The organism is Streptomyces sp. CA-251387 (genome assembly GCF_050936625.1).
Lineage (GTDB): Bacteria > Actinomycetota > Actinomycetes > Streptomycetales > Streptomycetaceae > Streptomyces.
This window is the reverse complement of record NZ_JBNJMJ010000001.1, coordinates 5,113,154-5,170,824: the sequence shown is the minus strand read 5'-3', so window position 1 is coordinate 5,170,824 and position 57,671 is coordinate 5,113,154. Positions and strand designations below refer to the sequence as shown.

The window sequence follows — 57,671 nt, the reverse complement described above, 5'->3', positions numbered from 1 at the left end:
CCCGATGAGCATCGCACCGAGCACGGCGCCGAGTGCGACCTCCGCGCGCTGGGCCCGCTTCACCCGCGGGACCCGGAAGGACGGCACGGCGTTGGCGATGGCCTCCACGCCCGTCAGCGCGGCACAGCCGGAGGCGAAGGCTTTCAGCAGCAGCAACGCGCCCACGCCGGTGGCGTTGTCGGCGAGCACGGAGGCGTGGCCCGCCGCTGTCGCCGTACTCACCGGCTCGGACCGGAACAGGCCGACGGCGATGAGACCGAGGATCGAGCCGACGAAGACGACCGTCGGCACGATGAACGCCTTGGCGGACTCCACGATCCCGCGCAGGTTGACGCCCGTGATCAGGGCGAGCACCGCCAGGCACAGCCACAGCCGGTCGTCGTAGAGGGCCGGGAAGGCGGAGGTGAGCGCCGCCACGCCCGCGGTGACGGCCACGGCGACGTTGAGGACGTAGTCCAGCACCAGCGAGGCCGCCGCTACCAGACTCGTGCGCGCCCCCAGGTGGGTCTTCGCGACCGCGTAGGAGCCGCCGCCGTCCGGGAAGGCCGCGATGACCTGCCGGTACGACGCCACCAGCACCGCCAGCAACGCGGCGATGGCCAGCGTGACCGGCATCGTGAAGCCCAGCCCGTGGGCGCCCGCGGCGGCCAGGACGAGGACGATCGCCTCGGGGCCGTACGCCACCGACGCCATGGCGTCCAGCGAGAGCGCGGCCAGACCGGTGACGGCGGTCAGCCGGTGCCGTTCACCGGTATCAGGCGGCTCCTCGCCGGCGGGGACGGCATCCGGCTCGGTGGTCAGGACGGACATGGGCGCGTGCTCCTTCTTCCTTCGGCCGCGCACGAGGGCCGACGTGTGCGCGGGTGCACCCAGGTTCTGTCCGCTTCCGACCGCGTCCGACTGTTCGTTGCGGCTTCTTCGCGCTCAACCGGCCGACCTTGATGGAACCTTGACGGGCCGCCCCGGGGTAGACCTCCAGTCGTCCGGGCCGTATCCGCCTTGACGTGATCCGGCCCGATAGGGTGAAGGCAGGTGTGCCGGGAAGTCTGGTCGGCCGGAAGCCATGGCGGTTCTCCGAAAGCCCCCAGGGGGACGGCATGCGCAGCGTCGGTACGGTTCTCGCCCTCGTGGTCCTCGCCACGGTGGTCGCCACCTTCGCGCGCCGCGATCGAGATCAGCCCCGAGATCATCGGCCTGGTCGTGCTGCCGCCGCTGCTGTACGCCAGCGCCGAGGACATGCCCTGGCGGGAGCTGCGGGCGGTGTGGATGCCGGTCGGGATCCTCGCCATCGGGCTGGTGCTCGCCTCCGCGGCGGCTGTCGGTGCGGTGGCGGCACTCGTCACTCCCCTGTCCTGGCAGATGGCGTTCGTGCTCGGGGCGGTTCTGGCCAGTACCGATCCCGTGGCGGTCACCGCGCTCGGCCGGCGCCTCGCCCTGCCGCCCAGGGTCCAGGTCCTGGTGCAGGCGGAGAGCCTGTTCAACGACGCGACCTCGCTGGTGCTGGTGCTGGTGCGGGTGGCGGCGGGCATCGCCGTGGCCTCCGCCGCCGCGAACTGGGGTGCGGCGGCAGGGGAGTTCCTGGTGCTCGCGGGCGGCGGCACCGTGATCGGGGCCGCGGTGGCCGGAGTGATCGCGCTGATCCGGCGGCGTACCGAGGACCCGGTCCTGGAGACGGTGATCGCCCTGGTCACCCCGTACGCCGCCTATCTGCTGGCAGAGGCCGCGCACACCTCCGGAGTGACGTCCTGTGTGGTGGCCGGCGTGGTCCTCGGCGGACGCGGCGACCGGCTCACCAACGCCCGCACACGACTCCAGCTGCACGCCGTGTACGGCACGGTCGTCTTCCTCCTGGAGAGCGTGGTGTTCAGCCTGATCGGGCTGGCCCTGCCCGCCCAGGTCCGGGCGCTGGCCGACGCCGACCGGGCCTGGCCGCTGTACGCCCTCGCGGTCGCCGCCACGCTCATCGCCGTACGCCTGCTGTGGCTGGCACATCGGGCGGGTGAACTGGCGGGTGCCGCTGGTGCTGACCTGGGCGGGCACCCGCGGGGTGATGCCGCTGGCCGCCGCCCTGTCCCTCCCGGAGCTCATGAAGGACGGCACGCCGCTCGCCGACCGGCCGCTGGTCCTGGTCCTGACCACCTCGGTCGTGGTCGTCACCCTCGTCGTGCAGGGCTTCACCCTCTCGCCGCTCGTCCGCCGCTCCGGCATCGCCCTGGAGCCCGCGCACACCGCGCGCGAGGAGGCCGAGGCCCGCTCGCACCTCGCACACGCCGGCCTCGCCCGTCTCGAGGAACTCGCGGAACTGGAGGTCGTACCGGACGTCGTCCTCGACCGGATCCGCCGCGGCCTGACCGCCCGCCTCGACGACGCCCGTGACCGCCTCGCCGGGAGCAACGGCACCGACGGCACGGCCACCGAGTCCGCCGACCGGGTCTACCGCCAGCTCCGCCGTGATCTGATCGCCGTCGAGGCCACCGAACTCCAGCGCCTCTACGACACCCACGCCATCAGCGACACCACCCGCCGCAGGCTCCAGCGGTCGCTGGACCTGGAGGAGGCCCGGCTGTCGGACGTCTGACGGACCTCGGCGCCGCTCAAGTCGTACGGCATGACGCTCCGTGTCCGGCCGCGGCCGCGCAGCTCTTCCTGGCGGCCGCGGGACCGAATCGACCCCTGAACTGCGGCGACTGTTCGCCTTGTGGCGGTGCCGGCCTGCACACAGCGGGCTCTTAACGCAGTCTTGACGCGTGACCATGCTTCACGCGTGGGCCTGAGCGTCACTCCTTGCTTACGCTGGTGCCGCCGTCCGCGTGATGGCCGGAACCTTTCGCCTGTCCGCGCACCAGGAGCACGCCGATGGTCACCACAGAACGCCCAGCGCACCGTCTGCGCGCCTGGATGCTGGAGGGCCTGTCCGACATGGGCAAGGCGGGCGGTCACACCGGTCCGCACGCCGAGCCGGAGCCCCCGCACAAGGGCCAGCGGTGGTACCGGGTCATGTGCCTGACCGGTGTGGACTACTTCTCCACCCTCGGTTATCAGCCAGGCATCGCCGCGCTCGCCGCCGGGCTGCTCTCACCCATCGCCACCATCGTCCTGGTCATAGTCACCCTGGCCGGCGCCCTGCCGGTCTATCGCCGTGTGGCCGAGGAGAGCCCGCACGGCGAGGGCTCCATCGCCATGCTGGAGCGGCTGCTCTCCTTCTGGCAGGGCAAGCTGTTCGTCCTGACCTTGCTCGGCTTCGCCGCCACCGACTTCCTGATCACCATCACCCTGTCGGCCGCCGACGCCTCCACCCACCTGGTGGAGAACCCGCACCTGAACAGCGCCCTGCACGACAAGCAGATGCTGATCACCCTGATACTGGTCGCACTGCTGGGCGCGGTCTTCCTCAAGGGCTTCCTGGAGGCCATCGGCGTCGCGGTTGCCCTGGTCGGCGTCTATCTCGGGCTGAACGTCGTGGTGGTCGTCGTCGGTATGTGGCACGTCATCACCGAGGGCCATGTGATCACCGACTGGTCCAGCGCCCTGACCACCGAGCACGGCAACGTCTTCGTCATGATCGGCATGGCGCTGATCGTCTTCCCCAAGCTCGCGCTCGGCCTGTCCGGCTTCGAGACGGGCGTCGCGGTGATGCCGCACGTCAAGGGCGACGACAGCGACACGGAAGCGAGCCCCAGGGGCCGCATCCGGGACACCAAGAAGCTGCTGACCGCCGCGGCGGTCATCATGAGCGCCTTCCTGGTCACGACGAGCTTCATTACCACGCTGCTGATCCCGGAGAAGGACTTCGAGGAGGGCGGCCCGGCCAACGGCCGTGCACTCGCGTACCTGGCGCACGACTACCTCGGCAACGGCTTCGGGACGATCTACGACGTCTCGACCATCGCCATCCTGTGGTTCGCCGGCGCCTCCGCCATGGCCGGCCTGCTCAACCTGATGCCGCGCTATCTGCCGCGCTACGGCATGGCCCCGCACTGGGCCAGGGCCGTGCGCCCGATGGTCATCGTCTTCACCCTGGTGGGCTTCCTGGTCACCTGGATCTTCGACGCCGACGTCGACGCGCAGGGCGGCGCGTACGCCACCGGCGTGCTGGTCCTGATCAGCTCCGCCGCGATCGCCGTCACCATCGCCGCCCGCAAGGCCGACCAGCGGAACTGGTTCATCGCCTTCGCGGTCATCTCCGCGGTGTTCCTCTACACGACCGTCGCCAACGTCGTCGAACGCCCGGACGGTGTGAAGATCGGCGCCTGCTTCATCGCGGGCATCATCCTGATCTCGCTGCTGTCCCGGCTGGCCCGTGCCTTCGAACTGCGGGTGACCAGCGTGACGATGGACGACATGGCGGAGCGCTTCGTGCGGGACATGTCCCACCGCCGCATCCGCTTCATCGCCAACGAGCCCGACCGGCGGGACAAGGCCGAGTACCGCGACAAGATCGAGCAGATCCGCAACGACAACGACCTGACGGAGCAGGAGGACTTCGTCTTCGTCGAGGTGACGGTCACCGACCCCTCCGAGTTCGAGGCCGGCCTGACGGTCCGCGGCGAGGTCATGCACAACCGCTACCGCGTCCTGACCCTGGAGTCCTCCTCCATCCCCAACGCCCTGGCGGCCCTCCTCCTGCACGTCCGCGACACGACCGGCTGCATCCCGCACATCTACTTCGAGTGGACCGAGGGCAACCCCTTCGCCAACTTCCTGCGCTTCTTCCTCTTCGGCCAGGGCGAGGTCGCCCCGGTCACCCGCGAGGTACTCCGCGAGGCAGAACCGGACCGCGCCCGCCGCCCCCGCGTCCACACCGGCTGAGGACCGACTCCGGGGCGGCCCCGTCAGGACTCCCGTCGCGCCTCCAGCGTCATTCATTGCAACACGGCGTTGCATTCGTACGCAGTGTCATTGCATCAATTTCCGTATCCCTAGCTGGCGATATGACTTCTAGTCGATTGACTCCATTCTGAACGCAACGTAGCTTTCGATTTGCGCTAAACACGTCATATCGCGAGATGGGGAAGAGTCATGAGTGAATCCCTCCACACCGTCACGACGCTGCCGACCGCGCGTCAGCCCGGCTGCCCCTTCGACCCGCCGGCAGAGCTGCTGGACGCCCGCCGGCACGGCCCCATCAGCCGCTACACCCATCCCGGCGGCAAACCCGGCTGGCTGATCACCGGATACGACCTGGTCAGGTCGGTCCTGGCGGACCCGCGGTTCAGCTCGCGCAAGGAGCTCATGAACGTCGTCGACTTCGAGCTTCCCCCGGCGCCGCCCGGCGAGTTCCTCCTCATGGACGAGCCACAGCACGGGCGCTACCGGAAGCCGCTGGTGGGCAAGTTCACCGTGCGGCGGATGCGGCTGCTCACCCAGCGCATCGAGCAGATCACCGCCGACTGCCTGGACGCCATGGCGAAGGCCGGGCCGCCGACGGACCTGGTGACCGCGTTCGCCAAGCCCATCCCCACCATCGTGATCTGCGAGCTGCTGGGGGTGCCGTACGAGGACCGGGGCTCCTTCCAGGAGCAGATCGACACGTTCATGGGCGGGGCGACAAGCGACGAGGAGCTGATAGCCGCCTACACCGCGACCCAGGAGTACCTCGCGGAGCTGGTGGCCGCCAAGCGCGCGAACCCCACCGACGACGTGCTCAGCGAACTCACCGACAGCGATCTGACCGACGAGGAGCTGAAGGGGATCAGCCTGATCCTGCTGGCGGCCGGTTTCGACACCACGGCGAACATGCTGGCCCTCGGCACCTTCGCGCTGCTGCAGAACCCGGCGCAACTGGCCGCACTGCGCGCCGATCCCGGTCTCACCGACGGGGCCGTGGAGGAACTGCTGCGGTATCTGAGCGTCGCCAAGACGTTCATGAGGACGGCGTTGGAAGACGTCGAGCTGGGCGGCTGGACCATCGAGGCCGGCACGACGGTCGTCCTGTCGTACAACACCGCCAACCGCGACCCCGAGCGCTTCGCCGACCCCCACGTCCTGGACCTCCGCAGGCAGGACGTGAGCGGGCACCTGGCCTTCAGCCACGGCATCCACCAGTGCCTGGGACAGCAGCTGGCCCGCGTCGAGATGCGGGTCGCGTTCCGCGCGCTGATCGACCGCTTCCCCACGCTGCGTCTGGCCGTACCGGCCGAAGAGGTCGCCCTGCGCCCGGAGACCGCGGACATCTACGGGGTGAAGAGCCTCCCGGTCACCTGGGACGAGGAGCCGTCATGAGGACGACGCGCCTGAGCATCGACCGTGAGCGCTGCATCGGCGCCGGGATGTGCGCCCTGACCGCCCCCGAGGTCTTCGACCAGGATCCCGACGACGGCCGCGTACTCCTGCTGCACGCCGAACCGCCCACCGCCCATCGCACGGCCGCACAGATGGCCATCGGCGTCTGCCCCTCCGGGGCGATCACCCTCCAGGAGCCGGAACCCAGCGGCTGCTGACGCCGGGGCGCCCCCACCCGGACCGAGGCCCCTGAGAGGCGGCCGACGCCGGATACCGCGGCGCCCGGTACCGGTCCCTCCCCTCGTGGGGACCGGTACCGGACGGCGGAGCGGGGTCGATCCGGGCTGACGGGCCGTGTCGGTGGGCGGCGGGTCAGTGGGGATCGATCGAGTGTGGGGGGTGACCGAGAACATGCGGCGCCATGAGTGGTCTCCCCGGGCTCCGGGCCGGTGGCCTGCCTGGGCGACGCGCGAGGGTTGCGCACTTGCGTCATGATCCTGCCAGTCGCAGGGTGCCGGAGAGGAGGTTCCGGTCTCCGAACGGGGCCTTAACCGCAGGTCAGCCGTATAAAGTGAGTTTTCCGGTCCGGATGCCCGGGTGCGGCGGACGTAGCGGAAGTGAAGGAGTGGAGGCTTTGAGTTCCGACTCCGGGGCACGCACAGCCTTCGCGGAACGGCTGGCGCTGCTGTACAAGGAGGCCGGCAACCCTCCGCTCAAGAGCGTCTCCGAAGCGGTCGTCCGGCTGCAGCGGGTCGACGAGCGAGGGCGGCCCGTACGGGTGTCCGCCCAGCGGATCAGCGACTGGCGGCGGGCCAAGAACGTGCCGGCCCAGTTCACCGCCCTGGTGGCCGTGCTGCACGTGCTGATCCCCCAGGCGCGGCGCGCCCGTCCGACTCCCGTGTCCGCCGGGCTTTACGACCTGGGTCAGTGGCAGCGGCTGTGGGAGCGCGCGACCTCCGGAGACGGGGAAGAGGGCGAGCACGGCGCCGTCGACGTGCCGGCGGTTTCCGGTGGGGTGTGCCCGTACCGGGGGCTGGCGTCGTACCGGCAGGAGGACGCCCGGTGGTTCTTCGGCCGGGAGCGGAGTACGGACGCCCTGGTCGGGCAGCTCCGCGCCGTGGAGAAGACCGGCGGCCTGGTGATGCTCGTCGGTGCCTCCGGGGCCGGGAAGTCCTCGCTGTTGAACGCCGGCCTGGTGCCTGCCCTGCAGAACGGTGCGCTGGGCGGGGAGAGCGGCAACCGGGCCGGCACGGTGGTGCAGCTCGTACCCGGCAGTGATCCGCTCGCCGAGCTGACCCGCCGTGTTCCGGGGCTCGCGGACGTCGTTCCGGGAGAACCGGAGGAAACCGAACCGGAGGAAACCGAACCAGCGGGTCCCGAGGACAGCAGCGGGCGGCACCTCGGCACCGGCTTCCTGCAGGCCGCGCGCGACGCCGTCCACGTCTGGGCCCGGCGCGAGGCGGCGTCCTCGGGTGCTCCTCCGGTCCTGATCGTCGACCAGTTCGAAGAGACCTTCACCCTCTGCCCCGACGAATCGGCCCGCCGTACCTTCGTCCAGCTCCTGCACGCGGCCTGTACCCCTCCCGAACCCGACGGCCCCGCCCCCGTCCTCGTCGTCCTCGGCATCCGTGCCGACTTCTACGAGCAGTGCCTGGTCCATCCGGAGCTGGCCGACGCGCTGCAGCACCGGCACATGGTGCTCGGGCCGCTCACGGACTCGGAGCTGCGGGAGGCGGTGACCGGGCCGGCCAAGGCGGTGGGGCTGGAGCTGGAGCCGGGGCTGGCGGAGCTGATCGTGCGGGAGGTGAGTGCGGACGGGCCGCGCGGCACACATGCCTCGGGGGCGCTGCCGCTGCTGTCGCACGCGTTGCTCGCCACCTGGCAGCGGCGGAAGGCGGGGCGGCTCACGCTGGCCGGGTATCGCGCGGCCGGTGGGATTCAGGGAGCCGTGGCGGCCACCGCCGAGCGGGCCTGGTCCGGGCTGGACCCGGCGGCGCGTACCGCCGCGCGGCTGCTGTTGCTCAGGCTGGTCCGGCTGGGCGAGGACACGCAGGCGACCCGGCGGCGCGGGACGCGGCGGCAGCTGGCGGCGGAGTCGGCGGATCCGGGCAAGACCGAGGAGTCGCTCGAGGCGCTGGTGCGGGCCCGGCTCGTGACGCTGGACGCGGAGACCGTGGAGATCACGCATGAGGCGCTGCTCCACGCCTGGCCGCGGCTGCGGGGCTGGATCGACGAGGACCGGCAGGGCCATCTGCTGCGCCAGCGGCTGGAGGAGGACGGCCGGTCCTGGGAGGAGTCGGACCGGGACTCGTCGCTGCTGTATCGGGGCTCCCGGCTGGAGCAGGCCCACGGCTGGGCACGCTCGGCCGGTGACACGTTCTTGACCCGGAGCGCGGTGGAGTTCCTGGCCGCCTCGGTCCGGCTGCGCAGGCGCACCGTCTGGATCATGCGGAGCGCTATCGCGGCGCTGGTCGCGCTGGCGATGCTGGCCGTGGGCGCGGCGGTGGTCGCCTGGCAGCAGCGGAACGACGCCATGTTCGCGCAGGTGCTCGCCGAGGCCGACCGCTTCCAGTACACGGACCCCTCGCTGTCCGCCCAGCTCGACCTGGTGGCCCACCGGCTGCGCCCGGACGACGAGGACACCAACAGCCGGCTGATCTCGATCGTGAACGCCCCGCTGGCCACACCCCTGCGCGGCCACACCGGCGCCGTCTACCTCACCACCTTCAGCCCGGACGGACGGCTCCTGGCCACCGCCAGCTACGACCGGACCGTACGGCTGTGGGACGTGGCGGACAGAGCCCGGCCCAGGCCGCTGGGCAAGCCGCTGACCGGGCACCGGAGCTGGGTGAGCAGCGCGGTCTTCAGCCCGGACGGCAGCACCCTCGCCAGCGCCGCCGACGACGGCACGATCCGGCTGTGGGACGTACGGCAGCCGAGCCGGCCGCGTCCGCTCGGGGCGCCCCTGACCGGGCACGAGGGCACGATCTACCTGGTCGCCTTCAGCCCGGACGGCCGCACTCTCGCCTCCGTCAGCGAGGACCGCACCGTGCGGCTGTGGGACGTGGCCGATCCGACGCGGCCGAAGGCGCGCGCCACGCTGAGCGGCGCCGAGGCCGCCGTGCGGTCCGTGGCGTTCAGCCCGGACGGCCGCACACTGGCGGCGGGCGGCGACGACGAGACGATCCGGCTGTGGGACGTGGCCGAACCGGACCGTCCGAAATCGCTTTCCACGCTGACCGGGCACACCGCCCTGGTGCACTCCGTCGCCTTCAGCCCGGACGGCCGCACTCTGGCCAGCGGCGGCGCGGACGACACCGTCCGGCTCTGGGACGTCTCCGACCCGCACCACGGCACCCAGCTCGGCGCACCGCTCACCGCGCACACCGGCCCCATATGGTCGGTGGCCTTCAACCCGTCCGGCACCATGCTCGCCGCCGCCAGCGCGGACAGCACCGCGAGCCTGTGGAACGTCAGCGACCCGGCGTATCCCTCCCAGGTCGGCGAGCCGCTCGCGGGCGCCAGCGGGGAGATGTACGCGCTCGGGTTCAGCCCCGACGGCCGTACGCTCGCCACCGGCAGCGGCGACAGCAAGGTGCGGCTGTGGTCGATACCGACGTCGGACATGATCGGCGGCAACGGGGCGTTCCGCCCGGACGGCAGAGTGCTCGCCACCGCCGCGCGCGACGGACAGATCCGGCTGTGGGACGTACGGGATCCCGCCCGGCCGGTGGCGCTGAGCAAGCCGTTCCTGCCCGGCGACACCGGCCAGCGCTCCCTTGTGTTCTCGCCCGACGGCCACACGCTCGCGGTGACGACGGGCGAGCAGAGCGTGCGCCTGTGGAACGTCAGCGACCCGGCACGCCCGGTCTCCTACGGCTCCCCCATCTCCCTGCGCACCCGGTTCATGGGCCCCGACGCGCTGGCGTACAGCCCGGACGGGCGCACCCTGGCCACGGCCTACGACGACCGCACCATCCGGCTGTGGAACGTCAGCGACCCCGACCGTGTCGTGCCGCTCGGCGCACCGATCACCGGGCACACCGGCTACATCAACTCCCTCGTCTTCAGCCCGGACGGCCGCACCCTCGCCAGCGGCAGCGCGGACAGCACCATCCGGCTGTGGAAGGTGACCGACCCCCGCCGCCCCACCCCGCTCGGCACACCGCTCACCGGTCACACCGGGCCCGTCAACGCGCTCGCCTACAGCCCGGACGGCCGGACGCTGGCCAGCGGCAGCGACGACGACACCGTACGGCTGTGGGACGTCACCGACCCCCGTGAGGCGAGCCCGCAGGGCTCCCCCCTCATCGGCCACACCGAGGCGGTCGTGTCGCTGACGTTCAGCAAGGGCGGCCGCACCCTGGCCAGCGGCGGCAACGACAACACGGTCCGGGCCTGGAACGTCACCGACCCGTCCGACGCCTCGCCCATCGGCCAGGCGATGAGCCCCAACGCCAAGACGGGCAACTTCCTGTCGTTCAGCCCGACGAGCCACATGCTCGGCGTCTCCAGCGGCACCGACACCGTCCGGCTCTGGAACCTGGACGTCGACGACGCCATCCGCCGCGTCTGCTCGACGACGCAGGGCGTGCTGACGCGGGAGAAGTGGCACGAGTACTTGCCGCGGCTGTCGTACGAGCCGCCGTGCGCGCAGTAGCGCCCCGCCCTGATTTCCCTCAGTGACGGAGCCGGGACGCAAGTGACATGACAGGGGTGTGGCGGACAGCGGTTTCCGTGATCCCGATCACAACCCATCCCCGCACCCGATCAGTCGACTCCCGTGACGCAGGGAGCCTTGTTACTGTTGGGCACAGCCCGATCGCTGGTGCATCCCCCGTCGCCAGCGATCGGGCCTTCGCATGTCCGCGGCTTTGAGCAGTCGTACGCTGATCCTGTGCCCAAGGCGTACGAAGTGATCGCGGACGACTGTGACGACCGGGGACGCCCCCGCACCCCGATCCTCCGCGACAACCACCGGCACCAGTGGGAGAAGGACCGGGCGCGCTGCCCGCTCACCACCCGGGCCGCGACCGGGGCGACGGAGCACGAGACCGGGCTGCAGCCGCGGGACCTCGTCTTCCACGCGCGGTACCGCGAGGTCGCCGCGCCGCCGGAACTCGCGGACGCCTTCGGGGTGCCGGAGGGGACGACGCTCCTGGAGCGCACCTACCGCACCCGGTGCTCGGCCGAGAACGCCCCGTTCAGCCTCGTGACGTCCTACCTCGTCCGCGACATGATCGCCGCGAACCCCGAGCTGCTGGACGAGACCAACGAGCCCTGGCCGGGCGGCACACAGCACCAGCTCCACACGGTCGGCATCGAGGTGGGCCGGGTCGAGGAGCGGGTCACCGCGCGGCCGCCGAGGGCGGAGGAGGCGCGGGAGCTGGACCTGCCGCCGGGGACGTCGGTGCTCCTGCTGCGCAAGACGTCGTACGACATCGCCGACCGCGTCGTGGACGTCTCCCTGGCCACGCTGCCCGGCGACCGTACCGAACTGCTCTTCACGACCCCCCTGGAAAGGTGGTGAGTCCCGCCGTGACCCGGCGCGTCATCATCGTCACCGCTGTCCACGGCCCTTCGGCGGCGTTCCTGCCGGAGGCCTACAAGTCGCTGGACCAGCAGGAGCTGCCGGCGGGCTGGGAGTGGCACTGGGTGATCCAGGAGGACGGCAGGACCGAGGAGGTCCTCCCTTACGTCCCCGACGACGCGCGCGTGACGTTCCGTCAGGGCCGGCCCGGCGGCCCCGGCGTGGCGCGCACCATCGCGCTGGCGCACGCCGAGGGCGCGTACGTGAAGATCCTGGACGCCGACGACCAGCTCACGCCGGGGGCGTTGGCCCGTGACCTGGCCGCCCTCGAAGCCGACCCCGCCATCGGCTGGACCACCTCACGGGTCCTGGACCTGCTGCCGGACGGCTCGACGGCCGGTTTCCCCGGCGACCCCGACGACGGGCCGATCGAGCGGGGCGCCGTCCTCGACTTCTGGAAGGCGAACGACTTCCGCGCCCAGGTCCACCCGGCGACCCTCTGCGTACGCCGCGAACTGCTCCTCGGCCTCGGCGGCTGGATGGCCCTCCCCGCATCGGAGGACACGGGCCTGCTGCTCGCCCTCAACTCGGTGAGCCGGGGCTGGTTCTCCGGGGAGGTGGGGCTCCTGTACCGGAAGTGGGAGGGGCAGGCGACGGGTCAGGCCTCGCATGTCGACCCGGCCGAGCGAGAGGCACGGATGGCGGTGGTCGAGGCCAGGGCGCGGGCGCTGGCGGCCTTCGGGTGGCGGTATCCCTGCGCTCCTGGCTCAACCCTCCTGGCTCAGCCCTCCTGATCAAAGGGCAGTTCGAGCATCCGGATCGCGTTGCCGCGCAGCAGCTTGTAGGCCACGTCCTCGGGCAGCCCGCCCACATGCTCCTCGGCCACCCGCTTCGTCTCCGGCCAGGTCGAGTCGACGTGCGGATAGTCCGTCTCGAAGGTCGCGTTGTCGACGCCGACCGTCTCGATGGCCTCGATGCCGTGCTTGTCGCGGAAGAAGCAGCAGAAGATCTGGCGGTAGTAGTACGTCGACGGCGGCTCCGGGATCAGGTCCTTCACGCCGCCCCAGGCCCGGTGCTCCTCCCAGACGTCGTCCGCGCGTTCGAGGGCGTACGGGATCCAGCCCATCTGGCCCTCGCTGTACGCCAGCTTCAGCCGCGGGAACTTCACCAGGACGCCGGAGAAGAGGAAGTCCATCATCGACGCCATGGCGTTGTTGAAGCTCAGCGAGGCCTGCACGGCGGGCGGGGCGTCGGGGGACGCGGCCGGCATCTGGGAGGAGGACCCGATGTGCATGTTGACCACGGTCCCGGTGTCCTCGCAGGCCGCGAAGAACGGGTCCCAGTAGCCGGAGTGGATCGACGGCAGCCCCAGATACGTGGGGATCTCGCTGAACGTGACCGCCCGCACCCCGCGTGCCGCGTTGCGCCGGATCTCCGCGACCGCGAGGTCGATGTCCCACAGCGGGATGAGGCACAGCGGGATCAGCCGGCCGCCGCTGTCGCCGCACCACTCCTCGACCATCCAGTCGTTGTAGGCGCGTACGCAGGCCAGCCCGACCTCCTTGTCCTTGGCCTCGGCGAAGGTCTGGCCGCAGAAGCGGGGGAAGGTGGGGAAGCAGAGCGAGGCCTCGACGTGGTTGATGTCCATGTCCGCCAGCCGGGCCTTGGGGTCCCAGCAGCCGCGCCGCATCTGCTCGCGGGTGATGCCGTCGAGGGTCATCTCGTCCCGGGAGAAGCCGACGGCCGCGATGATGCGCTTGTACGGGAAGAGGTCGCCCTCGTACTCCCACCAGTCGGTGAGCTGGCCCTCCGGGTCCGTGGTGAAGCGGTACTTGCCCCCGACGTACTCGAGTTCGCCGATCCCGGCGGTGAGGGGCTTCGGGCCCCGGTCCCGGTACTTGGCCGGGAGCCAGGTCTCGAAGAGGTGCGCGGGCTCGATCACGTGATCGTCCACGCTGATGACCTTGGGCAGGTCCTTGGTGCTGCGGTCGGCGGTGCTGCGGTCGGCGGTCGCCACGTCTTGCCCCCTCGTCCCTGCCGGCGGACCGTCACCCACAATCTGACGGTCCATCAGATTTAGGGTTCAGGTTAGGGGGACTCCCCGGGGACGGCAAGGGCACATCCGGTCGGCGGGTCGGGCCCGGACAGGAGTCGGCGCAGGGGGCTGCCGGGCCGCGCCCACCCCGCTAACATCCCGGGAGTGATCGAACTCGCAGAAATGATCCGGGAGTTGCGCCATGAGCTGAACGCGGCGCTGGCGGACGGTTCGGCCGCGCCCGTGCGGTTCGAGCTCGAAGCGGTGGAGATCGAGGCGACGGTCATGGTGGGACGCAAGGCCGGAGCGGGCGGGAAGGTGCGGTTCTGGGTCGTCGAGGCAGGCGGCGACGCGCAGGTGGAGTCGTCACGGACCCACCGGATCAGCCTCACCCTGCACCCCAGGCTGGTCGCACCGGACGGAACACGGCGCACTCTGCTGATCTCCGGGGACGAGGCCGACGCGGAACGCTGACCCTGACCGCTTCCGCCCCCTGACGTCGCTGCACGGGGAGCCGTACGCTGGGTCGACGACTGTCAGTAGGAACTCGATGACGACTGGTGGCGATCGGGAGGTCACGGGGGTGGAAGGGCGCAGCCCTGCACGGGTTCGCAACGAGCTGATGGCCGAGGTCGTCGACGTCCTCCAGGAATCGGCCACCATGCGGCAGCCGGCCAGTGCCGACTTATTGGTGACCATGCTGAGCCAGGAACTGGGCTCAGCGGTGGAACCCCTGCGGAACGAGACACTGCGTCCGTGGCTGCTGCACCTCGTCGAGCGGTGCACACAGCTTCCCGACGGACTGCCGTGCCTGGTGCGCTGCCTCGGCTACGTCGAGCAGCAGTCCGTCGCCGTGACGACGCTGCGGCCCCTGGTCGACGAGTGGGAGGCCGTGGACTTCTTCGACGGCGCCGACCTGCATCCGCTCAGGCCCATCCTGCGCGAGCTGCGGTCCGCCTCCGCCCTCGCGGCCATGGCGCGCCGCGCCAGCCGTTCCCGCACCCAGGAGCTGCCCCCGTGGTGCGACACGGGCTGGACAGTGTTCCTGCGGCTGGCCGGCGACAACTCCGGGGCGAAGGACCTGCCCGTGAGCATGGCATTCCTGTGCCTGGCCGCCGACCACCTCATGGAGGACGGGCAGGCCAGCGCGGCCGAGGAGCTGCGCCGCTGGATCCGCCGACAGGCGCGCGCCTGGGAGCTGGAGGAGAAGCTGGCCCAGTGGCAGCGCAGCGGTGCCGCCCAGCCGCCCCCGTCGCTGGTACCGGCGTACCTGATGATCCAGTTCGAACCCGACGGGGTGGATCCCGACCGGTACTACCTCTCCCACTGGCGGCAGTCGGACGCGGAAGGCTGGCATCCCGTCCCGGGCGAGACGCTGCACCTGCATCGCGACGAGCTTCCCTCGGAGGTCGAGCTCCTCATCGAGCAGACCGAGGAACGCTGGTCGGACCTGCGCCAGCCCGTGGTGCTCGAATTCATCCTCCCGTGGGAACTCCTCGGGGAACCGGTCGAGTGGTGGCACAAGGAGTCGAATTCCGGCTCACCGACGCCGCTCGTGATGGACTACGCGGTCCTCGTGCGCAGCTTCGAGCGGCTGCGCAAGGCCGCCTGGCACCGCCCATGGCACAACAAGTGGCGCCAGTTCAAGGAGCGGCCGGCCGACACCCACTCGCACTGGAACCGTCCGGGCCGTTCCCACTTCCATCTGGAGAGGGAGTTGAAGGAGGACGAGTACGCGGTCTGCCTGGTCCTCAGCGAGCCGCCGGGCACCGACTCCCTGGCCGGCCGTCAGGAGTACCTCGCGGGCCTGCGCTCGGGCGTACCGGCCATGATCTGGCATCGCGGCGACTGCTCCGATCCCGCCTTCAAGGAGGCGGTGGCCGACATCGTGCAGGACCGGGGACTGGCCGGCCTGGTGGAGCGGACCGGAAAATGGCGCAAGGAGGCTCTGGCCATGGGTCCGGAGGGCTGGGACAACCACGTGGGACGCCATCTTGCGATCCTGCTCGACGATCCGGAACGCAGACCCGGCCCTCCGGGTCCCGCCCATTCGCCGGTGAAGCCGTGAACCGGGGCGGGGCACGGGTGGCGCGGGTCCGCGGTCCGTCCGCTCGCGGCGAGAGGGGCTGCCCCGACATGCAGCAGTGTGCATCCGCCGGTACCGGTCGGTTTCGGACCGGCATCCCTGCCCCTACCATGCTCATGCATCCCCCCTTGGTGTGCTCCCGTACGCACTTGCTTCGGGAGTGCACGCGCTGCAAGGCTTTGCCCGTGGATGTCACGCATGCCCGGGGTCTGCGCGACTCCTCAGCACTCTCACCGTCACTTCGACGCCTTGAGAGCACACATGCACGATGACGACGGACGGCGACCGGCACGCGCTGCGCGAGCACGTCGTGAGGCCGCTCAGATCCTGAACCGCCTCGGGCAGCCGGACGGGCCGGAGCCCGCGGAGGCGGTTCTCGTCATCGACACCCACCCGACGATGCGAGTGTGGGACCGCACGGTCGACGACCTGGTCGACGAGCTGCGGCGGGCCGGGCGGTTCGCCCGGGTGCGGGTGGTGCGCCTGCTCGGGACCGACGAGACCGACCCGGCGCGGGTGAGCGCCGAGGAGCCGCTGGCCCCGGCCCCCGCGGACGTACGCCGGCTGGTGCTGGTACTGACCGACGCCCTGGCGGCCGGCTGGCGGCTCGGCGCCGTACAGCCGCTGCTGCAGGCGGCGGGGCGGACGACCCCCGTCGCCGTGGTGCACCTGCTCCCCCAGCGGCTGTGGTTCCGCACCGGGCTGGACGTGTACCGCGTGCGCGTCCGCGCCCCCCACGCCTGGGCGGCCAACCGGGAGTGGGACTGGGTGGAGCGCGAGGTCCCCGCCGGATTACGGGACGCCGAGGAGTCCGAACCCGAGGCCGGCACCGTGATCGTGCCGGTGCTCGCCCTGGCCCACCGTTCGGCGGAGTCCCTGGCCCGGCTGCTGTCCGCACCGGGGCCCGACTGGCGGGATCTGCCCGCCATCCAGGCCCGGGAGTGGAAGCGCAGGCCCGACGCGGCCCGTGCCCTCCCGTGGGCGGAGGACGTGCCCGACCCGCACAGCACCGTGCCCGCCGCGGAACGGGTCTCCGACTTCCGGGCCGCCGCCAGCCCCACGGCGTTCATGCTCGCGACCCGGCTGGCCGCAGCGCCGCTGAGCCTGCCCGTCATCCGCACCATCATGGAGACCGCGCCGAACGCGGGCCCGGTCCATGTCTCCGAACTGCTGCTGAGCGGCCTCGTCCGGCCCACCCGGACGGAGGACGAGGGCCCGGCGGACGTGGCGTTCACCTTCGCCCCGAACACGCGCGAGGAACTGCTCGCGCTGGGGCGCCGCAGCGCGACCGCCCGCGTCCTGCACGACGTGCGCGCGTTATTCGCCGAGCACCCCGCGACCCGCTCCCTGCTGCCCGACCCCGCCGAGCCGCTCGACACCCTGGCGATGCCGCGCGTGAACCTCCGCAACATCGCGTTCCTCCGGGTGGAGCTGACCGCCTTGCGGGCCCTGTCGGGGCGGTACGGCCAGCGTGCCGCCATGTTGGCCAGGGTGCTGAGCTGGCACGATCGGCGATACGCCGTCAGCCTGGAGAAACCGCCCCGTACTTCGACGGGACCCGTACCGTCCGGTTCGGCCACGGCGGCGGTCGAACCCGGTCCCCAGTCCCGGCCCGCTTCCGAAGGAGCCCCTCAGATGTCGACAACACCCCAGCGGACCGTGGAGGAGGACCGCGCGACACGGCCGCGTGTCTGGGGGAACCTGCCGCCACGGAACCCGAACTTCACGGGTCGTACCGCCCTGCTGGAGCTGCTCGACGAGCGCCTGCAGGAGGGCACGACCACGGTGCTGCCGGAAGCGATCCACGGGATGGGCGGCGTCGGCAAGACACAGCTGGCGATCGAGTACGCCTACCGCCATCAGGCGGAGTACGACATCGTGTGGTGGATCCCCGCGGAGCGGCCGGGGCAGATCGGCCAGGCGCTGGTCGAACTGGCCCAGCGGCTGGGTCTGGTGACCACGACCGAGGCCAACATCGCCGGTCCCGCCGTCCGGGAGGCGCTGCGCGAGGGCCGGCCGTACTCCCGCTGGCTGCTCATCTTCGACAACGCCGACAACCCCGAGCAGGTCCGCCACTACTTCCCCCAGGGCGGCAACGGAACCATCCTCGTCACCTCCCGCAACCGGCGGTGGGGCCAGGTGGGCGGGTCCCTGGAAGTGGACGTGTTCACCCGGGAGGAGAGCAAGGAGCTGCTGCGCCGCTCCGGGCCGCCGCTGCACGACGACGAGGCGGACGCACTGGCCGAGGCGCTGGGCGATCTGCCGCTGGCCCTGGAGCAGGCCGCCGCCTGGCGCGCCGAGACGGGCATGCCCGCCTCCGAGTATCTGCGGCTGTTCGAGAACAAGCGCATGGAGCTGCTGGAAGTGGCGCCGCCGCCGGACTACCAACTGCCCGTCGCCGCCGCCTGGAACGTCTCCCTCGACCACCTGGAGACCCGCAGCCCGGCCGCGCTGCGCCTGTTGCAGCTGTGCTCCTACTTCGCTCCCGACCCGATCTCACGCTCGATCTTCTCGGGCCTCGGCAACAGCAGCATCTTCCCGGAGCTGGACGCGGCGTTGAACGACCCGATGCGGCTCGCCCGGGCGATAAGGGAGGTGAACCGCTATTCCCTCGCCCGCATCGACCACCGTACGAACTCCATCGAGATGCACCGTCTGGTGCAGCTCGTCCTGAACAACCGCATGACGTCCGAGGAGCAGTCCCGCATGCGCCATGGCGCCCACACCCTGATGGCCGCCGCAGACCCCAAGTCCCCCAACGACCCGGCGAGTTGGCCCCGCTACGCGGAGCTCTACAGCCATGTCATCGCCGCGGAGGCGATCAAGTCCGACCAGCCGTGGGTGCGCCAGCTGGTGCGGAACATCGCCGAGTACCTCTACTACTGGGGCGACCACGAGGTGTCGCTCGACTTCTCCGAGCAGGCCTGGGAGTCCTGGCTCACCATCTTCGGCGAGGAGGACCAGCAGACGCTGCTGATGGGGCAGTGGCTGTGCTTCATGTACTGGGTGGTGGGCCGGTTCGACGACGCCGGCCGGCTGGTCACCCACCTCCGGGAGGTCTACGAGCGGACCGCCCCCGCCGACGCCGAGGACACCCGGGAGGACGCACTCGACGCCCTCCAGCTCGAAGCCGCCGTACGCCGGGTCGAGGGCAGGTTCACCACCGGCGCCGAGCTGGACAAGATCGCGTACGAACGGGCCCGCAGGGCCTTCGGCGAGGACGATCCGACCACGCTCAACATCACGCACAACCTCAGCGTGAGTCTGCGTCTGGTCGGTGACTTCCGCCAGGCGCTCGAACTCGACCGGCGCACCCTCGACCTCAAACTGCGGCTGTACGGCCGGGACGACCGGCGGACCCTGCTCACCGAGCGCAACGTCGCCACCGACGTACGCGAGACGGGGGACTACGTCGGTGCCCGCGCCCTGCACGAGACCGTGCTGGGGGCCTACCGGGACGTGTTCGGCCAGGAGAACCCCGCCACGATCGAGGCGATGCGCCAGCTCAGCGAGTCCTGCCGCAAGGAAGGCGACCATGCGCGCTCGCTGGAGCTGGCCACCGAGGCGCACGCGATGTTCATCCGCCGCTACGGCGAGACCCACCCCCAGTCGCTGGCCTCCGCGCTGACCCTGTCGGTGGCGCTGCGCCAGAACGGCGACCTGCAGGCGGCCAGGACCCGGGGCGTCAAGGCCAGCGAGGGATACCGGCAGATCTACGACCCGCACCACCCGCACGTGCTCTCCGCCGACGTCGACCTCGCCGTCACCCTGCGCCTGCTCGGGCGGCCCGAGGAGGCACGCCGCCTGGACGAGACGGCCCTCGCCTCGCTCACCGACCGGCTCGGCGCGGATCACCCGCTCGCCCTCATCTGCGCCATCAACCTGGCCAGCGACCTGGCCGCGCTCGGCCTCCAGGAGGACGCGCGCCGCCGGGGCGAGGACTCTCTGGCCCTGTGCCGGGTCACCTTCGGGGACGACCACCCCACCACGCTGGCGTGCGCGGGCAACCTGGCCATGGACCTCATCGCCGTCGGCGCGGAGGCCCAGGGCAACGCGCTGCGGGAGGACACCATGGAGCGCATCGAACGCGTACTCGACGCCCCGCGGCTGCGCGCGGAACACGGGAGCCCGCACCCGGCGACGGTGCAGTTCAGGGAACGCGAGCGGGCCAACTGCGACATCGATCCGCTGCCGCTGTAAGAGGCGTGAACAAACTCCCGTCGTCCACTCGAAGGGCGGACGGGGGTTTGTTCACCGGCTCTGAAGGGGCGGGCCGGGGCCCCGCCCCGCAGGGTGAGCTCCGGGGATGCGGTGTGCGCGGCCGCGTCCTGAGACAGGTGGCAGCGCGCGGACGTTAGCCAGTAGGCGACGACCACAACACGGCGCGGGGCGCCGGAAAGGTTCGCGGCCGTGTGTGCCGTGCCACTCCGGTCAGGTCGGGTGGTGGGCCAGCCAGGTCGCCAGGGTGACAGGGTCCGCGCCCTGTCCCGTCGCCGTTTCCAAGGCGTCCTGCACGGCTCGGGCACGCTCGGGGAAGCCGAGCAGCAGGCGGGACGCGGCCGCGTGGGCCGGGTCGCCGGCCAGGGCCCGCCCGAGGCCGACCCAGGCGGCCACCGGTGCCCCCTTGCCGGTCAGCCGGGCGGCGAAGGCGGCCCGCGCTCCGGCAAGGTCACCGCAGGCCAGCAGGACGTCGGCCGCTTCGGCGCCGTCCACGCCCCCGGCGTCCGCGCCGTACCGGGCGGCGGTGTGCCGCCAGGGTCCCTCGGGCTCGCTGAGCCGGTGCCGGGCGAGGACGGCCGCGCTGTCCAGGAACCGGACCTCGGTGTCCGGGGCCAGTACGGTCTCTTCGGCGAGGGCGGCCGGCGGTCGGGCCTCGCCGCGCTGCCAGGCCTGAACGGCGTCCTCGACGGCCGCGGCGGGCGGTCGCAGGTGGTGGGCCCGCCAGCGGGCCAGGTGGTCCTGGGCGACGTCCTCGGCGAGCCGCAGCTCGGCCGCGGGCACCTCGTCGGTCATCCACGACGCGCAGCGCTCGCTCAGACGCTCCAGGACAAGGCGACCCACCGGTGTCAGCCGCTGGTGCCCGCGGACCTCCTTCAGCGTGGACCACACCTGGGTGCGCCACAGGGCGAACTCGAAATGGGCCAGCGGGGCGTACGCCGCGTCGGCGGTGTGCCGGTGGGTGCGCCAGAACCGGGTGACTCCGAAGAAGGCGTAGATGCCCTGCAGCAAGCCGCCCAGCGGACGGGGGTCGTCGCGCCAGGGGGCGTAGAACAGCTCTTCCGGCTGATCGTCCGCCGTCGGCGCGAGCAGTGGGCCCAGGTGCATCAGACCGCCCAGCTTGGTGTGCTGGAACTCGTGCACCAACGTGGCGGCGAGCTGCGCGAGGTCGTCCGGACGGGACGCCGTGACCGCGCCGAACGCGTCTCCGGCCGTGCTGCTGTGCGGCCGAAACCTTTCTCTTGCCGGGGTGGGAGCAACCGACATCAGCCCTGGGCGCATCCCCCGGGCGCTCTCCGGCTCGTCACGCCTCAGCACCTCCCACGCTCCCGCGAGCAGCGACTCCCAGCGCTCCGCCTCCGCCGTGGACAGCGGACGGGGCTCGCTCGGGCGGGGGAACGTCCGATAGGGGTCCAGTTCCTCCAGCACGAGCGACTTCGCATGGTCCCCGCAGCCGAGTTCCACCCGGCGGACCGGTAACCAGCCCGGCCCGCGCCGGTCCCAGCCCGGCGCGACCTCGACCTCATCGTGCCCGGCCGTAATCCGCAGCCGGCCCCCGCGTCCCACGACCCGGGCCGTGCTCCACTGCTCCTTCTCCGGCAGCTTCTTCTCCGGGTGCTTCTTCTCCGGGTGCTCCTTCTCCGGCTGCTCCCTCTCCGGCAGCACGGCGCATCCCAGGGTCGGCAGCGGCACCAGCCCCCGGCGCACCGGAACGGTGATCGAGAAGTCCAGTCCGGCCCGCGCTCCGGCAGCGGCGGCGAGCGCCGCCAGGTGCCCCACGATCACCCACAGCGGCGCGTCCTCGTAGACCTGGCCCCTGAGCCGGCGCACCGCGAGGGACACCCACATGCCGGTGCCCGGGGACATCAGGACCTGTTCGAAGGCGTCGGGCGCGTGCCGCTGGACACGCGCCAGCAGGGCCCATGCCTCCGCGTACGGCACCGGGAGGTCCTCGTGCGGCGGCAGTCCGCCGTCCAGCGCCCGCAGCAGCAGAAGACGGCGGCTGCGCTCGGCGCCCAGCAGTTCCTCCACCACCGCGTCGTCGCCGTCGCCGCGTGCGAGCGCGGCAAGGCCCTCTGCCGAGAGCCGGTGGAACGGCAGCCGGTCCCCCGTCGTCGTGGCGTCAACGGCCACGGGTCCCCCACGTCACCCCGGTCGCCTCGGCAGCCTCAGTCGAAGCGGGACGGGTTGAACGACACCGTGATGGACTGTGGGCCGTCGATGTGGTGCAGCAGCTGTTCCAGCGACTCCGTGAAGACGGTGCCGTCCATGGAGCGCAGCGCTTCAAGAGAGACCCCCGAGAGATCGACGAGACCGGACTCGACGGCAGGCATCGTTTGCTCCACGGCTGCCAAGTCCCCTCCCGTACCTACCAGTCAGCGCTGTCGGTGCCTCAACCATGATGACCCAGCAGGGCACATGTCGAAACCCCGTATCCCGGCCGCGCCACTACATCAAGTCAGCCAATGGCCCACGCCGTCGGGTCCGTCGAGTGCCTGCCGCGAGCACGCCGGCGTCACCCGTTGCGCCGCGCGAGTCCGGCCGCCGCACGGTCCACGCGTTCCACTTCCGGCGACGGCCCCTCCAGCAGACGCACGGCCTCCAGGAGCTGGTCGAGCGTGCCCGGGTAGCGCAGGCAGGTGCGCACGATGCCGTACACGTCCATCCGCGGCCTGGGGTCCCGAGGGCTGTGGGCGGCGATCCGGGCGTCGATGCTCTCCAGGAGGAGGATCGTCCCGCTTCCGCCGCGCAGCATCGGAAGCGCCGTCAGGGCGTCGACGAGCTCCGTGAGTTCACGCAGCGGCAGATCCGTGGGCAGCGCGGCCAGGGCGGGGACCGGGTGGGCGTCGGGAGCGCCGTCGGTGAGGGCGAGCGCGCTCCGCGGGGGCAGTCCGCCGTAGCGCTGGAGCAACTCCAGCTCGGCGGGAGCCAGCGCGTCGTACCAGCGTTCCACTCGCCCGGCCGCGAGCCTGCCCAGGCCGTCCGAGCGGTGATGGGCGCTCACCACACCGATCACACAGCCGCCGCACCACACCACGGCACCCGACATGCCCTCCCAGGGCGAGCGTTCCGGTTCGACATCGGCGGGCGGGGTGACGACGGCCAGCTCCAGCGTGCCCGCACGGCGGTTGGAGAGGACGGAGACCGTGCCCGAGACATGGCACGAGTCCCGGTACTGGCTGGGGGATCCGTCGTCGAGGCGGTGCGCGGTGTCCTCGCGGAGCTTGAAGCGGGGGAAGCCCATCGCGCTGAACGGCAGGGTCACATCGGTCTCGGGCACCGCCGCGTAGCGGGGCGGGTCGGCCGGGGGCAGGTGTCTCGGGAGGCCGGTGAGCTCCAGCAGTGCGACGTCGGCGGACTCGGCCGACAACACGACACGGGCGTCCGCGCTCCACTCTCCCGGCCGGTCCGCGTCGAAGCGCACCCGGACCGATGCCACCGGGCCCGCCACGACATGAGCGGCCGTCAGCACGCACGCCTCGCCCACCCGGTATCCCGAACCGCGTCGACCGGGCAGTCCGCCCGGCCGCCGCACCAGTATCTCGGCGACCCGCGCCGCTTCCAGTCCCTGGACCTGCTCCCCCACAGCGGCCCCCTACCCCTCGGGCGACAGGGGTACGCGGGGGTTGACGACCAGGCATGTCGGGCCCCGTCGGCGTCAGTTGTTCCAGCTCTCGTCGTACGGGTCCTTCGGCGCCGCCACCGGCTTCGCCTCCGTAACCTCAATGAACGGGATGGGGCCGCCGTTGACCGGGTCCTTGCTGCGGCGTGGGGTGTAGGTGCCGGTGATCCGGAGCCAGGTGTCCGGCTGGAGGACCGGCGGGACCTGGCCGGTCAGGGCGACCTTCACCGGCTGGGCGTCGGCGGCACAGCAGTTGAGGGCCATGCGGACGAGGTAGGGGGTGCCGTCGCGGTCCAGGGCCAGGAAGCCGGTGAGCTGGACCCGGCGGTCGCGCAGGGTGCGGCCGTGGTCGTAGACGGCACGGCCCGCGTAGTCGACCACGCTGAGGGGCAGGGGGTCGGCGGCGGGGAGGGCGGGGTAGGCGACGGGTTCCTGGAGGGCGGTGCCCGTGCGGGTGGCGCTGTAGGAGCCGAGGGCCGGTGGGGCGACCAGGATCAGGGCGAAGAGGGGAAGGACCAGGAGCCAGGAGACGCCGGGCTCGTGGTGGGCGTGGACGTCCTCGCCCGCGTCCTGATCGGCTTCCCGCTTCCCCGTGTTCTGGTCGGCCTCCCGCTTCCCCGTGTTCAGATCGGCCTCACGCCCGCCCGTGTTCCGATCGGCCTCACACCCACCCGCCTCCCGACCGGCCCCGTACCGCTCCCGCCGGGCGGGCTTGCGCTCGTACCAGATCGTCGCCGCCGCCGCCGCGATCAGCACCGCGCCGGACACCAGCACCAGTGGGCGCAGGCCCTGCTTGACGTACCGCAGGTAGAGGTCGGTCGTGCCCGCGTGCAGCAAGGACGCGCCGAGGAGGAACAGGACGGCCGACTGGGCCTGGCGGTTCACAGGATCACCCACCCGGTCAGCACCGACACGACCACGGCCAGCGCGAAGGTGGCCGGTGCGAAGCGCAGGGCGAAGGCGCGGCCGAAGGTGCCCGCCTGCATCGCGAACAGCTTCAGGTCGATCATCGGGCCCACGACGAGGAAGGTGAGCCGGGCCGTGAGCGAGAACTGCGACAGGGACGCCGCCACGAACGCGTCCGCCTCCGAGCAGATCGACAGCACCACGGCGAGGACGGCGAGGGCGAGCACCGACAGCACCGGGTTGTCGGCCGCCACACGCAGCCAGCTCTCCGGAGCCACCGCTTTGAGGGTCGCCGCCGCCATCGCGCCGACCACCAGGAAGCCGCCCGCGTGCATCACGTCGTGCCGGACGGAGTCCCAGAAGGCCTCGCCCTTGGTCTGGCCGTCGTGGGACGCGCGGGACTGGGGGCGCAGCCAGTCGGTACGGCCGAGGCGCAGCCACAGCCAGCCCATCGCGCAGGCCACCAGCAGGCTCGCGACCAGGCGGGCGAGGACCATCTCGGGGTTGCCGGGGAAGGCGACGGCCGTCGCCGTCAGCACGATCGGGTTGATCGCCGGGGCCGACAGCAGGAAGGCCAGTGCCGCGGCCGGGGTGACCCCGCGCCGGACCAGCGCCCCGGCCACCGGCACGGACGCGCACTCGCAGCCGGGCAGCACCGCGCCCGCCGCTCCGGCGACCGGGACGGCGAGGGCGGGGCGGCGGGGCAGGGCGCGGGCGAAGAAGGACGGCGGCACGAACACCGCGATCGCCGCCGAGAGCAGCACGCCGAGGACCAGGAAGGGCAGCGCCTGGACCATCACCGCGACGAACACCGTCGTCCAGCTCTGCATCACCGGCGCGGAGAGCGCGCGGCGGATCGGGCTCTGGAGGAGCACCAGGCTCAGCATCAGCATGGTGAGCAGAAGAGCGGAGTTGAGGCGCCGGTCTTCCTCCTGCGGCCTCGCCGGTTCCGGTTCCCCGCGGTCGTCGGTCCGCTGCGGGACGGTCTTGGTGATCGCCACGGGCGAGGTACCTCCGGTGGTGCGGAAGGGCGCTGGTTTCCCTCCCCTCCAGTACGGCTGGACGGGCACGGGCGTTCAGCTGCGAAGGGGCGCTGGTGGAACCACCCGTCACATTGAGGCAGTCTTTCCCCTTGTGGCGACGGTTCCGAATCAGGGGTTAGGGAGTGACGCGGCCGCACACATGGTCGTGTGCGGCGACGACGGGCTCGCGCACCGGCTGGCCGCCGAGTTGCGTGGGGTGTACGGCGAACAGGTCACGCTCGTCGTGCCGCCCGCCGAGCGCACGGAACGGCCGCCGGTCGTAGGCCGGGCCCGGGCCGTGTCGGCGGCGCTGTTCGACCGGATGGTGAACGCGGCCGTCAACCGGGCGGGCGGCGGTGCCGGCGGCGCCGGTGAACCGGCCGGGAGCATCCGGGTGGTGGAGGCCGCCGAGGCCACCGAGGCCAAGCTCGCCGAAGCGGGCGTGGAACGGGCCGACGCGCTCGCCCTCGTCTATGACGACGACGAGACCAACATCCGCGCCGCCCTCACCGCCCGCCGCCTCAACCCCCGCCTCCGGCTCGTCCTGCGGCTCTACAACCGCCGGTTGGGCCAGCACATCGAGGAACTCCTCGACCAGGCGGCCGCGTTGGCGACAGGCGTGGGAGACGCCGGTCTGGACGCCTCCACGACCGTCCTGTCCGACGCCGACACGGCCGCCCCGGCGCTGGCCGCCACCGCTGTCGCCGGTACCACCAAGGTCGTCCAGACGGACGGCCTGCTGCTGCGCGCGGTGGAGCGGCCGCCCCCGCGCCCGGGGCAGACACCCCCTTCCGGGCTGGCCACGCTGGCCCTGCTGTCCAGCAACGACCCGGCCGGAGCGAACGGTTCGGAGGGCGGCGAGGAACATGGCCCGCAGCTGCTGCCGGACGCGACGGCGGTGCGGGGAGCCGGGGCGCGCGGGACCGTCGTCCTGGAACAGGTGTCGTACGCGGGCCCGTCGATGCCGTCGAACCGCGCCGGGCGGGGCGTCGTACCGGCGTTCGCCTCACTGTTCTCACGGCGGTTGCGGTGGTCGCTGGCGGGCCTGGTGGGCTGTGTGGCGGCGCTGGCCGTGGCGCTGACGGTAGTGACCGGCGAACATCCGCTGTACGCGACGTACATGACCCTCCTCGACCTCTTCGCCATCAACGACCCCGCGCTCCACCAGCCCCTGGCCCGGCAGATCCTCCAGCTCCTGTCCGGGCTGGTCGGACTGCTGCTGCTTCCGGTGCTGCTGGCGGCGGTGCTGGAAGCCCTCGGCACGTTCCGCTCCGCGTCCGCGCTGCGCAAGCCGCCGCGGGGGCTGGGTGGCCATGTGGTGCTGCTCGGGCTGGGCAAGATCGGCACCCGGGTGCTGACCAGGCTGCGGGAACTGAACATTCCCGTGGTGTGCGTCGAGGCCGACCCCGAGGCGCGCGGGCTGGCGACGGCGCGGCGGCTGCGGGTGCCGGTCGTGCTCGGGGACGTCACTCAGGAAGGGGTCCTGGAGGCGGCCAAGATCCACCGGGCGCATGCGCTGCTCGCGGTGACCAGCGCGGACACGACGAACCTCGAGGCCGCGCTGTACGCCCGCTCCGTGCGGCCCGATCTGCGGGTCGTCCTGCGGCTGTACGACGACGACTTCGCCACCGCCGTCTATCGCACCCTGCGCGCCGCGCACCCGCATGCGTCCACGCGCAGCCGGAGCGTGACTCATCTGGCCGCGCCCGCCTTCGCCGGGGCGATGATGGGGCGGCAGATCCTCGGGGCGATTCCTGTGGAGCGGCGGGTGCTGCTCTTCGCGGCGGTGGACGTGGCCGGGCATCCCCAACTGGAGGACAAGACCGTCGGCGAGGCCTTCCGGGCAGGTGCCTGGCGGGTCCTGGCCTTGGATCGGACACCACCGGAGGGACGGCGTGAGGAGCGCCGGGAGGAGCCTGCGGCGGAGGAGGCGTACGAGGAGTCGCGGGCGGACGGGGTGTCGGGGTGGGTGTGGTATCTGCCCGACTCGTACGTCCTTCAGAAGGACGACCGGGTGGTGCTGGCGGCGACGCGGAGGGGGCTTGCGGAACTGCTGGGGAGGCGGTCGCGGGAGCGGGCGGGCGCTTAGAACCAAAGGCTCCGCGTCAGGACGGCGCGAGGACGCAGAACTCGTGGCCCTCCAGACACGTCCACGGGACGTCACCCTGGCCGACGTCGAGGTCGGTGGCGCCAAGCGCCCGCAGCCGGGCCACCTCCGCCGCCTTGTCGTCACCGGAGTACGGCAGCAGGTCGAGATGGACGCGGTCCGGCACGGTCTTCACGTCGGGCGTGCGGAGGAACTCGAGGTACGGGCCGACCCCCTTGGCGGAGCGCAGCACCGCATGATCGTCGGTTACCTCATGCAGGGTCCAGTCCACCGCCTCGCCCCAGAACCGGGCCATGGCCCGGGGATCCGCGCAGTCGACCACCACCACGGCGATCGGCCCGGTGTCCCGGTGGATCTCCCGGGGCTCCAGCACGCAGAACTCGTTGCCCTCCGGGTCGGCGAGGACCGTCCACGGAACCTTGCCCTGGCCCAGGTCGGCGGGCCGCGCACCGAGAGCCTTCAGGCGCGCGACCAACTCCGCCTGATGGGCCGCCGAGGTGGTGGCGAGATCGAGGTGCACACGGTTCTTGGTTGCCGTCTTGGGTTCCGGGACGGGAACGACGTCGATGCCGACGGCGACCGGGTCAGGCCAGACGAGGCCGCCGGCGGGGCCGACATAGGTCGTCACGCCGGGGCTGTAGGCACTCCAGCCGAGCGCCTCCGCCCAGAACCGGCCGACCGCCGCGGCATCAACAGCCTTGATGTTCACCATCACAGGTCGCAGTGGCATGCCGGCGATCCTATGCACCCGCGCCTCAGGGACGGGAACGGGCCTTCAAGTGGCGCTCCGCGAAGTCCAGTTCCAGCCTCACCTGCTTGATCCGCTCGTCCACCACCAGGGATCCGTGCCCGGCGTCGTACCGGTACACCTCGTGCACGGCGCCCCGGGCCTGAAGCCGCTTCACGTAGTTGTCGATCTGCCGGATCGGGCAGCGTGGGTCGTTGACGCCGGCCGAGATGTAGACCGGGGCCTTGACCTGGTCGACGTACGTCAGCGGGGACGACGCCTCATAACGCTCGGGCACCTCCTCCGGCGTGCCGCCCAGCAGGGTGCGGTCCATGGCCTTCAGCGCTTCCATCTCGTCGTGGTACGCCGTGACGTAGTCGGCGACCGGAACCGCCGCGATGCCCAGCGTCCACGCGTCGGGCTGGGTGCCGAGGCCGAGCAGGGTGAGGTAGCCGCCCCAGGAACCGCCGGTCAGGATCAGGCGGTCGGGGTCGGCCAGGCCCGACGTCACCGCCCATTCCCGGACCGCCGCGATGTCCTCCAGCTCGATCAGGCCGACCCGGTGCTTGAGGGCGTCGGTCCAGGCGCGGCCGTAGCCGGTGGAGCCTCGGTAGTTGACCCGTACGACGGCGTATCCGTGGTCCACCCAGGCCGCCGGGCCCGCCGCGAACGCGTCGCTGTCGTGCCAGGTCGGGCCCCCGTGGATGTCGAAGACGGTCGGGAGCGGGCCCTCGACGCCCTCCGGTCGCTGGACGAGTGCGTGGATGCGGCCGCCCGGGCCCTGCACCCACACGTCCTCCACCGGGACCGAGCCGGGGGACTTCATGCCGGGCGGGTCCAACACCACCCGGCCCGTCGTCGAGCGCACCGCCGACGGCTCCGCCGCCGACGACCACAGGTACTCCACACTGCCGTCCGGCCGGGCCGTCGCCCCCGACACCGTGCCCGCCGGGGTGGGGATCCGCACCAGTTCCCGCGCGGCCAGGTCGTACCGGAACAGCTCGCTGCGCGCCTCGAAGCTGTGCGCGATCAGCAGACCGGTCCCGTCCGGATACCACTCCGCGCTGACGTCACCGGGCAGCTCCAGCCCGAGGTCCGTCTCCTCGCCCGTGGCCACGTCCCACACCAGCGGCTCCCAGCGGCCGCGCCTCTGGTGGCCGATGAGCAGACGCGCGTCGCCGTCCACCGGAGCGAAGCCCAGGACCTCCAGGCCCAGCTCCTCGGAGCCGCCCTTGGTGTCGTCGAGCTCGGCGACCGCCGTGCCGTCGGGGCGCAGGACGCGCAGGGCCGAGTGCATCGCGTCGCCGTGCTCGGTGTGCTCGATGGCGATCAGCGTGCCGTCGTGCGAGAGGTCGCCGACGCCCGCCGACTCGCGGTGACGGTAGATCTCCGTCGGGGGCTCGCCGGTGCGGGCGAGATGGATCGTCGTGCCCTCCTCGTCCGTGGAGCGGCCCACGATCGCCGTGCGGCCGTCCCGGCTCAGGGCGAGGCCCGCCGGGTACGACGGGTCCAGGCCGGGCGCCGCGAGCTCGTCCTCACCGCCGTCGAAGCGCTGGCGGCGCCAGACGCCGAACTCGTCGCCGTCCTTGTCGTCGAACCACCAGATCCACGCGCCGTCCGGGGAGAGCACGCCGTCCGTCGTGCCGTTCGGCCGGTCGGTCACCTGGCGCTGCTCCCCCGTCGAACGGTCCCAGGCGTACAGCTCGTACGTCCCCGTGGCGTTCGACACGAACAAGGAGCGGTCCGGTGCGTCCTCCGCCCAGTCGGGCAGCGACACCCGGGGCGCCCGGAAGCGCTTCTCCCAGTCCGGCATGTCCTTGTCCTGCATGTGGTGATCCCGCGAATCGGACCCGTGGCTCTCAGTCATGGCCCCATAGTGCCTGGCCCGACCGACAATCCGCTGCCGCGGCCCCCAGCCTGTGGATAACTCCGCGAGCCGCCGCCAGGCCGGGCATCTCGCTCACTGAGCCGTACGGACCCCGCGACCCGGCCCTCCGCGGGAGCCCCGTACCGTTGAGGGCGTGTACCGGTTTCTGCTGACGCCCCGTTGGTGGGGGATCAACGTCTTCGTACTGCTCGCCATCCCCTTCTGCGTGTTCATGGGGTCGTGGCAGCTGAGCCGGTTCGAGGCGCGGGTCGAGGACCACCGCAGCGCCGGTGAGCAGGCCGCGGAGCACCAGCAGGAACCGGCCCGTCCACTCGCCGAGGTGCTGCCCGTGGACAAGGCGACGGTCGGCCGGCAGGTCACCGCGCGCGGACGGTACGGCGAGCAGCTGCTCGTGCCGGACCGGGAGCTGGACGGCAAGCGGGGCTTCTACGTCCTGACGCTGCTGCGCACCGACGACGGCAAGGCCCTGCCGGTCGTACGGGGCTGGCTGCCCGGCACCGCCGACCGGGCGGAGGCCCCGGCGGCACCCACCGGCGAGGTCACGGTCACCGGCGCGCTCCAGGCGTCCGAGGTGCCCGGCGAGAACGGCGTGCCCGCGCAGGGTGGCCTGCCGTCCGGCCAGACGGCGGCGATCAGCGCGGCGTCACTGGTGAACCTGGTGTCGTACGACGTCTACGACGCCTGGATCACCCTCACCAAGGCCGACTCCGGCATGAAGCCCGTCCCGGCGAGCGCCGCCAACGACACCGGCCTCGACCTGAAGGCCTTCCAGAACCTCGGCTACACCGGCGAGTGGTTCGTCTTCGCGGGCTTCGTCGTCTTCATGTGGTTCCGCCTGCTGCGCCGCGAGGTGGAGTTCGCCCGGGACGCGGAGCTGGGGCTGACGCCGGACGACGCGGCCGACGGCGGGGAGGGTGACCGGGCCGCGGCCGATGAGCCGAGCGACGGGCAGCCGCAGGAGCGGGCGAACGCCTGAACGCTCGGCGGAGCCGGATGCCGATAGAGCTGCGCGGCCCTTGGGCCGCCTCGTTCCGCACCCGACGAGCGCCACCGCGCGTCGGCCGGCGCCCGCTCCTCCGCGAGCGCCGTCCGCAAGCGCCGTTCGCAAGCGCCGTCCGCGGCTTACGCCCCCGCCAGCACGCCCGTCCAGTAGACGGTGCCCGCGCACGCGTTCGACACGACCACCGTAGCCGTGGTTCCCGCCGCCGAGGTGCTGATGACCGTGACGCTTCCGTCGGCCGTCGTGTCCTCCGTCATCAGCTGGGTGGAGGTGCCGGTGTCGCCGCCCGTGGAGGTGCCGTCCGTCGTGCCGGCGTTGTTCTCGGTCGGGGTCGGGGTGGGTGTGGGGTCGGGGCCGCCGGTGCCGCCGCCGGTGGGGTCGCTCGTCGTGGGGCAGGCCTCCGAGGGCACCCAGGCGAACTTGACCTGGTACGACTCGCCCGGCTTGAGGACGAGTGAGGCGAGTTCCAGGGACGGGTCGGGCAGACCGGCCGCCGGGTCGCCGGCGACGTGCCGGAGGTCGGTGATCTTCGCGCCGTCCGCCGCCCCGCCGGCAACAAGGCTGATCACGCCCGGACCGCTCACCGTGCAGTCGGACGTGGAGATGTTGCTGAAGCTGAAGGTGCCGTACACCGTGTTGGACGAGTCGGGAACGTCGGTGGTGCCACCCCCGCCGAGCTGGTCGGCGGTACACGCGGCGACGCCGGCCGGGCTGGTCGCCGAGGAGTCGCCGGAGCCCGCGGAGCCGCTGCCGGGACCGGTGCCGGTGCCCTTGTCCTCCTCCTTCTCGCTCCCCTTGCCCTTGCCCTCGGTCTTGCCCGAGGAGCCGCCGGAGGTGCTCTCGCCGCCCTCCGTCTCCTTGCCCTGACTGGCCCCGCCCTGCGCCTGCTCGCCGTGGCCGGCGTACTCCGGGTTGACGCTGGAGTCGGTGGAGTTGGAGACGTGGACCAGGGCCGGGACTGCGGTGCCGACGAAGAGCGCCGCGGCCGCCATGCCGACCAGCGCCTGCCGCTTGCGCGCCCGCCTCGCGGGCACCGCCCGCCGCAGATGGTCCAGCGTGCCGTCGCGCGGCTCGATCTCCTGCACCGCCTGGTGCAGCAGGCGGTGCAGTGCCAGCTCGTCCGAGTCGAACCCCTCGGGGCCCTGGTCTTCGGGGCCGTGGTTCACAGTTCCGTTCCCAGCGTGCGATTGCTTCGGCTGTTGCTTGTCGGGGCGGCCTGTCGCCCCGTGCCTCCCCCACTGCCCGAAAGGCGTGGGGGGACCCCCGGACGGCTCGTGCTCGTGGGGGACGTGCAGATGACGCCGCCCGTCGTTGTCCGCGCTCATGCCGGCGCCTCCATGGCGACCCGCAGCGCGGCGATGCCGCGCGAGCCGTACGCCTTCACGGACCCCAGCGAGATGCCGAGCGTCTCGGCGACCTGCGCCTCGGTCATGTCCGCGAAGTACCTGAGGACCAGCACCTCGCGCTGGCGCCGCTGCAGGCCCTTCATCGCCCGGATCAGCGAGTCGCGCTCGAGCTGGTCGTAGGCCCCCTCCTCCGCGCTCGCCATGTCGGGCATCGGCTTGGACAGCAGCTTCAGTCCGAGTATGCGGCGGCGCAGGGCGGAGCGGGACAGATTGACGACGGTCTGGCGGAGGTACGCCAGCGTCTTCTCCGGGTCACGGACGCGCTTGCGCGCGGAGTGGACGCGGATGAACGCCTCCTGCACGACGTCCTCGCAGGAGGCGGTGTCGTCGAGGAGAAGCGCGGCGAGCCCCAGCAGCGAGCGGTAGTGCGCCCGGTAGGTCTCGGTGAGGTGGTCGACGGTCGTTCCGGCCGCTGCGGTGTTCTCGGCATGCTCGGCGCCGTCGCGCTGACTGGGAATGCGGGCGGGCCGCGCTGCGGGCATGGGCGCGATCACCGGCATGCCGCCGGGCGCGCCGGACATGCGGGGTCGGCGGGGGCGCAGCACAGTGCCGCGCGTCGCCGCTGTGAAGTCGAGTACCTCTGCCACGCCAGTTGGACACACGTCCCCCCGCGAGGGTTGTACGTGCCGGACGTCACTTTTGCGTCAGTCCCCGCAGCCGACCCTCTGGCCTCCGCAACCGACCCTCTGACCTCCGCGGCCGGCCCTCCGGCCCCCGGAGCCGACCGTCTCGTGCCAGGCAGCACAACTGACCGTGCGTCAAACGCCCACATGCCTACCCGCTCTTCCCTTATGTCCATGTGAACGGGCGTCCCCACGCCCTGCTCATGGCGTCCCCACGCCAGAAATACGCGCCTCCACGCCCCTGGAGGGCGACCGCAAAGACGCTCCCCGCCCTGCAAGCGGTTGCAGGGCGGGGAGGAAATCTTCTGCTGCCGCAGAGGCCCGCATCAAGTGGTCCGGACCATCGTTCGGCTCACACTCTTCACATAGATCCTACAAACGATTCTGCTGGGGCCCTGGAGATTTCCGGCGCCAGGGGAGCCTCACGCAAACTCCGCCGCCACGAGCTCCGCGATCTGTGCGGTGTTGAGCGCCGCGCCCTTGCGCAGGTTGTCGCCGCAGACGAAGAGTTCGAGCGCCGTCGGATCGTCCAGCGCGCGCCGCACCCGTCCGACCCAGGTCGGATCCGTGCCGACCACATCGGCGGGTGTCGGGAACTCCCCGGCCTCCGGGTCGTCGTACAGCACGACCCCGGGTGCGGTGGCCAGGATCTCGCGCGCCTTGGCGACGGTGACCTCGCCCTCGAAGCGGGCGTGCAGGGTCAGCGAGTGCCCGGTCAGCACCGGCACCCGCACACAGGTCACCGCGACCGGCAGCTTGGGCAGCCCGAGGATCTTGCGGGACTCGTCCCGCACCTTCATCTCCTCCGACGACCAGCCGTCCTCGCGCAGCGACCCGGCCCACGGCACCACGTTCAGCGCGACCGGCTCCGGGAAGGGCCCGGTGTTGTCCCCGATGGCCCGCCGTACGTCACCGGGGCTGGTCCCCAGGTCCGTACCGGCGACCAGGGACAGCTGCTGCCGGAGCGTCTCCACACCGGCGCGCCCGGCCCCGCTCACCGCCTGGTAGGAGGACACCACCAGGGAGCGCAGCCCGAACTCGGCGTGCAGGGCGCCCAGCGCCACGATCATGGAGAGGGTGGTGCAGTTGGGGTTGGCGACGATCCCGCGCGGCCGCATCCGTACGGCATGCGGATTGACCTCGGGAACGACGAGGGGCACCTCCGGGTTCATCCGGAAAGCGCCCGAGTTGTCCACCACCACGGCACCCCTGGCGGCGGCGATCGGCGCCCAGCGCGCGGCCACCTCGTCCGGTACGTCGAACATCGCGACGTCGACCCCGGCGAAGGCGTCCTCGGTGAGCGCCACCACCTCGACCTCCTCGCCGCGCACGGCCAGCTTGCGGCCGGCCGAGCGCGGCGAGGCGATCAGACGGATCTCGCCCCAGATGTCCGCGCGCTGGGAGAGGATCTGGAGCATGACCGAGCCGACGGCTCCGGTCGCTCCCACGACCGCGAGCGTCGGCCGGCGGGACTCCGTGCCCGCCATCAGCGTCCGGTGCCTCCGTACACGACGGCCTCGTCGCTGTCGGAGTCGAGCCCGAAGGCCGTGTGCACGGCGCGGACGGCCTCGTTGACGTCGTCGGCGCGGGTGACGACCGAGATGCGGATCTCGGAGGTCGAGATCAGCTCGATGTTCACGCCGGCGTCGGAGAGCGCGGTGAAGAAGTCGGCGGTGACGCCCGGGTTGGTCTTCATCCCCGCGCCGACCAGGGAGATCTTCCCGATCTGGTCGTCGTAGCGCAGCGAGTCGAAGCCGATGCCGTGCTTGTTCTTCTCCAGGGCGTCGATGGCCTTGCGGCCCTCGGCCTTGGGGAGCGTGAAGGAGATGTCCGTCAGCCCGGTGGAGGCCGCGGACACGTTCTGCACGATCATGTCGATGTTGATCTCGGCGTCGGAGATCGTACGGAAGATCGCGGCGGCCTCGCCCGGCTTGTCCGGCACACCGACGACCGTGATCTTGGCCTCGGAGGTGTCGTGCGCGACACCGGAGATGATGGCCTGCTCCACCTTCTTGTCCCCTTGCTCAATCGGCTCGCTGCTGACCCAGGTGCCCTGCAGTCCGCTGAAGGACGACCGGACGTGGATCGGGATGTTGTAGCGGCGGGCGTACTCCACACAGCGGTGGAGCAGCACCTTCGAGCCGGACGCAGCCAGCTCCAGCATGTCCTCGAAGGAGATCCAGTCGATCTTCTTCGCCTTCTTCACCACGCGCGGGTCGGCGGTGAACACGCCGTCGACGTCGGTGTAGATCTCGCACACCTCGGCGTCCAGCGCGGCCGCGAGCGCGACGGCGGTCGTGTCGGAACCGCCGCGGCCCAGCGTGGTGATGTCCTTCTTGTCCTGGCTGACGCCCTGGAAGCCCGCGACGATGGCGATGTTGCCCTGGTCGATGGACTCCCGGATCCGGCCCGGCGTGACGTCGATGATCCGGGCTTTGTTGTGGACCGAGTCGGTGATGACGCCTGCCTGGCTGCCGGTGAAGGACTGGGCCTCGTGGCCCAGGTTTTTGATCGCCATGGCCAGCAGCGCCATGGAGATACGCTCTCCGGCGGTCAGCAGCATGTCGAACTCACGCCCGGCAGGCATCGGCGATACCTGCTCGGCGAGATCGATCAGCTCGTCCGTCGTGTCGCCCATCGCGGAAACGACGACGACCACCTGGTGGCCGTTCTTCTTCGCTTCGACGATTCGCTTGGCGACGCGCTTGATGCCTTCGGCATCGGCTACGGAGGAGCCTCCGTACTTCTGCACGACAAGGCCCACGTGCGCTCCTCGCTCAGTCCGTGTGTGTCGGCTCAGTTTACCGAGCGCCCGAAAACGACCTTGGGGTTCCCAGATGGTGAGATTCGGACGCTCGGATGGTCCCTGCCCGGTGGGGACGAAGGCATACGGGGAAGTGGTGCAGGTCACTGGGCAGACCGCCGAGCCTCGCGAACGGAAGATCGCCGAGCCCGACCGGCGACCATTGACGCTCTCCGTAGTCGCCCGCTAACTTCGCGTCGTCGTCGCCACACCAGGAGCACAAGGCTCCATCGGGACTTGCGACGCGAAGGATTTCTCTCCTTTGACGACTGTGACCGCTTCAGAGATCCGGCACGTCACCCAAGCCGATACGGCAACCGATTCTCCGGCCGACCTCTTCGAGGTCCGGCCCTTCACCCCCCACTGCGAAGTGATCCGCACCGCCGGCGACCACGCCGTCATCGGTGTCTCCCCGGGCAACAGCTACTTCTCCGCCCGCCGGGTCCACGACCTCGCCCGCTGGGGCCTCGCCCTCTTCGGGCGGGTGGACTTCGTGTACACGGATCTGTACGTGGCCGAGATGTACGCGGCGTCCGGCTATCCGCCCGACGACGCGCGCCGCAAGGCGGTGAAGAACCTGCGCGGTGTGCGGGCGAAGGTCCTCGGCGCCGTGGCGGCCGTCGACCCCGGCGGCGCCCGGCTGCGCGCCCACGCCATGTCCGACTTCCGCGGCAACCGGGCGTACCGCGAGATCCACGACCACCTCCAGGCGCGCCTCACCACCGACGACGAGTTCCGCACGACCTGCGAGAAGCTCGTCGACTCCTTCCTGGCCGACAGGACCGGGCAGGTGACCGACGCACAGCGCGAGGTCTGCCTCGCCTACGTCTGTGCCGAGGCGCCCCTCTTCCTCGACACGCCCGCCATCCTCGACGTCCCCTCCTCCCTCAACTGCTACCACCAGCTCCTGCCGATGGCCGAGCTGCTCTACGCCCGGGGCGCCGGCCTGCGCGCCTCCCGCAACCAGGGACACGCCATCGTCACGCCCGCCGAGGGCACCGGCACGGAGGGGGCCACCGATGCTCACTGAGGACCTGATCGACTTCCCGTTCTCCTGGCGTGGCGACCAACTCCCGGAAGAAGTGGAGAAGTTGCGCGCCAACACCCCCGTACGGCGCGTGCGCACCATCGCCGGCGACGAGGCCTGGCTCGTGTCGTCGTACGACCTGTGCAAGCAGGTCCTCGAAGACCCGCGCTTCAGCCTCAAGGACACCTCCGCCCCCGGCGTCCCCCGTCAGTACGCGCTGACGATCCCGCCCGAGGTCGTCAACAACATGGGGAACATCACCGGCGCCGGGCTGCGCAAGGCCGTACTGAAGGCACTCAACCCGAAGAGCCCCGGCCTGGCGCAGTGGCTGCGGTCCTACGCCGCCGAGCTCGTCGACGGGCTGATCGCCGAGGGCGCCCCGGCGGACCTGCGCGGCGGCTTCGCCGACCCGTACTCGGCGGGCATGCACTGCCGGATCCTCGGCATCCCGCCGGCGGACGCGCCCAAGCTGATGCGGAGCCTGGACATCGCGTTCATGAACTCGGCCTGCCCCGTCACGGGCGCCCGGCTCAACTGGGACCGGGACATCGCCTATATGACCGAGCGGCTCGACGACCCTACGACGATGGGCCTGATGGGCGAGCTGGCCGTCCTGCGCGGAGACCCCGAGTACGCGCACCTCACCGACGAGATGCTCGCGACGGTCGGGGTGACCATGTTCGGCGCGGGTGTCATCTCCACCTCGGGCTTCCTGACCATGGCGCTGGTGTCACTGATCCAGCACCCGGACCTGCAGGCCGAGCTGGTCGCGGACCCCGGAAAGATCCCGGCGGCCGTGGACGAGCTCCTGCGCATCAACCTCTCCATCGGCGACGGCCTGCCGCGCCTCGCCCTGGAGGACGTACGGCTGGGCGACGTGGAGGTGAAAGCCGGCGAACTGGTCCTGGTCCTGGTCGAGGGCGCGAACTTCGATCCGGCCGCCTTCCCTGACCCCCACACGGTCGACCTCGGCCGCGAGAACGCCACCGCCCACCTCTCCTTCGGCGGCGGCCGCCACTACTGCCCGGCCACCGCCCTCGGCCGCAAGCACGCGGAGATCGCCCTGCGGACCGTGCTGGAGCGGATGCCGGAACTCCGGCTGGCGGTGCCGATCGAGCAGCTGGTGTGGCGGACCGGGTTCATGAAGCGGATCCCGGAGCGGCTGCCGATGCTGTGGTAGCGGTCTCGCGGGGCGAATGAATGCGGTAACAGCCGTTTATCCGCCCCTTGATCACCCGCTGGCTCGGCGACCGGTCGTCTTTAAAGTTCAACCACTATGGTTCGCCTGTGCGCGTACTGCTGGTGGAAGACGACGAACCGGTCGCCGAGTCGCTCCGGCGAGGACTGCTGCGCTACGGCTTCGAGGTGGCGTGGGTCACCACGGGTGCCGCGGCGCTGTGCCACGACGACCCCTACGACGTCGTACTCCTCGATCTCGGTCTGCCCGACACCGACGGCCTCGACGTCTGCAAGGCGCTGCGCGAGCGCGGCGACGTGCCGATCATCGTGATCAGCGCGCGCAGCGACGAGACGGACCGGGTGGTCGGGCTGGAGCTCGGTGCGGACGACTACGTGTCCAAGCCGTTCGGGGTCCGTGAGGTCATCGCGCGGATACGAGCGGTCATGCGCCGTATGCAGCCCCGCACGCCCGCCGCTGCCGCCGAGGCCGGCCCGGACCGTTACGGCGCCCGCCTCACCATCGACCGCAAGGCGGCCCGCGTCCGCCTGGACGGCGAGGAGGTGGCCCTCGCGCCCAAGGAGTACGACCTGCTGGCCTTCCTCACCGAGGAGCCCGGGGCGCTGATGTCGCGCGAGCAGATCATGGAGGCGGTCTGGGACGCGAACTGGTTCGGCCCGACCAAGACGCTGGACGTGCATGTGGCGGCGCTGCGGCGCAAGCTCGCCGGGGCGATCACGATCGAGGCGGTCCGGGGGGTCGGCTTCCGGCTGGAGATCGCCGGAGCCAGTGACGCCTCATGAACCGCCAGCTCATCCGCAGCTACATCCTGCTCGTCGCGGTCGCCATCCTCCTGTTCACCGTGCCGGTCGCCTTCACGCTGACCAAACAGCTGCGGGACGACACCAAGCTGTCCGTCCTGCGCGAGGCCAACACGATGGCGCTGCTGCTGGGCAACGGCAACGACACCTCGTGCGACGCCTTGACGGAGGTGGCCAGGGCGTACAGCGAGAAGACACCCGGCGACGTCGAGGTGACCCCCACCGGCAGCTGCGAACCCGACCTGCCGAAGCCCGCGGCAGACGCGGCGCTGACCCGGGCCGTGGAGCAGAACGAGCCGACGACCGACTGGGGTTCCGACTTCATCTGGGGCCAGCACCTGACGGTCACCGTACCCGCCAAGGGGGACGCGGCCGTGCGGATCGTGTACTCGACCTCGGACATGACCAGGCGGCTGTGGCAGATCTGGGGCTTCCGGGCCGGCCTGGCCGTGCTCGTCCTGGCGGCGGCGGCCGCGATCGGCGCGTACGCCGCGCGCCGGATCACCGCACCGCTGCGCGAACTCAACGCCATGGCCAGCAAGTTCAGCGACGGCGACCTGACCGCGCGCTCCCCGGTGACCGGCCCGCCGGAGACCCAGACCCTCGCCCGCACCCTGAACCAGGGCGCGGAGCGCCTGGACACGCTGGTCGCCTCGCAACGTATCTTCGTGGCGGACGCCTCGCATCAACTGCGCACTCCTCTCACGGCATTGCGCCTGTCCCTGGACAACATCTCGGACGGCGTCGACGACGAGTTCGTACGGGAGGACGTCGAACAGGCCACGGCCGAGGTCGTCCGGATGAGCCGCCTGGTGAGCGGACTGCTGGTGTTGGCCCGGGCCGAGGCGAAGGTGACGGCGGCGGAGCCGCTGGCCCTGTGGGACATCGTGCGGGAGAGGCTGGACGTGTGGAGGCCGGCCGCCGACGAGCGCGGAGTCACCATCGCGCTCAGGGGGAGTGCCGACGGCCGGCTGCTGGTGCTGGCCGGCCCCGGTCATCTGGACCAGGTGCTGGACAACGTGCTCTCGAACGCCCTGGAGGTGTCACCGGACGGCGGCACGATCACCGTCCGGATCGAGCCCAAGGGCGACGAAGTGGTGCTGTCGGTTCTCGACGAGGGCCCCGGGATGTCGGACGCGGAGAAGTCCCGCGCCTTCGACCGCTTCTGGCGCGGCCAGGGCCTGACCGGGAAGTCCGGTTCGGGTCTCGGCCTCGCCGTCGTCAAGCAGCTGGTGACGGACGACGGCGGGACCGTGACGCTCGGGGACGCTCCCGGGGGCGGGCTGAAGGTGACGATCAGCCTTCGGGCATCTTCGAGGAGTGGTGGTTGACGATGAGCCACTCGCCGTTCCGCTTCTCGTACTCGTAGGTGTAGCGGGCCTTGACGACGTTCTTCTCGCCGGTCTCGGGGTCGGTGAGGGTGAACTGGTAGACACCGGCGTCGAGCGCGGAGTTCGCATCGAGGACGTTCACATGCGACTCGATCTTCTTGCCGACCGGCTTGTTCGCCAGGAAGTGCTCGAAGTAGTCGACAACGGCGGCGCGATCGGCGCGGACCTTGTTGGACACGGTCGGCAGCAGCACCGCGTCGCTCGCGTAGAGGTCCGCGACCTTCTGCGGGTCGCCGGTCTGCAGGGCTCTGTTCCAGTTGTCGAACAGCCCGGCTATCTGCTTCTCGGCGGGCTTGCCCGCACCCCACGTGGGACCGGCGACCGCGGCACCGGCGGCGACGGTGCCGACGGTCACCACCGCGGTGGCGGTGACAATGGCTGCGCGCTTGCTGATGGACCTGCTTGCCCTACGAGTCATTGCATCTCCAGTGCGGGTGGGTTGACCTGGGGTTTTCCTCCGTCCGCGGCTTGTGCGGTGGAAGTGACTCCAGATTCGCGTGGCACTGGTTAGGGCCCGTGCAGGGGACGTACAGCCCAGGGAAAGGGCTCGCCCAATTCGCGCGCGGTGGCCGTACGGTTACGCGGTGGCCCTCCTGCCGCCGCGCAGCAGCGCGCCACCGGCACCGAGCGACACCACGCCCATCCCGACGCCGGTCATGTTGCCCTGCGTGCCGTCGACGACGAACGGGGCGGCCGCGGCGACGGCGGCGTTGAAGAGGAAGAGGAACCACAGGACGGGGCGGGAGGAGAGGAGGGCCTTCATGACGGTTTCCTTCGGGACGGGGCCGGGAGGGCCGGGCCGTTGACCTTGCGAGATCAACGATCCCGTCCGCCGAGGCCAGCGACGAGGGAGTGGGCTCCCGAAGGGGTGGTGTAGTGGGCTACACCATGGCGGGCGACTTACTGCTGGCAGCCATCGTGCTGCTCGGCTCCACTGTCCAGTGGCTCACGGGGGTGGGCTTCGCCCTGGTCACCGTACCGGCGCTGGTTCTGCTGCTGGGGCCGGCGGATCAACTACCCGCGCCCGTCCTGCTGTTGGTCATGGGCAGGCTGGTGACGGTGGCGGTCCTGCTGGTCAGGTGGGGAGCCCACGCCCCCGGTGGGGTCGTCGTCGTTCGGAGGCAGCCCGGCGGCGTTAAGGATCTCGGACAGGAGCGCAGAGGCCTCACTGGCGCCGAAGACCCGCTCCCAGTCGGCGATGAGAGGTCCCGCCAGTTCTCGGACGCGTTCGCCTTCGCCGATCCGCATCAGAAGATGGACATGGCTCATACGGGCGCTGAGCGTGAGCGCGTTCAGTTCGCCGTAGTGCCGGCCGGCGCTCACGACCAGTGCCTCCGCCATCGCGAGCGCCTGGCGGATGTCGCCTCTGAGTTCATGAAGCTCCTTGAGGTGCAGGGTCATGAAGCAGGCGATCTTGCCGTCCTCGCCCTCGGCCCTGATGGCCTGGATCCGCCGTCGCTCGACTTCTGCGACGGCCGCCGAGGCATACCGGTCCGGGTCCGCCTCGGCCAGCGTCACCCACGCCCCCGCCAGCACCTGGGCGACTTCCAGCGTCACCTCGTGGGCGGCGCCCAAGTGCCGTTCGGCCCTCCGCACGGTTTTCTCGGCCCAGGCCAGCCCTCCTTTGAGATCACCGCTCATCAGCATCGGGCGGGTCAGCCGGGCACGGGCCTGGAACGTGTCCGGATGCTTGCGCCCGTTCATACGGACAGTGATGGACACGTTCTTCCTCAGCAGGGTGAGGGCGCGATCGAATTCCCCGGCCTTCTCGTACGCCCCGGCCAGGTATTCCCGCGCCAGCAACGTCACCTTGTGCCGTTCCCCGCACACCCGCTCGGCGGCTGTCGCCGCCCTGGCGGCCAGCGCCGTCTTGCCGAGTTCCGGGAACCACACCGACATGTTGCACAGCAGCAGGACGATCTGCTCCGTCTCCTCCTCCGGAGCGACATGGCCGAGCAGGGTCTGCGCATGGGTGATCCAGCCCCAGGCGAGGTGCCCACGGTCCGCCCGAGCGTTCAGCAGGACAGCCGCCAGGTCACGGGCCGCCCTCACGCGCTCCGGACTCCGGTGCGGATCCTCCGGGTCCTCCGCCCTCGCCACCGCCTGCACGAGCCGGTGCACGGAGAGCGTGCCGTCGTCGTGCAGCGTGATCATGCTGTGCGCGGCGAGCCGCCGCAGCGCCTCCGTCACGTCAGGCGGACTGCCACCCGCGAGCGGCTCCAGGTACGAGCGGTGTATCCCGTCCGGCGCCCACCAGGCCATGATCAGCAGGATGTGCCCGGCGAGCGGAGTGTCCGCCAGCCGGTCCAGCGTCACGCGCCAGACCCTGGCGATGGTGCGCCCGCCTTCCGGAGCCTTGGTCAGGATCTGCCCGGGATGGGCGGCGAGTTGTCTGTGATAGTTCCCCGGCGTGATCCGCGCCTCCCGGCAGTAGGCGGCCGCCTGCTCCACCGCCAGGGGCAGGCATCCCAGCTCGCGGCAGAGCTCCTCGACTCCATCGACCGGTCCGCCGTACACCTGCTCGAACAGTTCAACGGCCTCCGGCAGCTCCAGCACGTCCAGGGAAAGGGTCTCCGCGATTCCCTGCCAGCCCGCCGCCTGCCGCGTAGTGACCAGGAACCGGCCGCCCGTCGCCCGCCCCAGCAGCCACCGCACGTCCGCCGGGGCCGACACGTTGTCCAGGACAAGCAGCCAGCCCGTGTTGGCCGACAGCCACCGCACCGCCAGATCACGCAGCGCCTTGCGCGACAGTACGTCGCCCAGTGCGGGCTGGAGCGCGACGGCGAGGTCGGCCAGGCCGGCGTCGAGGTCGGCCTCCGTCTCCGCCGTGATCCACCACACCACGTCGAACGCACCGGTCTGCCCCGCCGCCCAGTGCGCGGCCAGCGTGGACTTCCCGACACCGCCGAGCCCGTGCACCGCCCGCACCACCACACCGACCGCGTTCTCGAACGCACGCTCCAGCGCCGCCAGTTCCCGCTCACGGCCGACGAATTGTCGTGTCTTCACGGGCAGGTGGACCATCGGGGACGTGCACGGCGGCAATTCGAAGGCCTCGGCGGGCAGGGGCGGCAACGCCTTCTCCACGAACGTCGGTGCGGCGTGGTCCCCCGTGAACGCCATGCCGATCGAGTGCCCCGCCGCGACCGCCCGCTCCCCCGACGCGTCCGTGTGCTCCCCCTTCATACGCCCCAGCATCCCGCACCGGACCGTTGATCGCGCCCAAACGGCAGCGGGAGGTTACCGATGGGGGATCTGTGATTCCCGGGGTTCAACCCTGTTCGCGGACCCGGTCACGCGTCTCCCGTCGACACCGAACCGATGTCACCACCGGCCGCGACGGAACGCTCCCCCGAGGCGGTGACCGGCCCGTTCGCCGGCCGGGTCGGTGGAGCGGGCATCGTGGGCGGCGTCACGACGGACGCCCCGTCCCCCGTGGCCACGGCCCCGATGCTGCCCCCCGCGGCCACAGACCGCGTGCCGCTCGCGGTCACGGAGGCAGTGGGCGCCGGTGCCGGTGCCGACGCCGGTCCGAGGAGGGCGTAGAGCGTCACCGCCAGCCCGAGCAATCCCGCCGCTCCCCCGGCCACGCTCGCCCAGGGATCCGCGGCGTCGACGTCCAGCACGCCCCCCAAGACCAAACCCGCGGCCCCTGCGACGCAGAGCCCGATTCCCGTCCACACCAACGTCTTTGACCGAGTCGCCATACGACCATCATGGAGGAGTTCGGACGGGAAAAGAGCCCCCTACGACCCCTCATCACACCCGTCCCCCGAACAGCGCCACGAGCCCCTGATCCAGCTCCGCCCCCACGGTCTCCTCCCCCGGCGCGATCACGGTGTACGTGCGAGCCCGGAAGCGGTACAGGTCCGAGGCGACGAACCGGAGCACGGCCGTGCCCACGGGCGAGTGGAACTCGACGTACGTGTGGGCCGCCCCGCACGGCCGGACGCGCACCCTGCCGAGCCCGGCGGGCGCGCGCAGCCCCTCACTCAGCAGCACCCGCGCGAAGGTCCAGGTCGTGGCCTCGCCGTCGAGGGTGACATGGGGCGGGAAGTCGAGGTGCACGGCCAAGTGGTCGGTGGTGTCGCCATGATCCGCAGGATCCGCTCCGCCAGCGGGGTGTCCGCCAGCCGGTCGAGCGTCATCCGCCAGACCCGGGCGACCGTCCGCTCCGCGTCCCCGCCCTCCGCCGTCGCCGCGAAGAGCCGCCCCGGGTAGGCCGCGAGCCACTCCAGATACGTCCGCGGCGTGATCTCCGCCTCCCGGCAGTACGCCGCGGCCTGGTCCACGGCGAGGGGCGGTCGGCCGAGTTCGGCGCACAGCTCCTCCACGCCGTCGGGTGGACCGTCGTAGATCTGCGTGAACAGCCGGACGGATTCGTCGATTCCGAGGACGTCGAGGTCCAGCAGGCCGGCGATGCCGCGCCAACCCGCCCCGCTGTGTCGGGTGGTGATGAGAAGGCGGCCGTTCGGTGTCCGGTCCCGCAGCCATCCGACGTCGGCCGGGTCGGGACGTTGTCCAGGACCAGCAGCCAGCCCTCATGTGCCGAGAGGCAGCGCAGTGCCTCCTCGCGCAGTGCCTCCTCGGCGAGCGTGCCCGCCAGCACCGTGTGAAGTGCCCGGGCCAGTTCCGCCAGGGCCGCGTCCAGGTCCTGCCGGCTCCCGGCCGTGATCCACCAGACCGGGTTGAACTCCGCCGTCCGACGCCCGGCCCAGTGCGCGGCCAGCGTCGACCTTCCGACACCGCCCAGACCGTGCACCGCGTGCACGACCACCCCGCCCACCTGCTCGAACGCCTCGTCCAGCAGCCGGAGTTCACGCTCCCGCCCGACGAACAGACCCCCGGCCCGATCCGGCAGCTTCACAGTCCTCGGCACCCGCGCGGGCAGCGCCAGCGCCTCCGGCGTCAGCGTCACCGCCGTCTCGACGTACATCGCCATTACCGGATGATCCCCGGTCTGCGCCACCCCGACCGACCGCCCCGCGGCGACGGAACGCGCGCCGGACGACCCGGCCGGCGCACCACTCTCACCCTTCCGGCTCACCGGCCGCCCTCGCCCGGGAGCTCGTTCTCCGTGCCCACATGGAGGCTCTGCAACTGCGCCAGTTGCTCGTTCAGCTCTCGAAGGGCGGCGGGGGAAGGAGCTGCCGTCAGCGCGACGACCACGGCCAGCACGGCCTGGGCCATGAATGCCGCGGGAGCCCCGGTCTGCAGGTACCGCGTGGCGGTCTCGACGGCTTCGCGGGCATGGGTGAGCGCCGCAGTGGGGTCCTCCTTCATTCCGTGCAGCATGGCCAGGTGCAGCTTGGCGTACACGGTGTCCTCGTGACCGGGGCCCAGTACCGTCTCGCACTCGGCGAAATGGGCTTCGGCGACGGCTAGTTGCCCCTCCGCCCATTCCTGCACCACCTCGGGGGAGACCGTCTCCCCCATTCGTCTGACGAGGTCTTTCATCTGGTCCGTGGACTGGTGGGTGAGGGCCGTGATGAAGTCCGGTCCGAGAGTGAGCAGCAGGTCACCGGGGCTGGCAAGGCTGCGCAGGCGGCCACGCAGGTCGAGCGTCACCGGGTCGCGCTCGCCGAGCTCACGGACGCAGTCGGCGTGGACGCTCTGCAGGGTGTGGGCCGCCGAGCGCATGTCTCCCAGCATGGCCTGGCTCCCGCTGAGCGCCGCACGGGCCAGCAGGGTGTCCCGGTGTCCGGCGCCCAGCTCCTGCGTGCGGAGCAGCACGACCGTCTGCAAGGTCTCCGCTGCCCGCTCGTACTCCTTCGCCCTGCGGTACGCCTCGGCCAGCACGAACCGCGCCGTGATCGTCTCCGGATGCCGTGCGCCGAGCACCCGCTCACACGCGTCCGTGTGGCGGACCGCTTCCTCGACCGTCGCGTCGCCTATGCCGATCAGGAGGCTGCGGGTGGTGAGGACCTCGATGTTCTCGGAGCCGAGATGCCGTACGAGTCCCTGCTCCGCGCGTTCGGTGAGCCGCCGGGCGTGTCCGCGCATCCCCTGCACCGCCGCGAACTCCCCCGCCCTGGCCAGCAGTCGTGCCGCGGTCGGCGACTCCTCGCCCTGCGGCAGGTACTGGGCGAGCGCCTCGACGTGCGGCAGGAGGGCTCGCCAGCCCGGCCAGTCGGCGGGGTCACGTACGCCGCCCGGAAGTGCCTTCGCCAGCGCCTGCGTCGCGCCCTCCCGGGCGTCGGTCACCGCCTCCGCCGTACGGTACGGATCGCCGGGCTGCACGGTCCGTGACACCCGCTGGACCAGCCCGTGCACGGACATCGTGTCGGTGGCGCGATGCACCTTGATCATGCTGTGGGCGGCGAGGCGGGCGACAGCCCGGTGGACGACGGGTGGGCTGCCGAAGGAGTCGAGCACGGCGCGGGGGATGCCTTCGGAGGCGTACCAGGCGAGACGCAGCAGGATCGGCAGGGCGGGGCCGTCGGCGGCCAGGCGGTCCAGCGTGATGCGCCACACCCGGGCGACTGTGCGCTGAGGGTCGCCGCCCTCGGCCGCCGTCGCGTACATCTCGTCGGGGTACTCGGCGAGGAGGGCACCGTACTGTTCGGCGGTGGCACCGCTCTCCTCGCAGTAAGCCGCCGCCTGGTGGACGGCCAGTGGCAGGCACCCCAGTTCCGCGCAGACGGCCTCGACGCCCGGCCCGGCGTCCGGGCAGATCCTGCGGAACAGGCGGACGGCGTTCTCCTCGTCGAGCACCTCGACGGAGACCGGCTCGGCGGTGTCGTTCCAGCCCGTGGCCCGCCGACTGGTGATCAAGAACCGGCCGTTCGGAGCCCGCGCCAGGAGCGGCTTCACATGGGCCGGGTCGGCGACGTCGTCTAGGACGATCAGCCAGTCGTTATGCGTCGCCAGCCACTGCAGCGCCCACTCGCTGAGCCGTTCCTGAGGCAGGTGCGCGGCCAGGGCCGGGTGCAGTGCCGAGGCGAGGCGCGCCAGACCGTCGTCGATCGCGGCGGGGCTGTCGGCCGTGACCCACCAGACGGGTGCGTACGCCGTCTGCTGCGCCGCCCAGTGCGCGGCCAGCGTGGACTTGCCGATGCCGCCCAGCCCGTGCAGCGCGTGCGCGACGGCTTCACCCGGTGTCGTCAACGCCGCGTCCAGCACGGCCAGTTCACGGTCACGGCCGACGAAGAGACGCGGCCGCTCACGCAGGTTGGTCAGGCGAAGGGGCGAGTCGACGGACGCCGGCTGCGGACAGGTGTCCACCGGCTGGAGGGTGAGGCTGCCGATGTACTGCCCGATCTGCGTCCCGATCGCGCCCTCACCGGTGGCGGCCACACCGATGTCCCGGCCTGCCGCGACCGAGCCGTCCCCCGACGCCGCCACCTCGGGCCGCCCCTCGAACACGCCACTCATGCCTCACATGATGACGTGCGGGAGGGACAAGCGTCAGGAAAGTGACCGCAGTTGAAGCCGCCGCGCCGGAAGGGCCACTTCACCGGACGGATTCTCGGGTGACTCGCCGATCTCCCGGTGCCGCGCCACGAGCGTTGTTTCTCGCGGTCTCGGGGGCTCAGATATGAAATGAACGCCGTCCAGGCGGGGGCGGTGAGGTGGAGTTCGGGGCTGGCAGGAACCTTGGAGTCGCGGACGTGAACGGTGACGGAGAACGCCAATTCGACGCAGGCGCCGCCCTCGTTGTCGCTGTAGCTCGACTTGAACCACTTCAGCTGGTCACTCACGACGATCCACCATCCGCTCGAAGAAACCGGCCGACTCATCCGGGCTGAGAGCCTGTGTGCGGATCACGCTAAGCCGCTCGTTCCACTAGCCAGGGCTTGGACGACCTCGCTGTCCTCGCTCAGCGCTCGCTCGGCTTGAACCCGTCGACGCCCCACTTCCACCAATGCGATGGCGACCTGCGGTGCCTCTGGAGGAGCGGAGTCCAGGCCACGTTCGGCTCGCCGCGCGGACGCAGGAGAGGGAGACCGTCGCTACTGCGCCGGCCGCAGCCCCAACTGCTCCCCGATCTCCTGCTCCATGACCCGGCCGGCCTCGAACTCCAGCGTCTCGTCGCCCATCACGCCCTGGTCCGTGTCCAGGCCGTCCAGTTCCTCCAGGGGCTGGTCCAGCCGGACGTGGGCCAGGACCGAGTGCAACGCCCGCAGGGTCGCGGAGGCCGTCGAGCCCCAGTTGGAGAAGTACGAGAACTGCCACCACCACAGGGCCTCCGCGGTGCGGCCGGCGCGGTAGTGGGCCATGCCGTGGCGGAGGTCGGTGATGACGTCGGCCAGGTCGTCGGAAATGCGGGCCGGGACCGGGGCCTTGCGGGGCTCGTAGGGGTCGAAGACCTCGGAGTAGACGTCCACCGGGTCCAGCAGACGGGCGAGGTTCTCGCGGAGTTCGTCGACATCCGGCTCCGGGCCCAGGTCGGGCTCGTAGCGCTCCTCGGGGACGATGTCCTCGTGCGCGCCGAGGCGGCCGCCGGCCAGGAGGAGTTGCGAGACCTCCAGCAGGAGGAAGGGCACGGTCGAGCCCGGCTCGTCGCCCTTCGCGACCTCCGTGACCGCGACCAGGAAACTCTCGATCTGGTCCGCGATCTGGACCGCGAAGTCGTCCGGGTTCTGTTCGGTCGCGTGCAGCGTGGCGTCAGACATCTAGGAGTCGTCTCCCCTCGAAGGCGCGGCCGAGGGTGACCTCGTCCGCGTATTCCAGGTCGCCACCCACCGGGAGGCCGCTGGCCAGGCGGGTGACCTTCAGGCCCATGGGCTTGATCATGCGCGCGAGGTACGTGGCCGTGGCCTCGCCCTCGAGATTCGGGTCCGTGGCCAGGATCAGCTCCGTGACCGTCCCGTCGGCCAACCGCGCGAGAAGTTCTCGTATACGCAGGTCGTCCGGCCCGACACCCTCGATCGGGCTGATCGCGCCGCCGAGGACGTGGTAGCGGCCGCGGAACTCGCGGGTCCGCTCGATCGCCACGACGTCCTTCGGTTCCTCGACCACGCAGATGACCGCCGGGTCGCGGCGCGCGTCCCGGCAGATGCCGCACAGCTCTTCCTGCGCCACGTTTCCGCACGTGGCGCAGAAGCGGACCTTCGCCTTGACCTCGAGGAGGGCCTGGGCGAGGCGCCGTACGTCCGTCGGCTCCGCCTGCAGGATGTGGAAGGCGATCCGCTGCGCGCTCTTGGGACCGACGCCGGGCAGCCGCCCCAGTTCGTCGATGAGGTCCTGGACCACGCCTTCGTACAACGGACTGCCGTCCTTCCTGGGGTTCCTTACGGTACGTACGGTAGTTGCCCGCGGCCCTTCTTAGAAAGGCAGACCGGAGACCGGAGAACGCCTGGACCTCAGAACGGCAGGCCCGGGATGCCGCTGCCGCCGCCCAGGCCCTGGGCCAGGGGGCCGAGCTTCTGCTGCTGGAGCGTCTGCGCGTTCTCGTTGGCCGCCTGTACGGCCGCGATGATCAGGTCGGCGAGGGTCTCGGTGTCCTCCGGGTCCACCGCCTTCGGGTCGATCTTCAGCGCCCGGAGCTCGCCGGCGCCCGTCACCGTGGCCTTCACCAGGCCACCGCCGGCCTGCCCGTCGACCTCGGTCCGCGCCAGTTCCTCCTGCGCCCGCTGCAGGTCCTGCTGCATCTTCTGGGCCTGCTGGAGCAGCTGCTGCATATTGGGCTGGCCACCACCGGGGATCACGATCAGCTCCTTGCGTCGGCTTTCCCGTTCAGCACGAGCCTACGTGGTCCGCGCAGCCGTCGCTCCAGCACTCTTTCGAGTGAGAGGAACTGGAGTCCGATACCTGATCAAGGCCCACTTCCGGGCGGAAAAGAGGCGAAAGGCATCTCTTCGCCACCCATTGGGCGGTAGGAAGGGTCCGGCGCGTCAGCCTCAGGTGTTGCGTGACGTTCCGTGCACTGCGGGGGGTCGTACCCGGGACGCAGGCCGCATGTGGCGTCACGCACCGTGACAGTAGGGAGTGCCGGGTGGGTCAGCCGGAGAAGCAGCCCGAGAGGTCGCCTCAGGACGGGCGTGGCGGCGAAGGGGCGGCCGGACTGCGGCCGGGTGATCTGGCGGGGCGGACGTTTCCGCTCGGGGACTGGGGGGAGCCGGCGGTCCGGCTGGACGAGCTGTACCGGTGGGTGGAGCGGGGGGCGCTGAACACGGCCGCGTGGTATCTCGCGGACCGGGTGTGGAAGCGGCGGGGTGCTCGGGCGTTGCGGGGTGGCGCGGCGGCGGGGGCGGTCGTGGGGGCGGCGCTGCCTCTCCTCGATCTGACAGGGGTTGCGAGCGGGGTGGCGCCCTGGGGGTATCTGTCGCTGCTGCTGGCGGTGGCCTGCGTGGCGATCGACCGGTTCTTCGGGGTGACGTCCGGGTGGATAAGGGACGTCGCCACGGCTCAGGCAGTGCAGCGGCGGCTGCAGGTGCTGCAGTTCGACTGGGCGACGGAGTGCGTACGGGAGATCCTCGGGCCGGCCGAGGGGACGGCCAGTGAGGCGGCGGAGCGCTGTCTCGGCGTCCTACGGCGGTTCTCGGAGGACGTGACGGAGCTGGTACGGGCGGAGACGGCGGACTGGATGGTGGAGTTCCGCACCGGCTCCGCGCCCCTGGGAATCCAGTCGGCGGTGACCGGCGGGACTCGGCAGGACGCAGGGGTGGGGACGGGACGGTTCCCGGTACCACCGGCGAACGGGGCCCGGCCGAACATGCCTCGGCAGCGGCCGCCGGAGCCGCGGTGACGGGGGTGGCGGCGGTGGCCTGCTGGAGAGGCTTGCGTTGATCGTCCGGGTGCGGGCCGGGAGGTGTTCTCGCCCCTCGACTCCCGACACCGAGCACCGCGGTGCCGACGGTCACGACGTTCTCGGCGCTCCTTACTGCCTGGTGTACGTCAGCTTCTCCCCGCTGTCCGTGTTCACGCGCTCCAGCCTGCCGTCCGGCAGCAGCGTGACCTCGGTGGCGGCGCCCGGCGAGCAGGCGGTCGCGGGCTCACCGGCCGTCACCGTGGAGGGGCCGAGCGCCAACGGGCCGTCGGCACCGGGCGCTTCGGTCAGTTCCGCCGCGAACTCGCAGTGGTAGGTGCCGGTACCGGCGGGGCCGTCAGCGACGAGGGAGAGGACCGTGTCGCCCACGTCGCCCTGCCGGATGGTCAGCCGGCGGGTGTTCTCGCCGGTGCCGTTGTCGATCGAGGCCGTCCAGGTGCCGAGGTACCCCGTGGGGACGACGCCGTCGGCGGGGGCCGAGGTGGTGGGGTCGGGAGCGGGGGTGGAGGCGGTCGCATCGGAGGCCGAGGGACCGGCCGTGGCGGTCGTCGTGACCGTCGGGGTGGAGGTCGGATCGCCGCCGGTCCCGCCGTCACCGCCGCCGCTCATGAGGGCGTACACCGACCCGCCGGCCCCGAGCGCGACGACCAGCGCGACGAGGACGAGCGCCGCCGTGGAACGGCCGCTGCGGCGGGGGCCTTCGGGCGGGGTGGTGGGGAGATGCGGCAGGGGTGGGTCGTAGGGCGGGGTGGGGCCGTACGACGGGCTCGGACTGTACGGCGGGGTCGGGCCGTACGAAGGGGCCGAACCGTACGGCGAGTTCGGGCCGTACGACGGACCCTGGCCGTACGGCGAGGGCGCGTCGGCCGGTGGGGTCGGGCCGGCCGGCGGGTAGCCGTAGGCCGGCTGTTGCGGGTGCTGCTGTGGGGAGGTCTGGCCGTTCTGGGGTGCGGCCAGAGTGGGGAGGTGGTCCGGCGGTGTCGCGCCGGCGGCCGGAGCGTGCTCGGGGGAGGCGGCGGGAGTCGGCTCGGCGTGGCCCCGCTCTGCCGAACCCGAACCTGAACCCGCAGCCGCACCCGCACCCGCGCCCGCCCCCCAACCCACACCGGCACCCGAGCCCGAACCGCCCTCCCCCGGCCCAACCGGATCCTCCGCGTCCAGCAACCGCACCGCATGCCGCCCCAACTGCGCCACCAGCGCACTCGGCAGCCACGGATCCCGGGACCGTCCGCCGGAGACGGTGTCCTCGGCCCCCGTACGCTCCAGGATCCGGTCCAGCGTCGGCCGGGCCCCCGGGTCCTTGCGCAAGCAGTCGCGCACCAGGTCGGCGATCCCCTCGGGCACCCCCTCCAGATCGGGTTCCTCCTGGGCGATCCGGAACATCACGGCGTGCGCGCCGCTGTCGACGGACCCGAACGGCAGACGGCCGGTCGCGGCGTAAGCGAGCACCGAGCCCAGGCAGAACACGTCGCACGCGGGCGTGATCCGGTCGCCGCGCACCTGCTCGGGTGCCATGAACCCCGGCGACCCGACGAGCGCGCCGGTACGCGTGAGCCCGCTCTCGCCGACCGTCTCCAGCGCCCGGGCGATCCCGAAGTCGATGACGCGGGGCCCGTCGATGGTGACCAGCACATTGGAGGGCTTCAGATCCCGGTGCACGATGCCCGCGGCATGGATGTCCTTGAGCGCATGCGCCAGCCCCGCCGCCAGGATCCGTACCGACCGCTCGGGCAACGCCCCGTGGTCGTGCCCGACGACCCGCTGGAGGCTGGGCCCGGCGACATACCCGGTGGCCACCCAGGGCACCTCGGCCTCGGTGTCCGCGTCGAGCACCGGCGCGGTCCAGAACCCGCCGACCTGCCGCGCGGCCTGCACCTCCTGCCGGAACCGGGCGCGGAACTCCTCCTGCGCGGCCAGCTCCCGCCGGACGAGTTTGACGGCGACGGTACGGCCACGGTCCGAGCGGGCGAGATAGACGTCCCCCATACCACCGGCACCCAGCCGCGCCAGCAGCCGATACGCCCCGATCCGCTGTGGATCCCCGGCGCCCAGCTTCTCCATCCCACGCCCCCCAACCAACCCCCACCCGAGCCTCGGCCCCACGATAGTGCGGCGAACGGGGAGGTGAGCGGGTCGGCGTCTACGGTTCCGTAACAGGAACGGCGAGGTCGTCGAGCACCTTCGACAACCGTTCCAGAACCCGTACGGCATCGGCGAGTTCCGCGTCCCCGAAGGCGTCGGCCAGCCGGTCGGCGAAGGCCGCGTGGCCGGGGTCGATCCGGGAGATCGCCGCCCGGCCCTCCTCGGTCGGCGCGAGGAGCTTCGCGCGGCGGTGGGCCGGGTTGGGCCGGTACTCGGCCAGCCCCTTGTCCACCAGCAGGTCGGCGATGCGCTGCACGCTCTGCCGGGTGATGCCCATGGCGCGGGCGATGCCGGCCACGGGGAGCGGTTCGCCGAGCACGGCACCCAGCACCTGCCACCAGGCCGCCGTCAGTCCGGCCGGCCGGGCCAGTTCCTCGGCGACCGTCAGGAACTGGCCGTTGAGCCGGAAGACCCCGAGCGCGCTGCGGCTGAGCAGGTCCTGGCGTTCCCGGCTCATAGGACGCCGGCCTTCTCGAGTACGGCGTAGGCCGTCGCGTCGGAGTCGTGGAACAGGCGGTACCAGGCGTCGACGGCCTCGTCGTCGTACACCTTCAGGAGGCGCAGGATCTCCCGGGCGAAGGCGACGGGTTCGGTGGGGCCGGCCGTGACGAGCCCCCTGTCGGTGACGGCGTCGGCCTCGACGTACCGCTCGCCGCCGCCGTATCCGGTCGCGGCCAGGTAGAAGGAGACGGCGCTGGTGTGGTCCCGGTCGTCGAGCAGGCCTTCGCGGGCCAGCCCGGCCGTGGCCCCGCAGATCGCGGCCACCGGTACATCGGCGTCCAGGAAGGCGCGGGCCGTGCGGGCGAAGGGGGCGAGTTCGTCGCCCGCGTCCCAGAGATCGGCGCCCGTGAGGATCAGCAGGGACGCGTCGGACGGACGTACGTCGTCCAGGGCCAGGTCGGGCTGGATGCGGAGGCCGCCGACGGTGGTGACGGGCTCGCGGGTGGGGCCGACGGTGCGGATCTCGTATCCGGCGCGGGCGAGCTGGGCGGTGGCGTGGCCCGGCTCCCAGTCGGCCAGGGTGTTGTAGACGGCGAGGTACACGGGCTTGCTCATGGCTCCTCCTGGAGACCTCGAAGATGACAATATGCTGTCACTTCGACAGCTTGCTGTCAATAGCACTTCTTGCAAGCCCCGCGTCTAAGCCCCCCGTCGACAACCTGTCGTGGAAACCGGCGGACCGCAGACAAGACGCCGATATCGCGCCCGTGTCCCGGATACCTACGCTCGCCGCATGACCCCTCATCCCAACCCCGAGGTCGGCGCTGCCGTGAAGGCCGCGGACCGTGCGCATGTCTTCCACTCCTGGTCCGCACAGGAGCTCATCGACCCGCTCGCCGTCGCCGGCGCGGAGGGGTCGTACTTCTGGGACTACGACGGCAGGCGTTACCTCGACTTCACCAGTGGGCTCGTCTACACGAACGTCGGCTACCAGCACCCGAAGGTCGTCGCCGCGATACAGGAGCAGGCCGCACACCTGACCACCTTCGCGCCCGCCTTCGCCATCGAGGCGCGGTCGGAGGCGGCACGGCTGATCGCCGAGCGGACGCCGGGCGACCTGGACAAGATCTTCTTCACCAACGGCGGCGCGGACGCCGTGGAGCACGCCGTACGGATGGCGCGGCTGCACACCGGGCGGCCGAAGGTGCTCTCGGCATACCGGTCGTACCACGGCGGCACCCAGCAGGCCGTGAACATCACGGGCGACCCGCGCCGCTGGGCCTCCGACCGTGCCACGGCCGGTGTCGTGCACTTCTGGGCGCCCTTCCTCTACCGGTCCCGGTTCTACGCGGAGACCGAGGAGCAGGAGTGCGCGCGGGCGCTGGAGCACCTGGAGACGACGATCGCCTTCGAGGGGCCGTCGACCGTCGCCGCGATCGTCCTGGAGACGATTCCGGGGACCGCGGGGATCATGGTGCCGCCGCCCGGATACCTCGCCGGCGTGCGGGAGATCTGCGACAAGTACGGGATCGTCTTCATCCTCGACGAGGTCATGGCGGGGTTCGGGCGGACCGGTGAGTGGTTCGCGGCGGACCTGTTCGACGTCACGCCGGACCTGATGACCTTCGCCAAGGGCGTGAACAGCGGATACGTGCCGCTGGGCGGTGTCGCCATCTCCGGGGCCATCGCGGAGACGTTCGCGAAGCGGCCGTACCCCGGCGGCCTGACGTACTCGGGGCACCCGCTGGCCTGCGCGGCCGCCGTCGCGACGATCAACGTCATGGCCGAGGAGGGCATCGTCGAGAACGCCGCCCGGCTGGGCGGCGAGGTGGTCGGGCCGGCGCTGCGCGAGCTGGCCGAGCGGCACCCGAGCGTGGGCGACGTGCGGGGCGTGGGCATGTTCTGGGCGGTCGAGCTGGTCAAGAACCGGGAGACCCGTGAGCCGCTGGTGCCGTACAACGCGGCCGGCGAGGCGAACGCCCCGATGGCGGCGTTCGGCTCCGCCGCGAAGGCGGGGGGCATCTGGCCGTTCGTGAACATGAACCGCACGCATGTCGTGCCCCCGTGCAACGTGACCGAGGCCGAGCTGAAGGAGGGCCTCGCGGCGCTGGACGCTGCGCTGGCGGTGGCGGACGAGTTCACGGAGTAGGCGTCCGGCGCACACCGTGAAGGGGCTCCGCCGCTTCGACCCCGCCAGGGGGCTCCGCCCCAGACCCCGGCGGGGCGCCACCTCTCGACCATGGTCAGCTGCATCCAGCCCGTCCGGCGTTTGAGAACGAGGCCCCTTCAGGGCCGAAGCGGGGGTCTGGGGGCGGCAGCCCCCAGGAACCGGGGTCGAAGGGGCAGGCCCCTGGAGGATGGGACGGGTAGGGGCGGCGGGGGCGAGAAAAGCAGCCGTTCGCCGCAGAAACGTCCCGCGGATCCCGAACGCGTAAGGTGGCGTGCTCGTAGACATATACGCGCACGCCACCTCATCGCGACGACGGGAGACGCCCTGACCATGCCCGGCACCGGCGGCAACGGCTCCGTGACCCGGAGCACCCTGCGGCAGCAGCTCGCGGACGCTCTGCGGGACGAGGTGCTGGCCGGTCGGCTGCAGGCAGGGCGGGAGTTCACCGTCAAGGAGATCGCCGAGCAGTACGGCGTCTCCGCGACCCCCGTACGCGAGGCCCTCGTCGATCTCTCCGCCCAGGGCCTCCTGGAGGCCGACCAGCACCGCGGCTTCCGGGTCCACGAGTACTCGGTCGACGACTACCGCGGCATCGTCGAGGCCCGCGCCCTGGTGATCGACGGCATGTTCCAGGTCCTGGCAAGCGACCGCGCGAGCCACCGGGACCCCGACGACCCCCGTGTCCACGCCGCCGTCGTCGGGGTACGCCGCCGCGGCGAGGAGGCCCAGCGCGCCGCCACCGCCGGCGACCTCACCGTGCTGATCGGCTACGACCTGCGCTTCTGGCGCGAACTCGGCGCCCTCTTCGGCAACCCCTACCTCGCCGACTTCCTGCACCGGCTGCGCGTGCAGTCCTGGGTCTGCGCGGTCCAGCACCTACGCCGCCTCGACGACCTGCGCGGCCACCTGTGGTCCCGGCACACCGACCTGGTCGACTCGCTGAGCCGCCGCGACCTGCGCACGGCCCGCTCGATCATCGCCGCCCACGACGCGGACTCCCTCGCCCTGATCGAGAGGCTGGCGGCGGAATGAGCCGGCAGCGGGAGCTGCCGGAGGTTCCCGATCAGCCAGAGGTTCCCGCCCGGCCGGACATTCCCGACCCCTCAGCCCTCCCCGAAAGCTCAGCCCTCCCCGACCTCTCCGTCGTCATCCCCGCCTACAACGAGCAGCACCGCCTCACCCGCACCCTCGACACCATCACCGACCACCTGACCGCCGACGGCACCCGCTGGCCCGACTGGGAGATCATCGTCGCCGACGACGGCTCCACCGACGCCACCGCCGACCTCGTCACCGCCCGCCACCGCCCCCGTGTCCGCCTGGTCACCGCCCCACGCAACCGCGGCAAGGGCCACGCCCTCCGCCTCGGTGTAGCGGCCTCCCGCGGCCGCCGCGTGCTGGTCACGGACGCCGATCTGGCGACGCCCATCGAGGAACTGGAGCGGCTCGACAAGGCGCTCACCGAGGGCAACTCCGCGGCGATCGGCTCCCGTTCGGTCCCCGGCGCCACGATCGGCGACCGCCAGCACCGGGTGCGCGAACTGCTGGGCCGCGCCGGGAACTTACTCATACGCCGTACGGCCGTCCCCGGCATCC

General features: G+C 71.5%; 47 protein-coding genes and 2 pseudogenes (2 of these 49 running past the window's edge). 22 read left to right on the top strand and 27 right to left on the bottom strand.

Annotated features, from left to right (window positions below; genetic code table 11):
• Positions 1–810: the 5' portion of an APC family permease gene (locus tag ACQEV2_RS23100; RefSeq protein ID WP_433044631.1), read on the bottom strand. It extends 1,032 nt beyond the left edge of the window; the window shows 810 of its 1,842 coding nt (coding positions 1–810); the start codon lies at positions 808–810; the stop codon falls past the left edge of the window.
• A 222-nt stretch (positions 811–1,032) separates the two neighbouring features.
• Here ACQEV2_RS23100 and ACQEV2_RS23095 point away from each other — a divergent pair.
• The 8 genes and pseudogenes from ACQEV2_RS23095 to ACQEV2_RS23060 all read left to right on the top strand — a co-directional run.
• Positions 1,033–1,923: pseudogene (locus ACQEV2_RS23095) on the top strand (cation:proton antiporter); the annotation flags it as partial.
• A 76-nt stretch (positions 1,924–1,999) separates the two neighbouring features.
• A complete protein-coding gene (locus tag ACQEV2_RS23090; RefSeq protein WP_433044627.1) occupies positions 2,000–2,578 on the top strand; it encodes a cation:proton antiporter domain-containing protein in 579 nt (192 codons plus the stop codon).
• A 278-nt stretch (positions 2,579–2,856) separates the two neighbouring features.
• The gene (locus ACQEV2_RS23085; RefSeq protein WP_433044624.1) at positions 2,857–4,809 is read left to right on the top strand and encodes an amino acid transporter; all 1,953 of its coding nucleotides are present in this window, start codon (positions 2,857–2,859) and stop codon (positions 4,807–4,809) included.
• A gap of 210 nt (positions 4,810–5,019) precedes the next feature.
• Entirely contained in the window at positions 5,020–6,222 is a 1,203-nt protein-coding gene (locus ACQEV2_RS23080) for a cytochrome P450 (protein ID WP_433044621.1), read from the top strand.
• Positions 6,219–6,440 (top strand): ferredoxin, encoded by a 222-nt coding sequence (locus ACQEV2_RS23075; protein ID WP_433044618.1) that lies wholly within the window; start codon positions 6,219–6,221, stop codon positions 6,438–6,440. Before ACQEV2_RS23080 ends, ACQEV2_RS23075 begins: the two co-directional genes overlap by 4 nt.
• A gap of 407 nt (positions 6,441–6,847) precedes the next feature.
• On the top strand, positions 6,848–10,882 hold the full coding sequence (locus ACQEV2_RS23070) for an AAA family ATPase (RefSeq protein ID WP_433044615.1): 4,035 nt from the start codon (positions 6,848–6,850) through the stop codon (positions 10,880–10,882).
• A gap of 237 nt (positions 10,883–11,119) precedes the next feature.
• On the top strand, positions 11,120–11,752 hold the full coding sequence (locus ACQEV2_RS23065; protein WP_433044612.1) for a UTRA domain-containing protein: 633 nt from the start codon (positions 11,120–11,122) through the stop codon (positions 11,750–11,752).
• Positions 11,753–11,760: 8 nt separating this feature from the next.
• Positions 11,761–12,546 carry a glycosyltransferase family 2 protein gene (locus ACQEV2_RS23060; RefSeq protein ID WP_433044608.1) on the top strand — a complete coding sequence of 262 codons (786 nt, stop codon included), beginning with the start codon at positions 11,761–11,763 and terminating at the stop codon, positions 12,544–12,546.
• Here ACQEV2_RS23060 and ACQEV2_RS23055 read toward each other — a convergent pair.
• On the bottom strand, positions 12,534–13,769 hold the full coding sequence (locus tag ACQEV2_RS23055) for an amidohydrolase family protein (RefSeq protein WP_433044605.1): 1,236 nt from the start codon (positions 13,767–13,769) through the stop codon (positions 12,534–12,536). The two genes, ACQEV2_RS23060 and ACQEV2_RS23055, sit on opposite strands and share 13 nt — an antisense overlap.
• A gap of 183 nt (positions 13,770–13,952) precedes the next feature.
• Between ACQEV2_RS23055 and ACQEV2_RS23050 the strand changes: the two genes are divergently transcribed.
• The 3 genes from ACQEV2_RS23050 to fxsT all read left to right on the top strand — a co-directional run bounded on the left by ACQEV2_RS23050 (position 13,953) and on the right by fxsT (position 20,073).
• Positions 13,953–14,261 carry a trypco2 family protein gene (locus ACQEV2_RS23050; RefSeq protein WP_433044602.1) on the top strand — a complete coding sequence of 103 codons (309 nt, stop codon included), beginning with the start codon at positions 13,953–13,955 and terminating at the stop codon, positions 14,259–14,261.
• Between the two features lie 76 nt (positions 14,262–14,337).
• Entirely contained in the window at positions 14,338–15,855 is a 1,518-nt protein-coding gene (locus tag ACQEV2_RS23045) for an effector-associated domain 2-containing protein (protein WP_433044599.1), read from the top strand.
• Positions 15,856–16,134: 279 nt separating this feature from the next.
• Positions 16,135–20,073: an FxSxx-COOH system tetratricopeptide repeat protein gene (gene fxsT, locus ACQEV2_RS23040; protein ID WP_433044596.1), complete on the top strand. Its 3,939-nt coding sequence runs from the start codon at positions 16,135–16,137 to the stop codon at positions 20,071–20,073.
• A gap of 231 nt (positions 20,074–20,304) precedes the next feature.
• Here fxsT and ACQEV2_RS23035 read toward each other — a convergent pair whose 3' ends face one another.
• The 5 genes from ACQEV2_RS23035 to ACQEV2_RS23015 all read right to left on the bottom strand — a co-directional run bounded on the left by ACQEV2_RS23035 (position 20,305) and on the right by ACQEV2_RS23015 (position 25,620).
• Positions 20,305–22,224 carry an HEXXH motif domain-containing protein gene (locus tag ACQEV2_RS23035; protein WP_433044593.1) on the bottom strand — a complete coding sequence of 640 codons (1,920 nt, stop codon included), beginning with the start codon at positions 22,222–22,224 and terminating at the stop codon, positions 20,305–20,307.
• A 35-nt stretch (positions 22,225–22,259) separates the two neighbouring features.
• Positions 22,260–22,424, bottom strand: coding sequence for a hypothetical protein (locus tag ACQEV2_RS23030; protein WP_433044590.1), 165 nt, complete (start codon positions 22,422–22,424; stop codon positions 22,260–22,262).
• A gap of 182 nt (positions 22,425–22,606) precedes the next feature.
• Positions 22,607–23,677, bottom strand: coding sequence for an effector-associated domain 2-containing protein (locus ACQEV2_RS23025; protein WP_433044587.1), 1,071 nt, complete (start codon positions 23,675–23,677; stop codon positions 22,607–22,609).
• A 72-nt stretch (positions 23,678–23,749) separates the two neighbouring features.
• Positions 23,750–24,598, bottom strand: a complete 849-nt coding sequence (locus ACQEV2_RS23020; RefSeq protein WP_433044584.1) for a TIGR03943 family putative permease subunit — start codon at positions 24,596–24,598, stop codon at positions 23,750–23,752.
• Positions 24,595–25,620, bottom strand: a complete 1,026-nt coding sequence (locus ACQEV2_RS23015) for a permease (RefSeq protein ID WP_433044581.1) — start codon at positions 25,618–25,620, stop codon at positions 24,595–24,597. Before ACQEV2_RS23015 ends, ACQEV2_RS23020 begins: the two co-directional genes overlap by 4 nt.
• Before the next feature lie 181 nt (positions 25,621–25,801).
• On the opposite strand from ACQEV2_RS23015, the gene ACQEV2_RS23010 reads away from it, so the two are divergent.
• Positions 25,802–27,730, top strand: a complete 1,929-nt coding sequence (locus tag ACQEV2_RS23010) for an NAD-binding protein (protein WP_433044578.1) — start codon at positions 25,802–25,804, stop codon at positions 27,728–27,730.
• A 16-nt stretch (positions 27,731–27,746) separates the two neighbouring features.
• On the opposite strand, the gene ACQEV2_RS23005 is transcribed toward ACQEV2_RS23010, so the two are convergent.
• Together ACQEV2_RS23005 and ACQEV2_RS23000 are read right to left on the bottom strand one after the other, a co-directional pair.
• A complete protein-coding gene (locus ACQEV2_RS23005; RefSeq protein WP_433044574.1) occupies positions 27,747–28,478 on the bottom strand; it encodes a VOC family protein in 732 nt (243 codons plus the stop codon).
• 25 nt (positions 28,479–28,503) lie between these two features.
• Complete coding sequence (locus ACQEV2_RS23000; protein ID WP_433044571.1) at positions 28,504–30,342, bottom strand: prolyl oligopeptidase family serine peptidase; 1,839 nt, start codon at positions 30,340–30,342, stop codon at positions 28,504–28,506.
• A gap of 154 nt (positions 30,343–30,496) precedes the next feature.
• On the opposite strand from ACQEV2_RS23000, the gene ACQEV2_RS22995 reads away from it, so the two are divergent.
• Positions 30,497–31,339: an SURF1 family protein gene (locus ACQEV2_RS22995; protein WP_433044568.1), complete on the top strand. Its 843-nt coding sequence runs from the start codon at positions 30,497–30,499 to the stop codon at positions 31,337–31,339.
• 146 nt (positions 31,340–31,485) lie between these two features.
• Here ACQEV2_RS22995 and ACQEV2_RS22990 read toward each other — a convergent pair whose 3' ends face one another.
• From ACQEV2_RS22990 to ACQEV2_RS22975, 4 genes are all read right to left on the bottom strand, one after another.
• Entirely contained in the window at positions 31,486–32,529 is a 1,044-nt protein-coding gene (locus tag ACQEV2_RS22990; protein ID WP_433044565.1) for a hypothetical protein, read from the bottom strand.
• Between the two features lie 155 nt (positions 32,530–32,684).
• Entirely contained in the window at positions 32,685–33,356 is a 672-nt protein-coding gene (locus ACQEV2_RS22985) for a SigE family RNA polymerase sigma factor (protein WP_433044562.1), read from the bottom strand.
• A 458-nt stretch (positions 33,357–33,814) separates the two neighbouring features.
• The gene (locus tag ACQEV2_RS22980) at positions 33,815–34,879 is read right to left on the bottom strand and encodes an aspartate-semialdehyde dehydrogenase (protein ID WP_433044559.1); all 1,065 of its coding nucleotides are present in this window, start codon (positions 34,877–34,879) and stop codon (positions 33,815–33,817) included.
• Positions 34,879–36,156 (bottom strand): aspartate kinase, encoded by a 1,278-nt coding sequence (locus tag ACQEV2_RS22975; RefSeq protein ID WP_433044556.1) that lies wholly within the window; start codon positions 36,154–36,156, stop codon positions 34,879–34,881. The genes ACQEV2_RS22980 and ACQEV2_RS22975 overlap by 1 nt, the downstream gene beginning before the upstream one ends.
• A gap of 310 nt (positions 36,157–36,466) precedes the next feature.
• Here ACQEV2_RS22975 and ACQEV2_RS22970 point away from each other — a divergent pair, with 310 nt between their 5' ends.
• The 4 genes from ACQEV2_RS22970 to ACQEV2_RS22955 all read left to right on the top strand — a co-directional run bounded on the left by ACQEV2_RS22970 (position 36,467) and on the right by ACQEV2_RS22955 (position 40,551).
• Positions 36,467–37,225, top strand: coding sequence for a tRNA-dependent cyclodipeptide synthase (locus tag ACQEV2_RS22970; RefSeq protein ID WP_433054707.1), 759 nt, complete (start codon positions 36,467–36,469; stop codon positions 37,223–37,225).
• Entirely contained in the window at positions 37,215–38,402 is a 1,188-nt protein-coding gene (locus ACQEV2_RS22965; protein ID WP_433044553.1) for a cytochrome P450, read from the top strand. The genes ACQEV2_RS22970 and ACQEV2_RS22965 overlap by 11 nt, the downstream gene beginning before the upstream one ends.
• 107 nt (positions 38,403–38,509) lie before the next feature.
• Positions 38,510–39,202, top strand: a complete 693-nt coding sequence (locus ACQEV2_RS22960; RefSeq protein ID WP_433044550.1) for a response regulator transcription factor — start codon at positions 38,510–38,512, stop codon at positions 39,200–39,202.
• Positions 39,199–40,551: a sensor histidine kinase gene (locus tag ACQEV2_RS22955; RefSeq protein ID WP_433044547.1), complete on the top strand. Its 1,353-nt coding sequence runs from the start codon at positions 39,199–39,201 to the stop codon at positions 40,549–40,551. The genes ACQEV2_RS22960 and ACQEV2_RS22955 overlap by 4 nt, the downstream gene beginning before the upstream one ends.
• Here ACQEV2_RS22955 and ACQEV2_RS22950 read toward each other — a convergent pair.
• A complete protein-coding gene (locus tag ACQEV2_RS22950; protein ID WP_433044544.1) occupies positions 40,517–41,029 on the bottom strand; it encodes an SgcJ/EcaC family oxidoreductase in 513 nt (170 codons plus the stop codon). The genes ACQEV2_RS22955 and ACQEV2_RS22950 overlap by 35 nt on opposite strands.
• 159 nt (positions 41,030–41,188) lie before the next feature.
• Positions 41,189–41,374 (bottom strand): hypothetical protein, encoded by a 186-nt coding sequence (locus ACQEV2_RS22945; protein WP_433044541.1) that lies wholly within the window; start codon positions 41,372–41,374, stop codon positions 41,189–41,191.
• 125 nt (positions 41,375–41,499) lie between these two features.
• Here ACQEV2_RS22945 and ACQEV2_RS22940 point away from each other — a divergent pair.
• Positions 41,500–41,709, top strand: a pseudogene (locus ACQEV2_RS22940) (sulfite exporter TauE/SafE family protein); the annotation flags it as partial.
• Here the strand turns inward: ACQEV2_RS22940 and ACQEV2_RS22935 are convergent.
• The 9 genes from ACQEV2_RS22935 to ACQEV2_RS22895 form a co-directional block, all read right to left on the bottom strand.
• Complete coding sequence (locus tag ACQEV2_RS22935) at positions 41,626–43,635, bottom strand: tetratricopeptide repeat protein (protein ID WP_433054705.1); 2,010 nt, start codon at positions 43,633–43,635, stop codon at positions 41,626–41,628. The pseudogene ACQEV2_RS22940 and the gene ACQEV2_RS22935 overlap by 84 nt on opposite strands.
• A gap of 269 nt (positions 43,636–43,904) precedes the next feature.
• Positions 43,905–44,237: a hypothetical protein gene (locus tag ACQEV2_RS22930; RefSeq protein ID WP_433044538.1), complete on the bottom strand. Its 333-nt coding sequence runs from the start codon at positions 44,235–44,237 to the stop codon at positions 43,905–43,907.
• A 133-nt stretch (positions 44,238–44,370) separates the two neighbouring features.
• Entirely contained in the window at positions 44,371–44,844 is a 474-nt protein-coding gene (locus ACQEV2_RS22925) for an SsgA family sporulation/cell division regulator (RefSeq protein WP_433044535.1), read from the bottom strand.
• Positions 44,756–45,553, bottom strand: a complete 798-nt coding sequence (locus tag ACQEV2_RS22920; protein WP_433055251.1) for an AAA family ATPase — start codon at positions 45,551–45,553, stop codon at positions 44,756–44,758. The genes ACQEV2_RS22925 and ACQEV2_RS22920 overlap by 89 nt, the downstream gene beginning before the upstream one ends.
• 101 nt (positions 45,554–45,654) lie before the next feature.
• Positions 45,655–47,985, bottom strand: coding sequence for an NB-ARC domain-containing protein (locus ACQEV2_RS22915; protein ID WP_433044532.1), 2,331 nt, complete (start codon positions 47,983–47,985; stop codon positions 45,655–45,657).
• A complete protein-coding gene (locus ACQEV2_RS22910; RefSeq protein ID WP_433044529.1) occupies positions 47,982–48,350 on the bottom strand; it encodes a DUF397 domain-containing protein in 369 nt (122 codons plus the stop codon). Before ACQEV2_RS22910 ends, ACQEV2_RS22915 begins: the two co-directional genes overlap by 4 nt.
• Before the next feature lie 213 nt (positions 48,351–48,563).
• Positions 48,564–49,226, bottom strand: coding sequence for a DUF5063 domain-containing protein (locus ACQEV2_RS22905; RefSeq protein WP_433044526.1), 663 nt, complete (start codon positions 49,224–49,226; stop codon positions 48,564–48,566).
• Positions 49,219–49,818 (bottom strand): recombination mediator RecR, encoded by a 600-nt coding sequence (recR, locus tag ACQEV2_RS22900; RefSeq protein ID WP_132856910.1) that lies wholly within the window; start codon positions 49,816–49,818, stop codon positions 49,219–49,221. The genes ACQEV2_RS22905 and recR overlap by 8 nt, the downstream gene beginning before the upstream one ends.
• 98 nt (positions 49,819–49,916) lie before the next feature.
• Positions 49,917–50,261, bottom strand: coding sequence for a YbaB/EbfC family nucleoid-associated protein (locus ACQEV2_RS22895; protein ID WP_433044522.1), 345 nt, complete (start codon positions 50,259–50,261; stop codon positions 49,917–49,919).
• Between the two features lie 287 nt (positions 50,262–50,548).
• Between ACQEV2_RS22895 and ACQEV2_RS22890 the strand changes: the two genes are divergently transcribed.
• Positions 50,549–51,301, top strand: coding sequence for an SLATT domain-containing protein (locus ACQEV2_RS22890; protein WP_433044519.1), 753 nt, complete (start codon positions 50,549–50,551; stop codon positions 51,299–51,301).
• A 132-nt stretch (positions 51,302–51,433) separates the two neighbouring features.
• Here ACQEV2_RS22890 and ACQEV2_RS22885 read toward each other — a convergent pair whose 3' ends face one another.
• From ACQEV2_RS22885 to ACQEV2_RS22875, 3 genes are all read right to left on the bottom strand, one after another.
• Positions 51,434–53,383, bottom strand: a complete 1,950-nt coding sequence (locus tag ACQEV2_RS22885) for a protein kinase domain-containing protein (protein WP_433044516.1) — start codon at positions 53,381–53,383, stop codon at positions 51,434–51,436.
• Positions 53,384–53,462: 79 nt separating this feature from the next.
• Entirely contained in the window at positions 53,463–53,921 is a 459-nt protein-coding gene (locus tag ACQEV2_RS22880; RefSeq protein ID WP_433044513.1) for a MarR family winged helix-turn-helix transcriptional regulator, read from the bottom strand.
• Positions 53,918–54,520: a type 1 glutamine amidotransferase family protein gene (locus ACQEV2_RS22875; protein WP_433044510.1), complete on the bottom strand. Its 603-nt coding sequence runs from the start codon at positions 54,518–54,520 to the stop codon at positions 53,918–53,920. Before ACQEV2_RS22875 ends, ACQEV2_RS22880 begins: the two co-directional genes overlap by 4 nt.
• 178 nt (positions 54,521–54,698) lie before the next feature.
• Between ACQEV2_RS22875 and ACQEV2_RS22870 the strand changes: the two genes are divergently transcribed.
• The 3 genes from ACQEV2_RS22870 to ACQEV2_RS22860 all read left to right on the top strand — a co-directional run.
• A complete protein-coding gene (locus ACQEV2_RS22870; RefSeq protein ID WP_433044507.1) occupies positions 54,699–56,054 on the top strand; it encodes an aspartate aminotransferase family protein in 1,356 nt (451 codons plus the stop codon).
• Between the two features lie 351 nt (positions 56,055–56,405).
• A complete protein-coding gene (locus ACQEV2_RS22865) occupies positions 56,406–57,107 on the top strand; it encodes a GntR family transcriptional regulator (RefSeq protein ID WP_433044504.1) in 702 nt (233 codons plus the stop codon).
• Positions 57,104–57,671, top strand: partial view of a glycosyltransferase gene (locus ACQEV2_RS22860; protein ID WP_433044501.1) — the start only. 1,955 nt of this gene lie beyond the right edge of the window; the window shows 568 of its 2,523 coding nt (coding positions 1–568); it begins with the start codon at positions 57,104–57,106; the stop codon falls past the right edge of the window. The genes ACQEV2_RS22865 and ACQEV2_RS22860 overlap by 4 nt, the downstream gene beginning before the upstream one ends.

Bases quoted from the DNA above. Each gene is read 5' to 3' on its own strand.
- ACQEV2_RS22910 (WP_433044529.1), bottom strand. From the start codon at position 48,350: ATGAGTCGGCCGGTTTCTTCGAGCGGATGGTGGATCGTCGTGAGTGAC.
- ACQEV2_RS22920 (WP_433055251.1), bottom strand. From the start codon at position 45,553: ATGGCGATGTACGTCGAGACGGCGGTGACGCTGACGCCGGAGGCGCTG.
- fxsT (WP_433044596.1), top strand. From the start codon at position 16,135: ATGCACGATGACGACGGACGGCGACCGGCACGCGCTGCGCGAGCACGT.
- ACQEV2_RS22955 (WP_433044547.1), top strand. From the start codon at position 39,199: ATGAACCGCCAGCTCATCCGCAGCTACATCCTGCTCGTCGCGGTCGCC.
- ACQEV2_RS22865 (WP_433044504.1), top strand. From the start codon at position 56,406: ATGCCCGGCACCGGCGGCAACGGCTCCGTGACCCGGAGCACCCTGCGG.
- ACQEV2_RS22870 (WP_433044507.1), top strand. From the start codon at position 54,699: ATGACCCCTCATCCCAACCCCGAGGTCGGCGCTGCCGTGAAGGCCGCG.
- ACQEV2_RS22915 (WP_433044532.1), bottom strand. From the start codon at position 47,985: ATGAGTGGCGTGTTCGAGGGGCGGCCCGAGGTGGCGGCGTCGGGGGAC.
- ACQEV2_RS23075 (WP_433044618.1), top strand. From the start codon at position 6,219: ATGAGGACGACGCGCCTGAGCATCGACCGTGAGCGCTGCATCGGCGCC.
- ACQEV2_RS23080 (WP_433044621.1), top strand. From the start codon at position 5,020: ATGAGTGAATCCCTCCACACCGTCACGACGCTGCCGACCGCGCGTCAG.
- ACQEV2_RS23045 (WP_433044599.1), top strand. From the start codon at position 14,338: ATGACGACTGGTGGCGATCGGGAGGTCACGGGGGTGGAAGGGCGCAGC.
- ACQEV2_RS23030 (WP_433044590.1), bottom strand. From the start codon at position 22,424: ATGCCTGCCGTCGAGTCCGGTCTCGTCGATCTCTCGGGGGTCTCTCTT.
- ACQEV2_RS22950 (WP_433044544.1), bottom strand. From the start codon at position 41,029: ATGACTCGTAGGGCAAGCAGGTCCATCAGCAAGCGCGCAGCCATTGTC.
- ACQEV2_RS22875 (WP_433044510.1), bottom strand. From the start codon at position 54,520: ATGAGCAAGCCCGTGTACCTCGCCGTCTACAACACCCTGGCCGACTGG.
- ACQEV2_RS23085 (WP_433044624.1), top strand. From the start codon at position 2,857: ATGGTCACCACAGAACGCCCAGCGCACCGTCTGCGCGCCTGGATGCTG.
- ACQEV2_RS22905 (WP_433044526.1), bottom strand. From the start codon at position 49,226: ATGTCTGACGCCACGCTGCACGCGACCGAACAGAACCCGGACGACTTC.
- ACQEV2_RS22880 (WP_433044513.1), bottom strand. From the start codon at position 53,921: ATGAGCCGGGAACGCCAGGACCTGCTCAGCCGCAGCGCGCTCGGGGTC.
- ACQEV2_RS23000 (WP_433044571.1), bottom strand. From the start codon at position 30,342: ATGACTGAGAGCCACGGGTCCGATTCGCGGGATCACCACATGCAGGAC.
- ACQEV2_RS23005 (WP_433044574.1), bottom strand. From the start codon at position 28,478: ATGCCACTGCGACCTGTGATGGTGAACATCAAGGCTGTTGATGCCGCG.
- ACQEV2_RS23010 (WP_433044578.1), top strand. From the start codon at position 25,802: ATGGTCGTGTGCGGCGACGACGGGCTCGCGCACCGGCTGGCCGCCGAG.
- ACQEV2_RS22885 (WP_433044516.1), bottom strand. From the start codon at position 53,383: ATGGAGAAGCTGGGCGCCGGGGATCCACAGCGGATCGGGGCGTATCGG.
- ACQEV2_RS22965 (WP_433044553.1), top strand. From the start codon at position 37,215: ATGCTCACTGAGGACCTGATCGACTTCCCGTTCTCCTGGCGTGGCGAC.
- ACQEV2_RS22935 (WP_433054705.1), bottom strand. From the start codon at position 43,635: ATGGTCCACCTGCCCGTGAAGACACGACAATTCGTCGGCCGTGAGCGG.
- ACQEV2_RS22945 (WP_433044541.1), bottom strand. From the start codon at position 41,374: ATGAAGGCCCTCCTCTCCTCCCGCCCCGTCCTGTGGTTCCTCTTCCTC.
- ACQEV2_RS22980 (WP_433044559.1), bottom strand. From the start codon at position 34,879: ATGGCGGGCACGGAGTCCCGCCGGCCGACGCTCGCGGTCGTGGGAGCG.